Origin of the sequence: Burkholderia sp. MSMB1835, from assembly GCF_001526365.1 — a bacterium.
Classification (GTDB): Bacteria; Pseudomonadota; Gammaproteobacteria; order Burkholderiales; family Burkholderiaceae; genus Burkholderia.
This window is the reverse complement of the sequence record NZ_LOYP01000042.1, coordinates 514,814-571,533: the sequence shown is the minus strand read 5'-3', so window position 1 is coordinate 571,533 and position 56,720 is coordinate 514,814. Positions and strand designations below refer to the sequence as shown.

51 protein-coding genes and 1 pseudogene (1 of these 52 cut by a window edge) are annotated in these 56,720 nt (G+C 67.4%); 17 read left to right on the top strand and 35 right to left on the bottom strand.

The features are described 5' to 3' along the window. The first annotated feature begins 295 nt into the window (after positions 1-295). Positions 296-1,606: an MFS transporter gene (locus WS96_RS18820; RefSeq protein ID WP_059834485.1), complete on the top strand. Its 1,311-nt coding sequence runs from the start codon at positions 296-298 to the stop codon at positions 1,604-1,606. A 105-nt stretch (positions 1,607-1,711) separates the two neighbouring features. Here the strand turns inward: WS96_RS18820 and WS96_RS18815 are convergent, their stop codons facing one another. From WS96_RS18815 to garD, 4 genes are all read right to left on the bottom strand, one after another. Next, entirely contained in the window at positions 1,712-2,149 is a 438-nt protein-coding gene (locus WS96_RS18815; RefSeq protein ID WP_034206089.1) for a DoxX family protein, read from the bottom strand. 192 nt (positions 2,150-2,341) lie between these two features. Further along, entirely contained in the window at positions 2,342-2,797 is a 456-nt protein-coding gene (locus WS96_RS18810) for an RbsD/FucU family protein (RefSeq protein WP_059834483.1), read from the bottom strand. Between the two features lie 79 nt (positions 2,798-2,876). Continuing rightward, positions 2,877-3,269 carry a nuclear transport factor 2 family protein gene (locus tag WS96_RS18805; RefSeq protein ID WP_059499365.1) on the bottom strand — a complete coding sequence of 131 codons (393 nt, stop codon included), beginning with the start codon at positions 3,267-3,269 and terminating at the stop codon, positions 2,877-2,879. Between the two features lie 216 nt (positions 3,270-3,485). Next, the gene (gene garD, locus WS96_RS18800) at positions 3,486-5,039 is read right to left on the bottom strand and encodes a galactarate dehydratase (protein WP_034206086.1); all 1,554 of its coding nucleotides are present in this window, start codon (positions 5,037-5,039) and stop codon (positions 3,486-3,488) included. Positions 5,040-5,267: 228 nt separating this feature from the next. On the opposite strand from garD, the gene kdgD reads away from it, so the two are divergent. Then, positions 5,268-6,182, top strand: a complete 915-nt coding sequence (gene kdgD, locus WS96_RS18795) for a 5-dehydro-4-deoxyglucarate dehydratase (protein WP_059834479.1) — start codon at positions 5,268-5,270, stop codon at positions 6,180-6,182. A 117-nt stretch (positions 6,183-6,299) separates the two neighbouring features. Here the strand turns inward: kdgD and WS96_RS18790 are convergent, their stop codons facing one another. Next, on the bottom strand, positions 6,300-6,854 hold the full coding sequence (locus WS96_RS18790; RefSeq protein ID WP_059834477.1) for a hypothetical protein: 555 nt from the start codon (positions 6,852-6,854) through the stop codon (positions 6,300-6,302). 374 nt (positions 6,855-7,228) lie between these two features. Continuing rightward, positions 7,229-8,806, bottom strand: a complete 1,578-nt coding sequence (locus WS96_RS18785; RefSeq protein ID WP_059834475.1) for an aldehyde dehydrogenase (NADP(+)) — start codon at positions 8,804-8,806, stop codon at positions 7,229-7,231. 238 nt (positions 8,807-9,044) lie between these two features. Here WS96_RS18785 and WS96_RS18780 point away from each other — a divergent pair, with 238 nt between their 5' ends. After that, positions 9,045-10,436 carry an MFS transporter gene (locus WS96_RS18780; RefSeq protein ID WP_059834473.1) on the top strand — a complete coding sequence of 464 codons (1,392 nt, stop codon included), beginning with the start codon at positions 9,045-9,047 and terminating at the stop codon, positions 10,434-10,436. Positions 10,437-10,501: 65 nt separating this feature from the next. Here WS96_RS18780 and WS96_RS18775 read toward each other — a convergent pair whose 3' ends face one another. Both WS96_RS18775 and WS96_RS18770 read right to left on the bottom strand, forming a co-directional pair. Next, positions 10,502-11,227 carry a site-2 protease family protein gene (locus WS96_RS18775; protein WP_059834471.1) on the bottom strand — a complete coding sequence of 242 codons (726 nt, stop codon included), beginning with the start codon at positions 11,225-11,227 and terminating at the stop codon, positions 10,502-10,504. Next, positions 11,224-12,177, bottom strand: a complete 954-nt coding sequence (locus tag WS96_RS18770) for a DUF2167 domain-containing protein (protein WP_059780028.1) — start codon at positions 12,175-12,177, stop codon at positions 11,224-11,226. Before WS96_RS18770 ends, WS96_RS18775 begins: the two co-directional genes overlap by 4 nt. 199 nt (positions 12,178-12,376) lie before the next feature. On the opposite strand from WS96_RS18770, the gene WS96_RS18765 reads away from it, so the two are divergent. Continuing rightward, entirely contained in the window at positions 12,377-13,225 is an 849-nt protein-coding gene (locus WS96_RS18765; protein WP_059834469.1) for a helix-turn-helix domain-containing protein, read from the top strand. Between the two features lie 31 nt (positions 13,226-13,256). Here the strand turns inward: WS96_RS18765 and WS96_RS18760 are convergent, their stop codons facing one another. Beyond that, the gene (locus tag WS96_RS18760) at positions 13,257-13,883 is read right to left on the bottom strand and encodes a LysE family translocator (RefSeq protein ID WP_059834467.1); all 627 of its coding nucleotides are present in this window, start codon (positions 13,881-13,883) and stop codon (positions 13,257-13,259) included. A gap of 166 nt (positions 13,884-14,049) precedes the next feature. On the opposite strand from WS96_RS18760, the gene WS96_RS18755 reads away from it, so the two are divergent. After that, positions 14,050-14,514: an Lrp/AsnC family transcriptional regulator gene (locus WS96_RS18755; protein ID WP_059834465.1), complete on the top strand. Its 465-nt coding sequence runs from the start codon at positions 14,050-14,052 to the stop codon at positions 14,512-14,514. Here the strand turns inward: WS96_RS18755 and WS96_RS18750 are convergent. The 11 genes and pseudogenes from WS96_RS18750 to WS96_RS18700 all read right to left on the bottom strand — a co-directional run. Continuing rightward, positions 14,511-14,675 (bottom strand): annotated as a pseudogene (locus tag WS96_RS18750) (dihydroorotase); the annotation flags it as partial. The gene WS96_RS18755 and the pseudogene WS96_RS18750 sit on opposite strands and share 4 nt — an antisense overlap. A 45-nt stretch (positions 14,676-14,720) precedes the next feature. Beyond that, a complete protein-coding gene (locus tag WS96_RS18745) occupies positions 14,721-15,281 on the bottom strand; it encodes a gamma carbonic anhydrase family protein (protein WP_059834461.1) in 561 nt (186 codons plus the stop codon). Next, a complete protein-coding gene (locus WS96_RS18740) occupies positions 15,278-15,859 on the bottom strand; it encodes a 6-pyruvoyl trahydropterin synthase family protein (RefSeq protein ID WP_059834459.1) in 582 nt (193 codons plus the stop codon). Before WS96_RS18740 ends, WS96_RS18745 begins: the two co-directional genes overlap by 4 nt. Further along, positions 15,853-16,773: a GTP cyclohydrolase FolE2 gene (gene folE2, locus WS96_RS18735; protein WP_059834456.1), complete on the bottom strand. Its 921-nt coding sequence runs from the start codon at positions 16,771-16,773 to the stop codon at positions 15,853-15,855. Before folE2 ends, WS96_RS18740 begins: the two co-directional genes overlap by 7 nt. 60 nt (positions 16,774-16,833) lie before the next feature. Then, positions 16,834-18,042, bottom strand: coding sequence for a zinc metallochaperone GTPase ZigA (zigA, locus tag WS96_RS18730; protein ID WP_179949014.1), 1,209 nt, complete (start codon positions 18,040-18,042; stop codon positions 16,834-16,836). Between the two features lie 155 nt (positions 18,043-18,197). Further along, entirely contained in the window at positions 18,198-19,409 is a 1,212-nt protein-coding gene (locus WS96_RS18725) for an acyl-CoA dehydrogenase family protein (RefSeq protein ID WP_059834454.1), read from the bottom strand. Further along, complete coding sequence (locus WS96_RS18720; protein ID WP_034206070.1) at positions 19,406-20,248, bottom strand: hypothetical protein; 843 nt, start codon at positions 20,246-20,248, stop codon at positions 19,406-19,408. The genes WS96_RS18725 and WS96_RS18720 overlap by 4 nt, the downstream gene beginning before the upstream one ends. 53 nt (positions 20,249-20,301) lie before the next feature. Beyond that, positions 20,302-20,958, bottom strand: a complete 657-nt coding sequence (locus WS96_RS18715) for a methionine ABC transporter permease (RefSeq protein ID WP_027781522.1) — start codon at positions 20,956-20,958, stop codon at positions 20,302-20,304. Then, positions 20,951-22,129, bottom strand: coding sequence for a methionine ABC transporter ATP-binding protein (locus WS96_RS18710; RefSeq protein WP_059834452.1), 1,179 nt, complete (start codon positions 22,127-22,129; stop codon positions 20,951-20,953). The genes WS96_RS18715 and WS96_RS18710 overlap by 8 nt, the downstream gene beginning before the upstream one ends. Before the next feature lie 18 nt (positions 22,130-22,147). Continuing rightward, a complete protein-coding gene (locus WS96_RS18705; RefSeq protein WP_059834450.1) occupies positions 22,148-23,560 on the bottom strand; it encodes an LLM class flavin-dependent oxidoreductase in 1,413 nt (470 codons plus the stop codon). An 11-nt stretch (positions 23,561-23,571) separates the two neighbouring features. Then, the gene (locus WS96_RS18700) at positions 23,572-24,414 is read right to left on the bottom strand and encodes a MetQ/NlpA family ABC transporter substrate-binding protein (protein WP_059834448.1); all 843 of its coding nucleotides are present in this window, start codon (positions 24,412-24,414) and stop codon (positions 23,572-23,574) included. Positions 24,415-24,907: 493 nt separating this feature from the next. Between WS96_RS18700 and WS96_RS18695 the strand changes: the two genes are divergently transcribed. The 4 genes from WS96_RS18695 (at position 24,908) to WS96_RS18680 (ending at position 29,985) form a co-directional block, all read left to right on the top strand. Beyond that, positions 24,908-26,272: a 2-hydroxycarboxylate transporter family protein gene (locus WS96_RS18695; protein ID WP_059834446.1), complete on the top strand. Its 1,365-nt coding sequence runs from the start codon at positions 24,908-24,910 to the stop codon at positions 26,270-26,272. 119 nt (positions 26,273-26,391) lie between these two features. Next, the gene (locus WS96_RS18690; RefSeq protein WP_059834444.1) at positions 26,392-28,278 is read left to right on the top strand and encodes a sensor histidine kinase; all 1,887 of its coding nucleotides are present in this window, start codon (positions 26,392-26,394) and stop codon (positions 28,276-28,278) included. Continuing rightward, positions 28,268-29,629 carry a sigma-54-dependent transcriptional regulator gene (locus WS96_RS18685; RefSeq protein ID WP_059834441.1) on the top strand — a complete coding sequence of 454 codons (1,362 nt, stop codon included), beginning with the start codon at positions 28,268-28,270 and terminating at the stop codon, positions 29,627-29,629. Before WS96_RS18690 ends, WS96_RS18685 begins: the two co-directional genes overlap by 11 nt. 26 nt (positions 29,630-29,655) lie before the next feature. Then, positions 29,656-29,985: a DUF3579 domain-containing protein gene (locus WS96_RS18680; protein WP_059834552.1), complete on the top strand. Its 330-nt coding sequence runs from the start codon at positions 29,656-29,658 to the stop codon at positions 29,983-29,985. A 368-nt stretch (positions 29,986-30,353) separates the two neighbouring features. Here WS96_RS18680 and WS96_RS18675 read toward each other — a convergent pair whose 3' ends face one another. Continuing rightward, the gene (locus WS96_RS18675) at positions 30,354-30,989 is read right to left on the bottom strand and encodes a type VI secretion system amidase effector protein Tae4 (RefSeq protein WP_059834439.1); all 636 of its coding nucleotides are present in this window, start codon (positions 30,987-30,989) and stop codon (positions 30,354-30,356) included. Next, positions 30,982-31,563: a PAAR domain-containing protein gene (locus WS96_RS18670; RefSeq protein WP_059834437.1), complete on the bottom strand. Its 582-nt coding sequence runs from the start codon at positions 31,561-31,563 to the stop codon at positions 30,982-30,984. Before WS96_RS18670 ends, WS96_RS18675 begins: the two co-directional genes overlap by 8 nt. Positions 31,564-31,980: 417 nt before the next feature. Between WS96_RS18670 and WS96_RS18665 the strand changes: the two genes are divergently transcribed. Then, positions 31,981-32,832: an alpha/beta fold hydrolase gene (locus tag WS96_RS18665; RefSeq protein ID WP_059834435.1), complete on the top strand. Its 852-nt coding sequence runs from the start codon at positions 31,981-31,983 to the stop codon at positions 32,830-32,832. Between the two features lie 262 nt (positions 32,833-33,094). Continuing rightward, on the top strand, positions 33,095-34,030 hold the full coding sequence (locus WS96_RS18660) for a helix-turn-helix transcriptional regulator (RefSeq protein ID WP_179949955.1): 936 nt from the start codon (positions 33,095-33,097) through the stop codon (positions 34,028-34,030). Here WS96_RS18660 and WS96_RS18655 read toward each other — a convergent pair. The 9 genes from WS96_RS18655 to WS96_RS18615 form a co-directional block, all read right to left on the bottom strand. Beyond that, positions 33,993-35,513, bottom strand: a complete 1,521-nt coding sequence (locus WS96_RS18655) for a hypothetical protein (RefSeq protein WP_059834432.1) — start codon at positions 35,511-35,513, stop codon at positions 33,993-33,995. The genes WS96_RS18660 and WS96_RS18655 overlap by 38 nt on opposite strands. 16 nt (positions 35,514-35,529) lie before the next feature. After that, positions 35,530-36,819, bottom strand: a complete 1,290-nt coding sequence (locus WS96_RS18650) for a DUF6765 family protein (protein ID WP_257128018.1) — start codon at positions 36,817-36,819, stop codon at positions 35,530-35,532. A 44-nt stretch (positions 36,820-36,863) separates the two neighbouring features. Continuing rightward, a complete protein-coding gene (locus WS96_RS18645; protein ID WP_059834428.1) occupies positions 36,864-38,498 on the bottom strand; it encodes an LVIVD repeat-containing protein in 1,635 nt (544 codons plus the stop codon). Positions 38,499-38,544: 46 nt separating this feature from the next. Further along, positions 38,545-38,766, bottom strand: a complete 222-nt coding sequence (locus WS96_RS34540; RefSeq protein ID WP_257128017.1) for a hypothetical protein — start codon at positions 38,764-38,766, stop codon at positions 38,545-38,547. A 702-nt stretch (positions 38,767-39,468) separates the two neighbouring features. Then, positions 39,469-39,882 carry a hypothetical protein gene (locus WS96_RS18635; protein WP_059834424.1) on the bottom strand — a complete coding sequence of 138 codons (414 nt, stop codon included), beginning with the start codon at positions 39,880-39,882 and terminating at the stop codon, positions 39,469-39,471. Positions 39,883-40,145: 263 nt separating this feature from the next. Further along, positions 40,146-41,681 (bottom strand): multidrug efflux transporter outer membrane subunit OpcM, encoded by a 1,536-nt coding sequence (gene opcM, locus WS96_RS18630; RefSeq protein WP_059834550.1) that lies wholly within the window; start codon positions 41,679-41,681, stop codon positions 40,146-40,148. Positions 41,682-41,691: 10 nt separating this feature from the next. Then, positions 41,692-44,877: a multidrug efflux RND transporter permease subunit CeoB gene (gene ceoB, locus WS96_RS18625; RefSeq protein WP_034206053.1), complete on the bottom strand. Its 3,186-nt coding sequence runs from the start codon at positions 44,875-44,877 to the stop codon at positions 41,692-41,694. A 46-nt stretch (positions 44,878-44,923) separates the two neighbouring features. After that, positions 44,924-46,141, bottom strand: coding sequence for a multidrug efflux RND transporter periplasmic adaptor subunit CeoA (ceoA, locus tag WS96_RS18620; protein ID WP_034206052.1), 1,218 nt, complete (start codon positions 46,139-46,141; stop codon positions 44,924-44,926). Positions 46,142-46,172: 31 nt separating this feature from the next. Continuing rightward, complete coding sequence (locus tag WS96_RS18615; RefSeq protein WP_034206051.1) at positions 46,173-47,033, bottom strand: alpha/beta hydrolase; 861 nt, start codon at positions 47,031-47,033, stop codon at positions 46,173-46,175. A gap of 173 nt (positions 47,034-47,206) precedes the next feature. On the opposite strand from WS96_RS18615, the gene ceoR reads away from it, so the two are divergent. After that, entirely contained in the window at positions 47,207-48,211 is a 1,005-nt protein-coding gene (gene ceoR / locus WS96_RS18610) for a putative multidrug efflux transcriptional regulator CeoR (protein ID WP_034206050.1), read from the top strand. Between the two features lie 406 nt (positions 48,212-48,617). After that, on the top strand, positions 48,618-48,911 hold the full coding sequence (locus WS96_RS18605; RefSeq protein WP_059834422.1) for a DUF4148 domain-containing protein: 294 nt from the start codon (positions 48,618-48,620) through the stop codon (positions 48,909-48,911). Between the two features lie 213 nt (positions 48,912-49,124). Here the strand turns inward: WS96_RS18605 and WS96_RS18600 are convergent, their stop codons facing one another. The 3 genes from WS96_RS18600 to selD all read right to left on the bottom strand — a co-directional run bounded on the left by WS96_RS18600 (position 49,125) and on the right by selD (position 52,163). Continuing rightward, positions 49,125-50,204: a purine-nucleoside phosphorylase gene (locus WS96_RS18600; protein ID WP_059499394.1), complete on the bottom strand. Its 1,080-nt coding sequence runs from the start codon at positions 50,202-50,204 to the stop codon at positions 49,125-49,127. Between the two features lie 230 nt (positions 50,205-50,434). Further along, positions 50,435-51,028, bottom strand: a complete 594-nt coding sequence (locus tag WS96_RS18595; protein WP_059834419.1) for a LysE family translocator — start codon at positions 51,026-51,028, stop codon at positions 50,435-50,437. Between the two features lie 70 nt (positions 51,029-51,098). Beyond that, positions 51,099-52,163, bottom strand: coding sequence for a selenide, water dikinase SelD (gene selD / locus WS96_RS18590; RefSeq protein WP_082720298.1), 1,065 nt, complete (start codon positions 52,161-52,163; stop codon positions 51,099-51,101). A gap of 128 nt (positions 52,164-52,291) precedes the next feature. Here selD and WS96_RS18585 point away from each other — a divergent pair, with 128 nt between their 5' ends. Next, positions 52,292-53,128, top strand: coding sequence for a DMT family transporter (locus WS96_RS18585; RefSeq protein ID WP_059834415.1), 837 nt, complete (start codon positions 52,292-52,294; stop codon positions 53,126-53,128). A 36-nt stretch (positions 53,129-53,164) separates the two neighbouring features. On the opposite strand, the gene WS96_RS18580 is transcribed toward WS96_RS18585, so the two are convergent. Then, positions 53,165-54,268: a porin gene (locus WS96_RS18580; protein ID WP_059834413.1), complete on the bottom strand. Its 1,104-nt coding sequence runs from the start codon at positions 54,266-54,268 to the stop codon at positions 53,165-53,167. A 348-nt stretch (positions 54,269-54,616) separates the two neighbouring features. On the opposite strand from WS96_RS18580, the gene WS96_RS18575 reads away from it, so the two are divergent. The 3 genes in view from WS96_RS18575 to WS96_RS18565 are tightly spaced (at most 29 nt apart) and all read left to right on the top strand, a layout consistent with a single transcriptional unit that may run on beyond the window. Then, positions 54,617-55,516, top strand: coding sequence for an N-formylglutamate amidohydrolase (locus tag WS96_RS18575; RefSeq protein ID WP_059834411.1), 900 nt, complete (start codon positions 54,617-54,619; stop codon positions 55,514-55,516). Beyond that, entirely contained in the window at positions 55,513-56,286 is a 774-nt protein-coding gene (locus tag WS96_RS18570; RefSeq protein WP_059834409.1) for an IclR family transcriptional regulator, read from the top strand. The genes WS96_RS18575 and WS96_RS18570 overlap by 4 nt, the downstream gene beginning before the upstream one ends. Before the next feature lie 29 nt (positions 56,287-56,315). Next, on the top strand, positions 56,316-56,720 hold the start of the coding sequence (locus WS96_RS18565) for a YfcC family protein (RefSeq protein WP_059834407.1). Its footprint extends 1,089 nt past the window's final position; only the first 405 of its 1,494 coding nucleotides appear in the window; it begins with the start codon at positions 56,316-56,318; its stop codon lies off the right edge, out of view.

Here is a 56,720-nt window from a genome sequence, read left to right as displayed (position 1 = left end):
CGGCGCGTCGGCGGCCCACCGGCCGCCCGCGCCGCGCGCGCTCCGGCTGCATGGTCCGAAGCCGTTCTCGGCGCACGCCCGCGTGCAGGCATTTCGCGCTCCTGTAGAATCCCCCCACCCGCTTTGACGCCTCGTCTCCGCCGTGCCCCATCCCGGTGCGGCGGCGCGTGTCGCGTGCCTCACCCGGCGCGCGGCATGCTTCGACGACGCAAGCCGCGCCTTGTCAGTCCATGCCGATAGCGGGCCCTGGAGACGCAGCACCGACAACAACATTCGAAAACCGATCGTCCTGACCATGCAAGCTTCCGAATTGAGCGGCGTGCCTCGCGCCGCCGAACGCGCGCTCACGCGCAGCGACTACAAGACCCTTGGCCTTGCCGCACTCGGCGGCGCCCTCGAGTTCTACGACTTCATCATCTTCGTGTTCTTCGCGCCGGCGATAGGACAACTCTTCTTCCCGCACGACATTCCCGACTGGCTGCGCCAGTTGCAGACGTTCGGCATCTTCGCGGCCGGCTATCTCGCGCGCCCGCTCGGCGGCGTGATCATGGCGCACTTCGGCGACCTGTTCGGCCGCAAGCGGATGTTCACGCTGAGCGTGCTGATGATGTCGGTGCCGACGCTGCTGATGGGCATGCTGCCGACCTACGACACGATCGGCATCCTCGCGCCGGTGTTGCTGCTGCTGTTCCGCGTGCTGCAGGGCGCGGCGGTCGGCGGCGAAGTGCCGGGCGCGTGGGTGTTCGTGTCCGAGCACGTGCCGTCGCGCCATATCGGCTACGCATGCGGCACGCTGACCGCAGGCCTGACGGCCGGCATCCTGCTCGGCTCGCTCGTCGCGGCCGGCATCAACAGCCGCTACTCGACGGCCGAAGTCGCCGCGTTCGCGTGGCGCATCCCGTTCCTGCTCGGCGGCGTGTTCGGGCTGTTCTCCGTGTACCTGCGCCGCTGGCTGCATGAAACGCCGGTGTTCGCCGAGATGAAGGCGAAGAAGGCGCTCGCGGCCGAGATTCCGCTGAAGGCGGTATTGCGCGATCACGGCCGCGCGGTGATCGTGTCGATGCTGCTCACGTGGATGCTGTCGGCCGCGATCGTCGTCGTGATCCTGATGACGCCCGCGCTGCTGCAGAAGCAGTTCCACCTGACGCCGGCGACGACGCTGTTCGCGAACAGCGTCGCGACGCTGTGCCTGACGGCCGGCTGCATCACCGCGGGTTCGCTCGCGGGCTGGATCGGCGCGAAGCGCGTGCTCGGCATCGGCGGCATCGGGCTGGCCGCGTGCTACTACCTGCTGTTCGCGCAGGTCGCGGCCGATGCGTCGACGCTGCCGCTCTACTACGGGATCGCGGGCTTCATGGTCGGCACGATCGGCGCGGTGCCGTTCGTGATGGTGAAAAGCTTCCCGGCCGTCGTGCGCTTCTCGGGCATCTCGTTCTCGTACAACGTCGCGTATGCGATCTTCGGCGGCCTCACGCCGGTGATCGTGTCGCTGATGATGAAGTCGAATCCGCTCGCACCGGTCGTGTACGTCGCGGCGATCTGCGTGCTCGGCGCGATCGCCGTGCAGTTCTCGAAGGATGCGAAGGACGTGCAGGGCACGCACTGAACGCCGGCGCTCGCGCCCGCTGGATGAACGAAGGGCCGAATCCCGCGGCGTGCGGGATTCGGCCCTTTCGTCTTGCGTCGGCGTGGCGGCGCGAGTGCGGTCAGCTCAACGCAGCACGCCGTACGACGAGCTCGGCCGGCGCAACGCGTCGATGCTCGCGCCGCCGGCGCCGGTGACGAACAGCAGCAGGAACCCGCCGGAAATCGCGACGTTCTTCCAGAAGTGAATCACCATGTCGTGCTGGACGGCCGCGTTGGTCGCGTCCCAGAAATTGTGCCCGACCATCGCGGTCGCGATCGTGTAGACCGCCATCAGCAACGCGAGCGGTCGGACCTTATAGCCGACGATCAACAGCAGGCCGCCCAGCCCCTCGATCGCGACGACGATCGGCGCGACGACCTGTTGATAGGGCACGTTCATCGTGTGCAGGTACGCGACGAAATCGCCGTAGCCGAGCAGCTTCATGATGCCGCCCCACAAGAACAACGCCGCCAGCGCCAGGCGTGCGAAAAAAATGACGCCGGAATCGACGGTACGCGTCATGCCTCTCTCCTCGTATGCAATTCGGCCGCCCGCGTCGGGCGCGCCCGTGCGGTTCGGCGCCGCGGCCCCGGAAGGGCGCGCGGCAAATGGGCCAGCATAGAGGGTCTTTTCGCGGTGTCCAAGAAAAAGGTTGTAGCAAATCTTTACACCGCGGCGGCGGCGCCGGCAGCCCGGCGCGCCGAAAAAACGCGTTTAGCCCGCGTCGCTCAACAGCACGCCCTTCTTGAAGATGAAGCAGCCGTAGCCGCGCTGTTCGCCGGTGACGATCACCGCATACGCCTGCTGCGCGCGCTCGTAGAACGCGAAACGCTCGACGCCGGTGAGCGGCACTGAACACCCCTCCGCGCGGTCGATCTCGGCCTGCACTTCGCGCTGCACGGGCGGCACCGCGGCGGCATCGCCGACGACTTCCATCCGCCACGCGGGCGTGTCGACGAACGTGTCGAGCGGCAGCACGGACAGCACCGCGCGCACGACGCGCGCCGAATCGGCGCCGTCGATCCGCAGCGCACGGCCGACCACCGTGTGCTCCGCGACGGATTCCGCGGGGAAATTCGCATCGCAGATCGCGATTTCGTCGCCGTGGCCCATCGCGCGCAGCGTGTGCAGGATGTCGGCGTGCAGCAGCGGATCGAGATTCTTCAACATGTGGGCTAGTCTCCGGGTTCAGGAACGAATCGCATAACGTTACCCGATCCCGGCGACCGCGGTGCGTACATCGTTCAGGTCACGACGCCGCGGCCGGCATTTCGTCGATGAAACCCGTGACCGATGCGAGGCGGCCCGACGCGTCGACGGTGCCGAAGTCCGAGCCCTTCACGATCGCCGCGCCGTCGGGCGACACGAGCGCCCACGAGAATCGCAGGTGCTGGCCGAATGCGTCGACGTCGGTCGTGCGCCGGAAGCGGTATGCGGGGAAACGTTGCTGCACGGCGGCGATCATCGTGTCGATGCCCGCGTGGCCGTCGCCGGCCATCAGCGGATCGCGATAGGCCGCGTCGCTCGCGTACGTCGCATCGATCAGCGCGCGGCGGCGCACGACGTCGGGTTCGTTCCAGGCATCGAAGTAGCGGTCGATCAGATCGGCGTGAACGGACGAGGCGGATTGAGCGGTGTTCATGGCGAGGCTCCTTGTGTCGGTGACTGACGTTGTCGCGGACGTTTCGTGTCCGCGTGCCGCTATCGTCGCCCGGCCGGCGGGGACGGTCGATTACGCGGGAGGTAAGGAAATCGCGCCGGCCGCGCGCCGCATGCCCGCGCCCGATCGCCCTGCGCACCGCAACGAAAACGGGCGCCCGAAGGCGCCCGCATCGTCTTGCCGCCACCCACGCGCCCGTCAGGTCACCGGCGCCGGATTGAACAGCGTCAGCGCATTCGCGAGCTTCCATTGCTCGGCCCACGTGCGACGCTTGCCGCTGGCGACGTCGAGCATCAGCCGGAAGAGTGCCCAGCCCGTGTCCTCGATCGTCGCCGCACCGGTCGCGATCTGCCCCGCGTCGAGATCCATCAGGTCGTGCCAGCGGCGTGCGAGATCGCTGCGCGTCGCGACCTTGATCACCGGCACCTGCGCGAGGCCGTACGGCGTGCCGCGGCCGGTCGTGAAAATGTGCAGGTTCATCCCCGCCGCGAGCTGCAGCGTGCCGCAGATGAAATCGCTCGCGGGCGTCGCCGCGTACAGCAGCCCCTTTTGCCGCGCGCGATCGCCGGGACGCACGACGCCGGCGATCGGCGCGCTGCCCGACTTCACGATCGACCCCATCGCCTTCTCGACGATGTTCGACAGGCCGCCCTTCTTGTTGCCCGGCGTCGTGTTCGCGCTGCGGTCGACGCGGCCGCGCTGCAGGTAACGGTCGTACCAGTCCATCTCGCGGATGATCTCGCGCGCGACGTCCTCGTTCGCCGCGCGCGACGTGAGCTGCGCGACGCCGTCGCGCACTTCGGTCACCTCCGAGAACATGATCGTCGCGCCCGCGCGCACGAGCAGGTCGGCCGCGAAGCCGACCGCCGGATTCGCGGTGAGCCCCGAGAACGCGTCGCTGCCGCCGCACTGCACGCCGACGACGAGATCGGACGCCGGGCAGGTTTCGCGACGGCGGCGGTTCAGCCGCTCGAGATGCGATTCGGCCATCTTCATGATCGAATCGATCATCGAATTGAAGCCGACGTGCGCGGCGTCCTGCAGGCACACCACGCCGCCGTTGTCCGTCGCGCCGTCGGCCGCCACCGGAATCGCGCCCGGCGGCAGCAGGCGCTCGGGCTGCAGCTTCTCGCAGCCGAGGCTCACGGTCATCACTTCGCCGCCGAAGTTCGGATTCAGGCTGATGTTGCGCAGCGTGCGGATCGGGATGTCGGCGTCGGGCGCGTCGATCGCGACGCCGCAGCCATACGTGTGTTCGAGCCCGACCACGTCGTCGACGTTCGGGTAGCGCGGCAGCAGTTCGTCCTTGATCCGCTTCACCGCATGCTCGACGACGCCCGACACGCACTGCACGGTCGTCGTGATCGCGAGGATGTTGCGCGTGCCGACCGAGCCGTCGGCATTGCGAAAGCCCTCGAACGTATAGCCTTCGAGCGGCTCGAGCGGCGGCGCGGCACGCGTGGCGAGCGGCAGGTCGTCGAGGCCCGGCGGCTCCGGCATGCGCATCGTGCGCTCGTTGACCCAACTGCCGCGCCGCAGGTCGGTCAGCGCGTAGCCGATCACCACGTTGTAGCGCACGACCGGATCGCCGGCCGCGAGGTCGACGAGCGCGACCTTGTGCCCCTGCGGCACGCCTTCGCACAGCGTCAGCCCGTCGGCGAACGTCGCGCCTGCGGGCAAACCGCCGTCGTTGACGACGATCGCGACGTTGTCGTCCGGATGCACGCGGATGTAGAGAGGGGAAGCAGTCATCGGAATTCCTGGAAGCTATCTGCGATATCGTTAGTCATCATACGACATTCAACCTCAATCGACGATGCTGCGTAAACCCTTATCCGGAAAGACCCTACCCTTGACCGGCCAGCAAACCGCTTGCGCCGCTCATGCTTGCGTTGTACGATGACATACAACGACATCGCCAATATGGCTCGGATGCCGTACCGACGAACCCCGCACTCGCGCTAGACGGACGACCCAACCATGACTTCACCGCAAGAACTCAAACAGATCATCTCCCACGGCCTGCTGTCGTTTCCGCTGACGGATTTCGACGCCGACGGCAGCTTCCGCCCGTCCACCTATGCCGAGCGCCTGGAATGGCTGGCGCCGTATGGCGCGAGCGCACTGTTCGCGGCCGGCGGCACCGGCGAATTCTTCTCGCTCACGCAGCGCGAGTATTCGGACGTGATCCGCGTCGCGACGGAAACCTGCAAGGGCAAGGTGCCGATCCTCGCCGGCGCGGGCGGCGCGACGCGCGTCGCGATCGAATATGCGCAGGAAGCCGAGCGCCTCGGCGCGAGCGGCGTGCTGCTGATGCCGCACTACCTGACCGAAGCGAGCCAGGAAGGGATCGCCGAGCACGTCGAGCAGGTCTGCCGCGCGCTGAAGATCGGCGTCGTGGTGTACAACCGCGCGAATTCGAAGCTGAATGCGGACATGCTGGAGCGCCTCGCCGACCGTTGCCCGAACCTGATCGGCTTCAAGGACGGCGTCGGCGAAATCGAAAGCATGGTCACGATCCGCCGCCGCCTCGGCGACCGTTTCGCGTACCTCGGCGGCCTGCCCACGGCCGAAGTCTATGCGGCCGCGTACAAGGCGCTCGGCGTGCCGGTGTACTCGTCGGCGGTGTTCAACTTCATCCCGAAGACGGCGATGCAATTCTACGAAGCGATCGCGAAGGACGACCACGCGACGGTCGGCCGCCTGATCGACGAATTCTTCCTGCCGTACCTGAAGATCCGCAATCGCCGCGCAGGCTACGCGGTCAGCATCGTGAAGGCGGGCGCGAAGCTCGTCGGCCACGACGCGGGCCCGGTGCGCGCGCCGCTCGTCGACCTGACCGACGCCGAAGCGGCCGAGCTCGACGTGCTGATCAAGAAGATGGGCCCGCAGTAAGCGGGATTCGCCGGCGGCGCGGGGCCTTCATCGGCACGGCGCGCCGGCTCCCGCACGCGTCCGTATCCGTATCGCGCGATGGCCGCGCGGCTCGACGAGCCGGCGCGGCCCACTTCATTACATCTGCGCGATCGCGCCGATGATCCGCTGCCGCACGCTCGCGAGCGTACGCTGCGTCTCGTCGATCCCTTTGCGCGCCGCAAGCGGCCGGCCGCGCGCCGGCGACTCGGCGCTCACGATCTGTTCCAGCACGTCGCGGTCGACGACCGCATCGAAGAACCGCCCGACGGTAAACATCGCGTACTGCTTCGCGGTCGCGAGATGCGTGTTGGCCTGCGTGAGCGCGTCGGCGCGCTGCGCACCGTTCGGCCCGTCGATACTGCGGCGATGCTTCAGCGCGAACACCACCGCCTGCATGTCGTACTTGAAGCGCTCGACGGCTCTGCCGAAGATCAACGAATGCGGATCGGCGCCCGCGACGGGCCGCCCCTGGTTGATCGTCACGTCGAATTCGCTGCCGCCCAGCTCGCGCTGCAGCGCGAACAGCGCGTCGGCCAGCACGCGCCCTTCGCTGTATTCGCCGATCTGGGTGCGAACCGATTTCGCGACGTCGCCGATCGCTTTCCACAACCCGGCCGCGAACAGGTGGTCGCCACGCTTGCTGATATTCATCGGATGGTTCCTTGTTGGTCTTGTGATCTCTCAGGCTCGCCTGCGAACCGGACGGCTCGCAGCTTCGCTACTGTAGGAGAAACGCGGGCAACAGGAAAGCCGACCTCTCGCCACCCCGTCCGCGCATCACCCGGAGCGCCATTTGATGTCGCGATTGATACCGGCGGCAGCAAGCTATGGACGCGCGACCGGCGCCTGCTGGCTGCAGCGGAGCGCCTGGAACTCGTCGCCCGCCCCGCTCGCTGACCGAGCGAAACCGGCACGAAAGCCCGCGTTGAATAAAAAAGGCGGCGGGGCCCGTGGGCCCCGCCGCCGCGTTTCGACGTGCCGGAACGCGTCCCTCCCGGGACGCCGCGTTCAGCGGTTACGCCACGTCACTCCGCCTTCCCGTCGCGCAGCCGCGGAATCGCCAGCGGATTGCTTTCCTGCAGCCCTTCGGGCAGCAGGTCGTCCGGGAAGTCCTGATAGCACACCGGCCGCAGGAAACGCTCGATCGCGGTCGCCCCGACCGACGTGACGGACGGGTTCGACGTGGCGGGGAACGGGCCGCCGTGCACCATCGCATCGCACACTTCGACGCCGGTCGGGTAGCCGTTGACGAGCAGGCGCCCGGCCTTGCGTTCGAGGATCGGCAGCAGCCGGCGCGCGAGCGGCTTGTCGTCGGCGTCGATCTGCAGCGTGGCCGTCAACTGACCTTCGAGCGCGTCGAGCACGCGCGCGACTTCGTCGAGATCGCGGCAGCGCACGATCAGCGACGCCGGCCCGAACACCTCGTGGCTGAACGCCGGCTCGGCCAGGAACGCCTGCGCGCCGACTTCGTACAGCGCGCCGCCCGCCTGGCAGTCGGTCTGCGCAGCCTCGCCCGCGCCGATTTCGCGCACGCCGGGCAATTCGGCGAGCTTGCCGCGACCGTTGCGGTACGCATCGGCGATGCCGCGCGTGAGCATCACGCCGGCCGGCTTCTTCGCGAGCGCCTGCGCGGCAACCGTCTCGAAACGGTCGAGATCGGGGCCGTCGATCGCGAGCACGAGGCCCGGATTGGTACAGAACTGGCCGACGCCGAGCGTCAGCGAATCGACGAAGCCCGTCGCGATCGCATCGCCGCGCGCGGCCAGCGCGGCCGGGAACAGCACGACGGGGTTGATGCTGCTCATTTCCGCATAGACGGGAATCGGTTGCGGGCGCGCGTTCGCGAGCTGTACGAGCGCCATCCCGCCCTGCCGGGAACCGGTGAAACCGACGGCCTGGATCGCCGGATGGCTGACGAGCGCCGCGCCGGTCACGCGGCCGGGGCCGACCAGCAGCGAGAATACGCCGGCCGGCATGCCGGTTTTCGCGACCGCGGCGCGGATCGCACGGCCGACCAGCTCGGACGTGCCGAGGTGCGCTTCGTGCGCCTTCACGATCACCGGGCAGCCGGCCGCGAGCGCCGACGCGGTATCGCCGCCGGCCACCGAGAACGCGAGCGGGAAATTGCTCGCGCCGAACACGGCGACGGGCCCGAGCGCGATTTTCTGCAGCCGCAGGTCCGCACGCGGCAGCGGCGTGCGGGCCGGCTGCGCGGGATCGATCGACGCGGCGAGGAAGCGCCCGTCGCGCACGACGCGCGCGAACAGCCGAAGCTGGCCGACGGTGCGGCCGCGCTCGCCCTGCAGCCTCGCGACCGGCAGGCCCGTTTCGGCATGCGCGCGCTCGATCAGCGCGTCGCCGAGCGCGACGATTTCATCGGCGATCGCGTCGAGAAACGCCGCACGGGCCGCGAGCGGCTGCGTGCGGTACGCGTCGAACGCGTCGCGTGCGAGTTCGCACGCGCGGTCGACGTCGGCCTGCGTCGCGACGCCGAACGCCGGGACGTCGATCGGCACGCCCTTCGTCGGGTCGAACGCGTGCAAGGTTCCGGCCGAGCCGGCCACCGCTTCGGCGCCGATCAGCATCTCTCCTGTCAGTTGCATGGGGTGTGCTCCGTGGTTCGGGAATGGATTGCTCATTGTAGCTCAACAGATACGATGTCTGCCGACGGTATCGCGCCGCCCGCGAAGGCGCCGACGATACACCCGCCCGCCTCGCGGGGCCAGCGAATCCCGGTCTTCCCATATTGTGACGAGGATCCTCGAGGGAAAACCCGAGGTGTCCGGATTCGCACATTCTCAATAAACTTTCGCTCATGTCATACGACGACGTACATTTAAAGTGAGCAATCAGACCTCCCCTCGCGATCTTCCGCTCGACCTCGCGCGCACCGCGCGTCGAACCGCCGTGCGCTACTGGATCCTGGCGATGCTGTTCGTCGTCACGACGCTCAACTATGCGGACCGCGCGACGCTGTCGATCACCGGCACGCCGATCCGCAAGGCGTTCGGCATCGATCCGGTGACGATGGGCTACATCTTCTCGGCATTCAGCTGGGCGTACGTGCTCGCGCAACTGCCGAGCGGCTGGCTGCTCGACCGCTTCGGCGCGCGGCGCGTGTATGCGGCGAGCATCTTCCTGTGGTCGGCGTTCACGCTGCTGCAGAGCACGATCGGCCTCGGCGGCAGCGCCGCGTTCGCGGTCGCCGCGCTGTTCGCGATGCGCTTCGCGGTCGGCATCGCGGAAGCGCCCGCGTTTCCGGCGAACGCGAAGGTCGTCGCGAGCTGGTTCCCGACCGCCGAGCGCGGCACGGCATCGGCGATCTTCAACGCCGCGCAGTATTTCGCGGCCGTCGTGTTCTCGCCGCTGATGGCGTGGCTCACGCATGCGTACGGCTGGCACCACGTGTACCTGTGGCTCGGTCTCGCCGGCATCGCACTGGCATTCCTGTGGCTGCGCGTGATGAAGGATCCGGTCGATCATCCGGGCGTGAACCGCGCGGAACTCGAGCATATCGAACAGGGCGGCGGGCTGGTGCGCTCGACGGGCCGGCCGGCCGGCGCGCGCGGCAGCGGCGGCGCTTCCGAAGGCAGCCGCGTGGCGGGTTGGTACTACGTGCGCCAGCTGCTGTCGAACCGGATGCTGCTCGGCGTCTATCTCGGCCAGTACTGCGTGAACGTGCTGACGTACTTCTTCCTCACGTGGTTCCCGATCTACCTCGTGCAGGCACGCGGGATGTCGCTGCTGAAGGCCGGCTTCATGACGTCGCTGCCGGCGATCTGCGGGTTCCTCGGCGGCGTGCTCGGCGGGATGCTGTCGGACGCGCTGATCCGCCGCGGCGTGTCGCTGACGCTCGCACGCAAGATTCCGATCGTCGGCGGGATGGCGCTGTCGATGGCGATCATCGGCTGCAACTACGTCGACAGCGAAGCGCTGGTCATCACGCTGATGGCCCTGTCGTTCTTCGGCAAGGGGATCGGCTCGCTCGGCTGGGCCGTCGTCGCGGACACCGCGCCGAAAGAGGCGATCGGCCTGTCGGGCAGCCTGTTCAACATGTTCGGCAATACGGCGGGCATCGTCGCGCCGATCGCGATCGGCTACCTCGTCGGCGCGAGCGGCTCGTTCAACGGCGCGCTCGTGTTCGTCGGGCTGAACGCGCTCGTCACCGTGTTCAGCTATCTCGTGATCGTGAAGGACATCAAGCGCGTCGAACTGCGTCATCGCGACGCGTGAGGTTCGACCTTCGAGAAACGGCGGCCGCGTAGCAGCGGCCGCCGTTTTTTTGCATCGAATCGACGTCAGGTCGACGCATGCACGACGCGCAGCATGTCGTGCACGCCGGACGTCATCAGCGCGAGGAACGCGAGCAGGCCGACGTAGCAGAGTGCGTAGGTCGTCTTCGTCTCGATCGACGTCGCGTAGTACATACGGTTCTCCGGCGCATCGGGATCGTAGCGCCACGCGCGCTTCAGTTGCGGCAGCGCGAGGATCGCCATCACGATCAGCAGCGGGCTCGGCCGATACACGAACAGCGCGATCAGCACCGGCACGCCCGCGAACCAGATGCGCGGCGACAGCACCGCGGTGATCCGACCGCCGTCGAACGGCGACAGCGGAATCATGTTGAAGAGATTCAGGAAGAAACCCGTGTACGACAGCGCGAGCAGCAGGTTGCTGTCGTAGTGGCGCGCGGCCGCATAGCAGGCCAGCGCGCCGAGCGTGCCGACGAACGGCCCGGCGAGGCCGACGTATGCCTCCGTTTCCGCGTCGTGCGGCATTTCCTTCAACTGGATCCACGCGCCGACGAACGGGATGAAGGTCGGCAGCCCGACGTCGAGCCCGCGCCGCTGCGCGGCGACGTAATGACCGGCTTCGTGCACCAGCAGCAATGCGACGAAACCGGCCGCGAAGCGCCAGCCGTAGAACAGCGCATAGACCGCGATCGACGCGAGCATCGTGCCGGCCGATACGAGCACCTTGCCGAGCTTCAGGCCGCCGAAGATCAGCAGCAACAGCTTCGTCATTCCTTGCGCTCCGTGGCGGCTGCGTCGGATGCGTCGGCGACGGCCGGCACCGCGACCGCCTTCGGCTTGCGCCCGAAGAAGCGCTTGAGCGCCGCGCCGCCGGCCAGCAGCGCGACCGCGCCGATCTTGAAGAACTTCGCCGCGAACGCGCCGATCAGCGCGAGCAGCCCGAGCTTTTTCGCGCCGACGCCGACGATCAGCGCCGCGAGCCCGTACTCGGCGACGTGGTCCGTCGACTGGTTGAAATCGGCATAGCGCTTGCCGTCGTTGAAGCTGATGTTCGCCAGCAGCGCGTCGGCCGATGCCTTGTACTTCGGCAGGTCGGCGAGCGTCGACGCCATCGTCAGCGACAGGTAGCCGTCGCGGCCGAGCACGAGCGTCCGATAGTTCACGCCGTCGTTCCCGGCATTCGGCGCCGCGCCCTTGTCGCGGATGATCGCCGACCACACGAGCCGGTGCGTGGCCGCGTCGTATGCGGGCGCCTTCGCCCAGCCGACCACCTCGGTTTCGGGCAGGCCGCGCTCCTTGCGCGCCGGGTTGTTCGCCTCGGTGCCGGCCTGCAGGCTTTTCAGCAGTTCGTCGGGCTTCCAGTCCTTCGCGTCGTCGTCGCGGATGTAGCCGCTCGGCTCGAACGACACGACCGAGATCCAGTCGGCATCGGGATCGTCGGGCAGCACGAGGCCGACCAGCTTCGATTCGTCGATCGCGTTGCCCATCGAACGCAGATAGCGGCCGGCCTCGGCGGCCGGCACGAACGATTCGCCGGCCTTCAGCTTCAGCACGGCTTCGTGTTTCACGTCGATGTCGGTCGGTCCCTTCACGACCGCTTCGTTGGCGGCCGCGGCGGCGGCCCTCATTTCCACCTGCGCAGCTTCGGTCTGCGCGTGGCCGCTGGTCGCGGCGAGTGCGAGCGTCGCCACGCAGGCGAGCCGGACGGCGAGTTTTTTCATTGTTGGATTCCCCTGGAATGCCGTGTTGTCGATGTGCGCGGCGGCCGGCCCATGCGTTGTCGTCGCGGGTCCGGCGCCGCCTCTCAGGTGGCACGGGGGCTATGGTAACGCAGCGGCCGTGCGCGCCGGGGTGGGCGTGGCGCGGCGCTTACCTCGCAGGTAATGCCAAAGCGGCGCGGGATTGCCTATCATCTGCGCCATGAACCCGACCGCCGCCCTCCATTCGCGCTCCCCGTCCGCCGGCCGCGCGTCCGGCATCGGTCCGCTACTGCGCACGTGGCGGCAACGCCGTCGCCTGAGCCAGATGGCGCTCGCGCTCGACGCGGACGTGTCCGCGCGCCACCTGAGCTTCGTCGAATCGGGCCGCGCGCAGCCGAGCCGCGAGATGGTGCTGCATCTCGCCGAACGCCTCGACGTGCCGCTGCGCGAGCGCAATGCGCTGCTCGTCGCGGCCGGCTTCGCGCCGCTGTTTCGCGAACGGCCGTTTTCGGACCCGGAACTGGATGCGGCGCGTCATGCGGTCGAGGCCGTGCTGCGTGGGCACGAGCCGTACCCGGCGCTTGCGGTGGACCGCCACTGGACGCTGCTCGCGGCGAACCGGATGCTCGGCGCGCTGGTCGCGCAGGCCAATCCGGCGCTGCTGCAGCCGCCCGTCAACGTGCTGCGGTTGAGCCTGCATCCGGACGGTCTCGCGTCGCAGATCGTCAACTGGCACGAATGGCGCGCGCACATCCTGCATCGGCTGCAGCGGCAGATCGATGCGAGCGGCGACCGCACGCTGCATACGCTGCGCGACGAACTCGCCGCGTATCCGGCGCCGGCCGGCCAGCCCGACGACGCGCCCGCGCGCACCGATTTCGCGGAGATCGCCGTGCCGCTGCGGCTACGCACGGCAAGCGGCGAGCTGACGTTCTTCAGTACGACGACGGTGTTCGGCACGCCGGTCGACGTGACGCTGTCGGAACTGGCGATCGAGGCGTTCTTTCCGGCGAATCCGGACACGGTGGAGGCGATGCGGGTGCTGGCGGACGCGTTGCCGGCGGCGTAACGCCGGCCGGCGGGCCGGCATCGCGCCCCGATCAGCGGCGCTCGAGCGCCAGCTTCACGCCCAGCGCCAGCAAGACGACGCCGCTGACGCGATGCATGCGCGTCAGGATGCGCGGGTTGCGGCGGATCGACGCCGACAGCAGGCCGGCGAACAACGCGACCGGCCCCTTGACGAGAAACGTCAGCCCGGCGAACGTCGCGCCGAGCACGAACAGCGACAGCATCGGATGCGGGGCGCCCGCCGGAACGAATTGCGGCAGGAACGCCAGATAGAAAAGCGCGACCTTCGGATTCGACACGTTGGACAGCGCGCCTTGCGCGAACGTCCGGAGCCGCGATGCCGGCGCATTGCCGTTGCCCGCGAGCGTCAATTCGCCCGACGAACGCAGCAGCGCGATGCCGAGGTACAACAGGTACAGCGCGCCGATCACCTTCAGCGCGGTGAACAGCCATTCGGATGCCTGAAGCAGCGCACCCAGCCCGAGCGTCGCGAGCATCGTATGGACGAGCAGCCCGACGCTGACGCCCGCGGCGGTCACGAGGCCCGCGCGCGTGCCGCCGGACAGCGTGCGCGACATCACGAGCACCATGTCCTGGCCCGGCGTCAGAATGATTAGAAGAGAGGTGGCCATGAACGGCAACCAGGCGACGTGCGGCATCGGGAAGCTCCTGAAAGTGGCGCCGCGGCGGGCGGGGATCGCGCGCCCGGGGCCGGACAGTCGTCGGATTATCGGCAACTTCCGTTGGTGATTGGATGCAAAGTCAGCTATTTCTGGCCATGAATTTGGAGTTATTCTCCAATACTCATATTGCGGGTAGCCAAAAATGCCAATCAAACTGGACGCGATCGATCGACGCATTTTGCGTGCACTGCAGCAGAATTCGAACCAGACGAACGCCGACATCGCGCAGCAGGCCGGCCTGTCGCCCACGCCGTGCCTGCGCCGCGTTCACCTGCTCGAGGAACAGGGCGTGATCGACGCCTATGTCGCGTTGCTGAACCCGGCGGCCGTCGAGCTGCGTTTCACGGCATTCGTGCGCGTGACGCTGGAGCGCCAGGACAAGACGACGGTCGAACGCTTCGCGCGCGAGATGGAACGGGCGCCCGAAGTGCTCGAATGCCATCTGATGGCCGGCAGCTACGACTATCTGCTGCGCGTGATCGCGAAGGATCTCGACGACTATCAGCGCTTTCAGATGGAAACGCTCACGCAGATCGAAGGCGTACGCAACATCGAAACCGAGATCCCGCTGAGGCGCATCAAGCAGACGGTGCGGCTGCCGATCTAGGTGTCGAGGAACGTCACGGCCTTCCCGGCCGGCCGCCCGTGCAACTCGCCGTCACGCACGACGACCTGCCCGCGCACGACCGTATGCACGGGCCAGCCCGTGACCGCGCATCCGTCGTACGGCGTCCAGCCGCTCACGCTCGCGATCCATTCGTCGCGGACGGCCTGCCACAGCGCGTCCCGACGATGCCGCGCGCGCACCGGCAATCAGAACTCGTTCTGGATGTGCTTGTAACCGCGCACCAGCGCATTGTTCGTCCGCGCGACGTCCTCGGAGAAATCGCTCGCGTCGGGCGTCACCGGCGGCAACGCGGCGAGGTCGGTTTCCGGCCCGATGCGTTCGGTCGAGCGCACGTAGAAGCCCGGCGGCAGGCGGCAACCGTCGACGACCGCGTTGTAGCGCACCACGCAGCCGTCGTCGATCGTGCAATTGAACAGCACGCTGTTGAATCCGACGAACACGCCGTCGCCGACCGTGCACGGCCCGTGGACGATCGCGCGATGCGCGATCGACGTGTGCCGGCCGATCGTCACGCTCGCGCCCGATTTCGAATGGATCACGACGCCGTCCTGGATGTTCGAATGCGCGCCGATCACGATCGGCGCGATCTGGCCGTCCGCATCCGTCTCGTCGGCGCGGATCACCGCGTACGGGCCGATGAACACGTTCTCCTCGACGATCACGCGCCCGCACAGAATGGCGGTCGGGTCGACGAACGCGTCCGGATGAATCTGCGGCAGGTCGCCGCGCGGGTTTTTTCGGATCATGAGGATTCCTGCCGGGAAAGGACCTGGCCGCGCTTGAGCCGCTCGAACAGGCCCGGATCGCGCCACTGCGCGACGATCGCGGGCGCGAACGCGATCGCGTCGAGGTCGATGCGGCCCATGCGTGGGTTGAATGCATCGTCGCGGAAGCACTGTGCGTAGCCGGTCTCGGTTTCGTGAACGATCACCGAATACAGTCGCACGTCGGCTTCGCCGTTCGACATCGGCGTGCCCGACAGCGCGGCATCGACGAGCCGGAACAGCACGCGCGAGAACTGCTCGGCGCTCGGCGACACCGGCAGCCGCACCCAGCGCTCCGAATGCCGGCACATGCTTTCGACGTAGCGCGGATCGTCGTCCGACCACAGCGTCACCGCATGGTCGAACGCGTCGATCAGGTCGCGCACGTCGCCCTTGAGCAGCCCGAAGTCGTAGACCATCTGCCCGTGATCCAGCGCATGCGCTTCGAGCAGCAACTCGACACGGTACGAGTGGCCATGGATCGAATGCGAGCAGCGCCGCGTGCTGCAGCCGCGTACGACGTGTGCGTTCTCGAACCGGAACAGCTTGCGGATCAGCATGCGTCGCCCCCTTCGCGTACCGGTGCGGCCCACGCCACGGCATCGTGCGGATGCAGGCTTTCGAGATGGCGCACGCGCACGCGCGGGCTCGCATGGCGATCCGCCAGCGCGGCCTGCACGCGGCGCGCGGCATCCTCGACGAACATCAGGTTCTCGCCGTTCAGCACCGCGAACGCCTGCTCGTCCGCACGCTTGACGGCCGTCTGCACCGGCGTGCCCAGCGCACGCTCGACGCGATCGACGAGGTCGATCAGCCCCAGTGTCGCGCCATCGGCCGGCAGCGCCACGCCGACGACGGCTTCGCTGCGCTGGCTGTGCGGCGTGGCGGCCGTCGCATGCCGTTTCAGCCACGCGGCGACCGCCGCCGGCTCCACGCGATCGTCGCCGCCGAACGCCGTCAGAAACGCCTGTTCGACCCAGTGCCGCGACAACGCGGCCGAGCACGGGCACGTCGACGAATAGACGATCGTCGCCTGCGCACGCAGCGCGAACGCCTCCCCGGCCAGCGTCGCGTCGATCTGCACCGGATAAGCCTTCCAGCCGGCCAGCCCGTCGGTCACGAGCGCGGCGCGACGGGTCAGCAGGTCGAAGCGCAGCCGCACGCGCGCGCTGCGCGTATCGCAGTCGCGGTGGCTGTCGATCATCGCGCGCAGCATGTGCTGCAAGCCCGCCGGCGACAGCGCTTCGCCGTCGGCCAGCCCGTCGAGCAGCCCGTACAGCCGCGACATGTGGATGCCTTTCACCTGCGGCGCAGGCAGATCGACCTGGACGTCGGCACGCGCATGCACGTCGCGCCGGCAGCCGGGCTCCGCCACGACGACGGGCAGATCGATGCCCTGCATGCCGACCCATTCGAGCGGGCCAGGGCCCGGCGCGGCATCGGTCAGGGAAATATCGGGAAGCGCTGCATTCATGTCTGGAATCCGGTGGAGCGCCTTCTCCATCCGGATCGATGCAGGCAGCGCGGGTTCAGGTCAGGGCCAGTCGCGAAACGGGTTGTCCCACGTGGTCCAGTGTTCGGGGCCGGTCGCCATCTCGGCGTCGGTCAGCAGACACGCGTCGAAGCGCGCGCGCAGCGCCGGCTCGTCCATGTCCATGCCGATCAGCACGAGTTCCTGCCGTGCGTCGCCGACGTGCTCGTCCCAGCGCGCGCGGATCTGCGCGACGGCTTCCGGATCCTGCGGCCAGCGCTCGGGCGGCACCGCCGCCCACCAGTGGCCGGCGGGCCCGTGCCGCGCAACCGCGCCCGCCTGCGACCACGAACCGGCGACGGTCGGATGCGTGGCCAACCAGAAGAACCCCTTCGAGCGGACGACGCCCGGCCATTCGCTTTCGACGAGATCGAGGAAGCGCTGCGGATGGAACGGCCGCCGCGCGCGATAGACGAAGCTGCGAATGCCGTATTCGTCGGTCTCCGGCGTGTGCGTGCCGCGCAGCTCCTGCAGCCAGCCCGGCGCGCGCGACGCCGCGTCGAAGTCGAACAGGCCGGTGTCGAGCACCCGTTCGAGCGGCACCTTGCCGAATTCGGCGATCTCGATCCGCGCTCGCGGGTTCAGCCCGCGCAGCAGTGCGACCAGCCGCTCGCGTGCGCTGTCGTCGATCAGGTCGATCTTGTTGATCACGAGCACGTCGCAGAACTCGATCTGGTCGATCAGCAGATCGACGACCGTGCGTGCGTCCTCGTCGCCCATCGACTCGCCGCGCGATTGCAGGCTGTCGCGCGACGCGTAATCGCGCAGGAAATTGAACGCGTCGACCACCGTCACCATCGTGTCGAGCCGCGCGACTTCGCCGAGACTGCGGCCGTCCTCGCCTTCGAACGTGAACGTCTCGGCCACCGGCAGCGGCTCCGAGATGCCGGTCGATTCGATCACGAGCTGATCGAAGCGCCCTTCGCGCGCGAGCCGGTCGACCTCGATCAGCAGATCCTCGCGCAGCGTGCAGCAGATGCAGCCGTTGCTCATCTCGACCAGCTTCTCGTCGGTGCGCGACAGCCCCGCGCCGCCGTCGCGCACGAGCGCGGCGTCGATGTTGACCTCGGACATGTCGTTGACGATCACCGCGACGCGACGGCCCTCGCGATTGTTGAGGATGTGGTTGAGCAGCGTCGTCTTGCCGGCGCCGAGAAAGCCGGACAGGACGGTCACGGGAAGCCGCGTGGACGGGTGAAGGGCGGGACTCATCGGGCAATTCCGGAACGGGACGTTGGGGATGAAATGATATATTGTATCGCTACGATATAACATATCATTCCAGACGTCCAGCAGGCCGGCTCGTCGATGCGGCAACAGCGAAAGCAGCAGCACACGGCGCCGTGCCGGTGCCGCCGCGCTGCGTATCACGTATAGAGCGACGCGGGCGGCAATTCCGCGGTGAGCGCGAACCGGCCCACGTCGCGCAGCCGGTAGTCGAGCGGATCGTGCAGCGTATGCGTGCGCGCATTCCGCCAGAAGCGGTCGAGGCCGAGCGATGCGGCCGTCGCGCGCGCGCCGCACGCATCGAACAGCGCCTCGCCGTTGTCGAGCGCCGCGCGCTGCGCGACGATCTTCGCTTCCGATACCGCGAGCGCGACTTCGGCGCGTTCGTCGGCCGTCAGCGCATCCTGCCGCGCCCACGCGTGCTGCAACGCGCCGGCCGCGCGATCGGCCAGCGCGGCCGCGGCAATCGCGCGCACGCGCATGTCGCCGAAGCGCTGGAGCGTGTACGGATCGTCTTCGGCCCGCTCGACGTTCGAGTGAATCCACGGGCGGCCATGCTGCCGCACGTAGTCGCCCGCCTCGTCCAGCGCGCCTTCCGCCAGGCCGACGAACAGGTTCGTCAGCACGAGCTGCGACACGAGCGTGCGCAGCGTCGCGCGCGGCGTCGGCGGGGTCTCGGAACGATGCAGCACCTCGTCCGCCGCGAGCGCCACGCCGGCGAAGCGCACGCTGCCGCTGTCGGTCTGGCGCTGGCCGATCGGGTCCCAATCCTCGTTGACCGCGATCCCCACCCGATCGGTCGGCACCACGCCGAACACGGTCCGGCCCGTGGCAGGATCGTGCGCGGACACCGTCATCCGCTGCGAGCCGCGCGTGCCGGAGCAGAAGCCCTTCACGCCGTCGAGCCGGTAGCCGCCGTCGGGCGTCGCCGTGGCCACGAGCCGCGTGTCGAGCGGATTGACCGCGTTGCCCCACCACCAGCGCTCGTCGACCGTGCCGCGCAGGTAGCGCTCGCGCTGCGCGGCGTTGCCCCACACGTCGACGCTCACCACTTGCAGGCACTGGAACCCGACGAGATGCGCGAGCGCGCTGTCGACCCGCGCGACCTGCCGGATGACGTCGTAGATTTCGGGCCACGCCGCTTCCTGACCGCCGAATGCGCGCGGCACCGCGAGCGTCAGCAGGCCCGCATCGGCGAGCCACTGCTTCTCCGGTGCCGCATGACCGCCCGCGCGGTCGCGCTCGGCGGCGCTCGCGCGCAGTGCGTCGATCGCGCGCGCCAGCGCAGCGCGGTCGACGGCCGGCGTATCGGTATCCGGCGCGAGGGTCGCCGGGCGGCGTGGATCGTTCATGCGACGGCTTCCTGTTCAGCGGTTTCGCCCGACAGCGGGACGAGCGCGCCGAGCCGGCGGCCGGTCAGCCGCGACAGGATCTCGCGCCGCCAGTCGTCGTAGATCGCACGATATTCCGCGATATCCGCGCCGAACACCAGCGCGGTGTGCGCGTACTCGTCGTGCAGGTAGCCGTCGAGCCGCGCCTGGGTTTCCTCGTCGGCCGCGATCACGCGATCGATCAGCGCGTCGCGCTCGGCGGCCGGCAGCGCCTGTAACGTGTCGAACCACCACTGGACGATCTGCACGCGATGCCACTCCTCGTCCGGGCGAATCCGGTTCTCACCGTGCTCGCGCATCGCGCTGTCGCCGATGCGGCCGGTCTTGCGCTGAATCCACAGCTTCGCGAGGATGTGCAGCTCGTAATGCCATTCGAACGCGAGAAACCCCGCGACGTCGCGCACCGCGATGTCGCCGATGCGCGCCCAGTGCGCGGCGACGAGCCGGTCGACTTCCGGCAGCGGATCGCGCCCGGTGAGTGCGGTCACGCGCTCGCGGCCGATCGCCGCATGCGCGCCGTCGTCGCCGAGCTGGCGCGACAGGATCAGCTGGAAATGCGGATCGTCGCGGAACAGCGTGTCGATCGCCTTCGCGACGACCTGCACGATGAACAGGTCGTGCGACGCCATCTTCGTGTAGTAGTCGGCGACGGCGGCCAGCTCGTCGTCGTTGCGCGGCTCGCGCGGCGGTGTCGCCAATTTGTCGGGGAAGTCCGGACGATGGCGTCGCGCCACGTCGAGAAACAGCGCTTCCTCGAATTGTCCGTTCCATTCGCGCGGCGCGCCGAGGGGCAAGGTCATCGTTTTTCTCTCTCAGGATCATGAAGGAAGCGAGCGGACGCTCGTGGCGTCGCTCAGGTACGCCGGGTCACGCGTCGGACCAGGCGGTCGCCCGTGATTTGCACGGCCGAGACGAGCGCGATCAGGATCACGATCACGGTCGCCATGACGGTGGTGTCGAAACGTTGATAGCCGTAGCGGATCGCGAGATCGCCGAGGCCGCCCGCGCCGACGGCGCCCGCCATCGCGGTCGAGCCGATCAGCGCGACGACGGTGATCGTGAAGCCGCCGAGCATGCCGGGCAGCGCTTCGGGCAGCAGCACGTGCCACACGATGTGGCGGCGCTTCGCGCCCATCGCGAGCGCGGCCTCGATCAGCCCGCGATCGACTTCGCGCAGGCTCACTTCGGCGATCCGCGCGAAGAACGGGATCGCGGCGATCGACAGCGGCACGACGGCCGCCCAGACACCGATCGTCGTGCCGATCAGCACGCGCGTGAACGGCAGCAGCGCGACCAGCAGGATGATGAACGGCGTCGAGCGGAACACGTTGACGAGCGCGCCGAGCACCGCGTTCACGCCGCGCCGCGCGTAGATGCCGCCGGGCGCGGTGGTCACGAGAATCACCGCGAGCGGGATGCCGATCAGCGCGGCGATCGCGGCCGACGCGGCGACCATCGACAGCGTGTCGCGGATCGCATCGAGCAGTTCGGGCCACCAGAGCTCAAACATAGCCGAGCACCTCCGCGCGATTCGCATGGCGGCGCGCGCGTTCGAGCAGCGCGGCGACCGCACCGCCGCGCGCCGCCGACGGGCCGGCGTCGTCCGCACGCGGCGTCGCGGCGATCACGAGCCGCCCCTGCGCATGTCCGCGGATGCTTTCGATGCCGCCGTGCAGGAACCGCACGGAGCCGCCGAGCGCCGCCGCGAGCGCGCCGACGTCCGGCTCGCCGCCGCTCTCGCCCGTATAGCGGACGTCGAGCACGATCTGCGCGCCGTCGGGCAGCGCGGCCGGCTCCGGCAGCGGCCGCACGCGCGCGGCCAGCTCAGCCGGCAGGTCGTACCCGAGCGTGCTCAGCAACGCACGCGTCGCGCCGTGGCGCGGATCGCCGAACACGCGCCACACCGGCCCCGTTTCGACGACCTCGCCCTGTTCGATCACCGCCACGGTGTCGCACACCGCGCGGATCACTTCCATCTCGTGCGTGATCAGCACGATCGTCAGCCCGAGGCGGCGATTGATGTCCGCGAGCAGCGCGAGGATCGATTGCGTGGTTTCCGGATCGAGCGCCGACGTCGCCTCGTCGCACAGCAGCACCTCGGGATCGTGCACGAGCGCCCGCGCAATGCCGACGCGCTGCTTCTGTCCGCCCGACAGGCTCGCCGGATACGCATCGCGCTTCGCGGCGAGCCCGACGAGATCGAGCAGCGCCTCGACCTTGCGCACGCGTTCGGCCTTCGGCACGCCGGCGATCTTCAGCGGCAGCGCGACGTTCTCGAACACCGTCTTCGCGGACAGCAGGTTGAAATGCTGGAACACCATGCCGGTGCGGCGCCGCAACGCGACGAGGCCGTCCTCGTCGAGCGCGCCGACGTCGACGCCCTGCACGCGCACGCGGCCCGAGCTCGGCCGTTCGAGGCCGTTCACGAGCCGCAGCAGCGTCGACTTGCCGGCCCCGCTGCGGCCGATGATCCCGAACACCTCGCCGCGCCGCACGTCGAGCGTCACGTCGCGCAGCGCGGCGGCGTGGCCGCGCGGCGTCGCGAACACCTTGCCGACCTGCTCCAGCGACACGGCCGCGCCATCGGCCGGCGCGGCCGTTTCCTCATGCGCCGTCGCAGCGGCGCCGGCGCGCACGGCCGATGCCTCGATGAAACCCAGCGTATCGAACATTTGCGTCATCGCTTCGCTCCGTCACGTTCAGGCATGCGCGGGATGCGCGGGTTCGGATACGGCCGTCAGGCGGTGCTGCGCGCCGGTGTGCCACGCGGGCAGCCGCGGGCCTGCGCCGAACAGCTTCTCGCGCAGCGTCGGCGCGGGATCGTAGTCTTCCTTGTAGACGCCGCGGTTCTGCAGCTCGGGCACGACCCAATCGACGAAATCCTCGAACGATTCCGGCATCACGGTGCGCGTCAGGTTGAAGCCGTCGATGCCCGTCTCGTCGATCCACGACTGCAGTTCGTCCACGACCTGCGACGGCGAACCGACGATCGGCGCATAGCGGCCGCCGAGCGACATTTGCTCGAGCATCCGGCGCACCGTCCACGTGCCGGTCGTGCTCTTGCGCGAGATCGCGTCGACCGCCGACTGGATCGAATCGGTCTTCACGTACGAGATCGGCTCATCCAGGCCGTACTTCGCGAAATCGATGCCGGTCGAGCTCGCGAAGTGCGCGAGGCCCGCTTCCGGGCTCGCGTAGCGCCGGTATTCATCGAACTTCTCGCGGGCCAGCAATTCGGTCTCGGCCGTGACGACGCTCACCCCGGCAAAGATCTTGATCGACGCCGGGTCGCGCCCCTGCCGCGCGGCGGCCGCGCGGATGTCGAGCGCCGCCGCGCGCGCCGCGGCCTTGCTCTGTCCGTTCACGAACACGCATTCCGCATGGCGGCCCGCGAACTCGACGCCGCGCGCGGACGAGCCGGCCTGGTACAGCACCGGCGTGCGCTGCAGCGACGGTTCGCTCAGATGAATCGCATCGATCGAATAGAACGGGCCGTCGTGCTTCACGCGCCGCACCTTGCCCGGCTGCGCGAACACACGCGCCTGCGCGTCGCGGATCACCGCGTCGTCGTCCCAGCTCTGCTCCCACAGCTTGTAGACGACGTCCATGTAATCGTCGGCGCGCTCGTAGCGGTCGTCGTGGCCGATCTGCTGCGCGAGGCCCATCCCGCGCGCGGCGCTGTCGAGGTAGCCGGTGACGATGTTCCAGCCCACGCGCCCTTTCGTCAGATGATCGAGCGTCGACATGCGGCGCGCGAACAGGTACGGCGGCTCGTAGGTCAGGTTCGCGGTCACGCCGAAGCCGAGATGCCGCGTGACCTGCGCCATCGCCGGCACGAGCAGCAGCGGATCGTTGACGGGCACCTGCACCGATTCGCGCAGCGCGGCGTCGGGCCCGCCGCCGAACACGTCGTACACGCCGACGATGTCCGCGAGAAAGATCCCGTCGAACTTGCCGCGTTCGAGCGTCTTCGCGAGATCGGCCCAGTAGTCGAGATCGGTGTAGTGCGCGGAGCGGTCGCGCGGATGCGTCCACAGCCCGTGGTTGATGTGCCCGACGCAGTTCATGTTGAACGCGTTGAGCAGGATCTTCTTGCGGTTCGCCGTCGTCATGTCTGGCTCCGTCACCACGCGATCGCGTACAGCGAGCCGAACGCGTTGTCGAGTGCGCGGCGCACGGCCGGCGAGTGCTGGTAGATCGCGATGAACTTGCGGATGCGCGGATCGTTCGCGCTCTCGGGCCGCACGACCCACTGGATCGCGAAGTTCTTGTTCTCGGTGCCGTCGAACAGCAGCGCGCTGTTCGGGTCGGCCGTGCCCGCGAGCTTGATGAAGCTCGGGTAGCCCTGCGCGAGGTCGACGTCGTCGAGCGAGCGCGCGAGCTGCGACGCTTCGAGCGGAATGATCTTCAGGTGCTTCGGATTGGCGACGATGTCGTGCGTCGTCGCACGGTAGTCGGCGCCCGGCTTCAGCGTGATCAGCCCCGCGCGCTGCAGCAGCAACAGTCCGCGCCCGCCGTTGACCGGGTCGTTCGCGATCGCGACGCGCGCGCCGTCCTTCAGCTCGGCGAAGCTTTTCACCTTCTTCGAATAGAGGCCGATCTTCATGATCGTGCCGGGCGCGATCGCGATGAAATCGTAGCCGCCCTGCTTCTTCGCGTTCTCGAGAAACGGGATGTGCTGGAAGTAGTTGACGTCGATGTCCTTGTTCGCGAGCGCCGCGTTCGGCGTATTCCAGTCGGTGAATTCGACGATCTTCACGTCGAGGCCCTGCGCCTTCGCCTCCTTCGCGGCGATCTTCAGCGCCTCGATCTGCGGGCTGGTCGAGATGCCGACCTTCAGCGGCGCGGTGTCGGCGCGCGCGCCGTTGGGCAGCACGAGGCCGAGCCACGCCGCGAGCAGCGCGGCCGTCAGCAGGCGGGCCAGGCGGCCGGCCGAAAAGCGGGCGGAAAAAACGGGATGCAGCATGGAAACCACTCTCCTGTCCAAGGACGGTATCGACGGATGAGCGACGCCGCGGCGAACGCACGGGCGCTCTCCGGACAGTCGTCGTTGCATCGGAAAAGGATCAGCCGATGATAGAGAGCGGCGCGGGGGCGGTCTACGAAGCGATTGTGCGAAGAAAATCGCGCGCGGCGATATGGCGGCCGTCGGGCGCGCTGCGCCGCCCGGCAGACCGAATGCCGCCCATGCCGCGCCGATCGCCCGCGCGCGCCGCAGCGGAGCAACGGCCGGCTGCCGGGGCCGCTGCCAGGCCGAAATCTCGGCCTGCCCGCCGCGCCGATTCCGAAATCTCGGCCAGCCGGCGTGGAAACCCTTTCCTCAGACGAAACAAATCCCTTATGAATCAATGCATTAAAAATATTCCGGCAAGCCGCGATGCTGGCACGGGGGTTGCATAACAGACGGCACACGATGCCGCGAAGCGAATGCAGGCATTCCAAACATCAGGAGACACGTCTTGCAGACCTCTATCCAAACCCCGTCCCAGCCGGAGCCGATTGCCGCCGCCGGTCCCGCCACGCGCGCACGTTTCTGGCCGGAAGGCTGGTGGAAGCTGATGGAAATCCGCATCGGCATCATCCCGCTGCCGGTCTACGTGATCCTGTTCGGGCTGATCGTCGGCTTCGCGGTGACGGGCAAGGTGCCCGGCGAAATCTCGATGGCGATCGCCGTCCTCGCGTTCTTCGGCTTCACCTGCGCGGAACTCGGCAAGCGCCTGCCGCTGCTGCGCAACATCGGCGCGGCCGCGATCTTCGCGACCTTCGTGCCGTCGGCGCTCACCTATTACCACGTGCTGCCGAAGCCGGTGCTGAACCTGACGGTCGAATTCACGAAGTCGACCAACTTCCTGTACCTGTTCATCGCGTCGATCATCGTCGGCAGCATCTTGAGCATGGACCGGCGCGTGCTGATCCAGGGCTTCGTGAAGATCTTCGTCCCGCTCGCGGTCGGCTCCATCGCGGCCGCGATCGTCGGCACGGCGGTCGGCACCGCGCTCGGCCTCGGCGCGCGCCACACGCTGCTGTACATCGTCGTGCCGATCATGGCGGGCGGCGTCGGCGAAGGCGCGATTCCGCTGTCGATCGGCTATTCGGAGCTGATGCACCTGCCGCAAGGCGAGATGTTCGCGATGGTGCTGCCGTCGGTGATGCTCGGCAGCCTGACCGCGATCATCCTGTCGGGCGCGCTCGACATGGTCGGCAAGCGCCTGCCGCACCTGACCGGCAACGGTCGCCTGCAAGTCGGCGAAAGCGGCGACATGACGCCGGAAAGCGAGGAGATTCGCGGCCACGTCGACGTCACGCACATCGCCGGCGCCGGCATCACGGCGATCACGCTGTACCTGGTCGGCCTGATGGCGCACAAGCTGTTCGGCCTGCCCGCACCGGTCGCGATGCTGTTCCTCGCGGTGCTGGTGAAGCTCGCGCGTGCGGTGTCGCCGCCGCTGCAGGAAGGCGCGTTCGTCGTCTACAAGTTCTTCTCGACCGCCGTCACGTATCCGCTGCTGTTCGCGATCGGCGTCGCGATGACGCCGTGGGACAAGCTGACCGCCGCCTTCACGATCGTCAACGTGGTCACGATCGTGTCGACCGTCGCGACGCTGATGGGCACCGGTTTCGTGGTCGGCCGCCTGTTGAAGATGTACCCTATCGACACCGCAATCGTGAACGCCTGCCACAGCGGGCAAGGCGGCACCGGCGACGTCGCGATCCTGACCGCCGCGAACCGGATGCAGCTGATGCCGTTCGCGCAGATCGCCACCCGCATCGGCGGCGCGATCGTCGTCACGGTGACGCTGATCCTGGTCGCGCACTTCGGATAATGCGCGGCCGCGCGCATCGTCGCGCCGGCTGCCTCGCACGCGCCGCCGCCGGCCCTGCCGGCGCGCGGCGCGCGTCGTTCAGCGCGGCCAGGGCCGGTTCACGCCGATAGCGGGCTTCGATGAGGGCGAACGTGCAGAAGAGCTTCAAGGGAATCCCGTGGTGGGGCTGGGCATCGGCCGCGGTGCTGTATGTCGGCGTGGCCGGCGCGGCCGTCGATTTCGCGTGGGAACGTGCGATCGACGCGCTCGAGGAGGCCGGCGCGCACCGGCTCGATCTGTACGCGTCGAGCCTGAAAAGCGAGCTCGGCCGCTTCGAGATCCTGCCCGGCCTGGTCGCGCGGCAGGACGGCGTGCGGGCGATGCTGAAGGCCGCGCCGAACGATGCGCCCGAACTCGTGCATGCGGTGAACACCTACCTCGAAGCCGTGAATCGCGACGCGGGCAGCGGCGCGGTCGACGTGATCGATCTGCAAGGCGACGTGATCGCCGCCAGCAACTGGAACGAGACGATCAGTTTCGTCGGCACCAACGTGTCGTACCGGCCGTACTTCAAGGACGCGCTCGCGCGCGGCAGCGGCCGCTTCTTCGGCATCGGCACCAACACCGGCGTGCCGGGCGTCTACTTCGCGAGCGCGGTGCGCAGCGACGGCGTGCCGATCGGCGTCGCCGCCGTGAAGATCAGCGTCGACCCGCTCGAATCGGCGTGGCGCGCGCCGGGCGTCGCCGCGCTGGTGGTCGACGGCAACGGCGTGGTCGTGATCTCGACCGAGCCCTCGTGGAAATTCACCGCGCTGCGTCCGATCACCGCGCAGCAGCAGCGCGACATCCAGGCGTCGCGCCAGTACGCGGGCCGCACCGTCGACGCGCTGCCCTATCGCCGCATCGGCGACCGCAGCTCGGCCGCCTGGTTCGGCACCTTCCCCGATCCGCACCACGCCGGCCGCACCGCGCGCTATCTCGTGATGTCGCGCCCCGCGCCGCAGGCCGGCGATTCGCTGATGGTGCTGCTCGACATCGCCGGCGCGCGGCGCCAGCAGCAGACCGCGTTCGCGTTCGTCACCGGCGCGTTCCTGATCGTCGCGCTGCTGGTCGGCTATGCAATCCAGCGCCGCCGGGCGATCATCGCGCGGCTGAGCGCGCAGGACGCGCTGCGCCGCGCGAACGACCGGCTCGAACTGACGGTCGCGCAGCGCACGGCCGCGCTGACGGCCGCGAACGAGCGGATGCAGCGCGAGATCGACGAGCGCGAACGCACCGAGCAGCGCCTGCGCGCGTCGCAGCAGGAAGTCGTGCACGCGGGCAAGCTCGCGGTGCTCGGGCAGATGGCCGCCGGCCTCACGCACGAGCTGAACCAGCCGCTCGTCGCGATCCGCACGCTGTGCGACAACGCGCGCACGTTCTTCGAGCGCGGCCAGCCGGCGCCGGCGCTCGCGAATCTCGAACGGATCGGCAAGCTGGTCGACGGCATGGCCGTGCTCACCGGCGAGCTGAAGACCTTCGCGCGCAAGCCCGACGTCGAGCGCGTCGCGGTGTCGCTGAACGAGGCCGTCGCGCATGCGCGGCTCATCTACGACGCGCGCATTCGCGACGAAGGCGTGCGGCTCGACGTGAACATCGCGCCCGGCACGACGGTCTCGGCCGAATCGAGCCAGTTGCAGCAGGTGATCGTGAACCTGCTCGGCAATGCGCTCGACGCGGTGCACGACGCGCCGGTGCGCCGCATCGTCATCGAGGCGGCCGAAGCGGACGATACCGGCCGCGTGCGTTTCACGGTGGCCGACAGCGGCGCCGGCATCGCGCCCGACGTGCTGCCGCACCTGTTCGAGCCGTTCGTCACGACCAAGCCGCGCGGCCAGGGCCTCGGGCTCGGCCTCGCGATCACGTCGCGCATCGTCGAGGCGTTCGGCGCGAGGATCGCCGCGACGAACCGCGACGAAGGCGGCGCGCAGTTCACCATCGAATTCGCGGCGGCGACGCCGCAACAAAGGACAGAGCATGGAAGATGAGATTCGGGTGCTGGTCGTCGAGGACGATGAAAACGTCCGGATCGGCGTCGAGCAGGCCGTCGCGCTCGCCGGGTTCCCGGTCGATGCGTTCGCGTCCGCCGCCGACGCGCTCGCGCACGTCGCGCCCGGCGCGCCGGTGGTGATCGTGTCGGACGTGCGGATGCCCGGTATCGACGGGCTGCAGTTGCTCGACCGCGTGATGGCCGTCGATGCGCAGATCCCGGTCGTGCTGATCAGCGGCCACGCGGACATCTCCACGGCCGTCGGCGCGATGCAGGTCGGCGCGTACGACTTCATCGAGAAGCCGTTCTCGTCGGACGTGATCGCCGGCCGCGTCGCGCGCGCGGTCGAGAAACGCCGGCTCACGCTCGAGGTACAGGGGCTGCGCGCCGCGCTGAACAACTGGCAGGGCATCGAGGCGTTCGTGCTCGGCAAGTCGCCCGCGATGGCCGATGTGCGCAAGAAGATCCTGCGCCTCGCGGATACGTCGGTGTCGGTGCTGATCACCGGCGAGACGGGCACCGGCAAGGAGTTGATCGCGCGCAGCCTGCACGACTTCGGCGGCCGGCGCGATGCGCATTTCGTCGCGCTGAACTGCGGCGGCCTGCCCGAGCAGGTGTTCGAGAGCGAGCTGTTCGGTCATGAGGCCGGCGCGTTCACCGGCGCGATCAAGAAACGCATCGGCAAGATCGAATGGGCGGATGGCGGCACGCTGTTCCTCGACGAGATCGAGACGATGCCGATTGCGCTGCAGATCAAGATGCTGCGCGTGCTGCAGGAGCGCGTGATCGAGCGGCTCGGCGCGAACGAACTGATTCCGGTCGACTGCCGTGTCATCGCCGCGTCGAAGGCCGATCTGGCCGAACTCGCGGCCGACGGGCGCTTTCGCGCGGATCTGCTGTATCGCCTGAACGTCGCGCAGATCGAATTGCCGCCGCTGCGCGAGCGGCGCGAGGACGTGCCGCTGCTGTTCGAGCATTTCGTGCTCGCGGCCGCGCGGCGCTTCGGGCAGCCGGCGCCGGTCGTCACCGCCGCGCAGGTGTCCGAACTGATGACGCACGCGTGGCCCGGCAACGTCCGCGAGCTGCAGAACGTGGCCGACCGCTTCGTGCTCGGGCTGACCGGCGACAGCCTGCTGTCGTCCGGCGGCGCGCCGACGGCCGGCGGCACGCTCGCCGAGCAGCTCGCGTATTTCGAGCGGATGCTGATCGAGGACATGCTGCGGCGTCACGGCGGCAATGTCGCGGACGCGAGCGAGGCGCTCGGCATGCCGAAGAAAACGCTCTATCACAAGCTGCGCAACCTGCGGATTCCCGCGCGCGGCGACGCCGCGGCCGACGGCGGCGAATGACGCGAATCGAGGACACGCACGACAGCATGGATCGCATCGACATCAACGAACGCGGCCGTCTCCACGGTCATCTGATTCGCGGCGTCACGCACGCGCGGAAAACCTTTCGCCCGAGCGACTGGCCCGAGCGGCTCGCAGGCGTCATCACGCTGTTCGTCGGCGAACGGCGGCCCGGCTATCCGTGCGCGCTGTCGCGGCTCGCGATGCCGGTCGTCGACGGCGGCGTCAAATGCCTGTTCGTGTCCGACGAGTTGCGCGACGTGTGCGCCGATGCGTTCGACTTCGCGATGCCGTTTGCGGCGGACAATGATTTGCCGGTCGAGGTTCGGAGCGCGCCGGTGTTGACGGTGCGCTGATGCGCGCGAAATCTCGAATAACGATCGCGAGTCATTTCATCTGTTACCCGTGCGCCCCATCGATCAGACCACGTAGGTAGCGAGATGAAACAGAATCTCCATCAAGGTCACGATGACGAACGCGATACACCATTTACGTAATGCCCAACGTCTATATGCAACAGCATTGAGCACTGCACAAGCGATCGATGGCCATAGAAGAATGAAGAGCATCGTCGCGACCGAGCCAACGTGAGATGCGCAGGACTCTCCGCAACCGACTGCCGGGAGTGACGGCTTGGCCCAATCCGTGCGGTTGAATACATAGAATGATGCCCCCGTCACCAGAAGTCCCCACACGAAGCCTAGAACAGCGACAGCTATACGCTTCATTTCACTTCCCAAAATAAAATCTCTTTGGATTCCGCCAGGTCGGATATCCAGTTCTCGTTCCTGCCGGGACGAAACCAGGACCGTAGGTCCGGCATCGTCCGTCGACCCAGGCGAAACCGCCAGAACGATGCAAAGGACGGCGTAAGCGTGTCTTTGTTCCATAGGTCGATATGACCGCCGCTCAGTGAATCGGCTGAGTCGCCATCCTGACGCCAATATCCGAAGAAGTAGATGATACCGGTTCGGTTTTTTATCTTGTCCTGCCAATTCGGACCGGTGATGTTTTCGGGTTTGCCAAGCCCCAGGAACGGGCGAAGCTTCAACCACTCAGCGAGCTCGTAAGCGCGTGTCGCCGTCGCTTTCCCGCCGAGTATCAGGCGACCCAGCGTCTTCTTGCCGGGCATCGGCTTCAGCACGTTTTGAGAAAACGACTTCATGTCGCTTCCGATGGCGTGAAACGCGACGCTCATGCAAATGGCGCATTGATTCTCATATTCGCCGGTGGGGTCGTCGTAGGGGTCATTCTTCGGGTACGCGTTCCAAAGCGCTTGAAAGGACAATGCTCGTAGTTGCACGGATTTCTTCGAATTTGGGGTGTCGTTCGTGCGAACCTTCGCGGGGGGATTAGGCATGGCTTACCCCGTCGCGCTTTTTTGCGATGGCTTCGTCACCCCAAAAGACGGTGTAATTTCCTGATCCGTCGCCGGTATTGACGCGCGGTAGCTCGCCGCTTGCATCGAGTACGCCGGAATGAATGCGGCCGTCTGCCGTCTCGATGAAATAGGGATAGCCCTCCTGGACGGTGGCAGCACAGCCAAGGGTCACCGCCTCTATCTGTTCATCAAATGTGCCTTTCTTGAGCGACATGACTCCGCCCGTTGCTGTGCGGCTCGAAACAACTTCACCGAGCCCCTGAAGTCGATCGTCGCACCATACTTCACCCGCAAGTTCGGCGACGATGCTCGGTGGAGTCGAACAGCCGCAAAGAACAATATCGCGGTCGAGTGCAACCTCGCCCCGAAACTTGAGTCGATAGGGGCCGCCAGCTTTTGCGATGATGCCGGTGCTTTGGCACGCAGTGCAGAATGCACGACCGCCGATCAAGGCTGCCTGATGCTCGTGGACCAGGAATCGTGGTCCGTTAAATAAGCTGATTGTTCCGCCACTTGAAAGACTATCGCCAACAACCGCAATTCTTCTATTCATTGACCGGCCTCCTCGGAAAGCCGTAATCGTAGTGCCGCGACGCCACTGTATATCTCGATATTGTTCGGATATCTCAATTAAGCGAACGCAAATCAATTTTCCTGCGAGAAGCCATCTTCTCCTTCATCAACGTTCGGTGCTTGTGCAGATCTAGCGCGCCACGAGCCTCGCCCGACCAAGCGTCACTGCCACACTGACACCGTTACCGATAGGCATCCAACCGGATGCCTTCGCATATAGAGTCTGAACATCGGACCCCAATACCGCAAGCAGATCGTTCTGCCCTCTCACTCCGACAAGGCTCCCCGCCCGAGTCATCAATAAAATTGATCGTCACGATGAAAATTATGCGTTTTCCTTGCAGCTCGCCGTGATGCATAGTTGCGTCGTGTTGACGCACCTTTGAGTCTTTCAGTCATGAACATGCGAATCGAGCCGTCCGTGCTCGCGAACCCCGACCTGCAATTTGCGACGCTGTCGTCAGGCATCAGCCTGCCGTATGTCGAGCGGGGCAGCGGCGCGCCGATGGTGTTCGTGCACGGCTCGCTGTGCGACTACCGTTACTGGGATCCGCAGCTCGCGTCGCTGTCGGCACACTACCGCTGCATCGCGCCGAGCCTGAGCCACTACTGGCCGGCCGTCGAAGCGGGCATCCAGGACGAGTTCAGCTGGCAGAACCACGTCGACGAGCTCGCCGAATTCATCGACGCGCTCGATCTCGGCCCCGTGCACCTGGTCGGTCATTCGCGCGGCGGCAGCGTCGCGTTCAACGTCGCGCGCCAGCATCCGCACCTCGTCGAGTCGCTGACGCTCGCCGATCCGGGCGGCCCGCTGCAACAGCCGGGCGTGCGCGAAGCCGCATTGCCCGCCGCCGCGATCGCGCTGCGCACGAAAGCCGTGAACCTGATCGAGCAAGGCGACGTCGAAGCCGGCCTCGAGATGTTCGTCGATTCCGTGAGCCTGCCCGGTGCATGGAAGAAGAGCACGTCGCGCTTTCGCACGATGGCGATCGACAACGCGAGCACGCTGCCGAAGCAACTGCGCGATCCGCTGCCCGCGTATTCGGCCGAAACCGCAGGCGATATCGCCTGCCGCACGCTGCTGATCGACGGCCAGCGCAGCCCGAAGATGTTCCGCCACAACGTCGACACGCTGTCGCAGTGGATCGGCAATGCACAACGGCAGACCGTCGCCGGCGCATCGCACGGAATGAACGCGGCAAGCCCCGCCGTGTTCAACCGTTACGTGCACGAGTTCGTCGCCGCGTAACGTCGCGGGCGGCAGGCGCACCGCCCGTTTTTCCCAATGTCGCCGCACTGCCTGCGACCGAACCGAAACGACGTGCGCCGCCCGCATCGAATCGTTTCGCACCCCTCGGCGTCATGCCACCGATGCCGCCCCGGCGCACTTACGCGGCCAGGTAAGAATCGAGTAAGCATCGCGGCCTACAGTGGGTTCGCTTGCGCGATGCCGTCGCGGCATCGAATCGCATTTCGGGACCCGCTCGCCAGATCAGACGAAAGGAGAACGCGTGATCAGCCGGCCAGCCATGAGGGACGTCTGCGCGATTGGGCCGAACGGAAGCCGCGTCAGTTGGCATCCGCCGCACAAGTGGAGAAGGCAGCCCGTCGCGCCGTCGTTCGCCGCGGTCTCGATCGAGCACTACATCGCCAGCGCCACGGAAATCGTCGATCTGGAGACGACCGGCCCGATCCTGGGCATGTACCTGCAGGCGCCGACGACGCTCGAGCTGCGCACGAACACCGGCCGGTGGGCGCCCGCCCGCGTCCGCGGGCCGCTGGCCTATGTTCCGCCCGGCTTCTCGTTTTCCGGCCGATGGTTCGATGAAATCGAGTGGATCAGCGTCCACTTCGAACCCTCGTGGCTGTCGCGAACGGGGCTGCAAAGCGACGGCTGGTTTGCGTCGGGCGCGCTCCGGATGGACGTGATCGACGACCTCCTCGCGCAGATCGTCCGCAGCCTCCATGAAGACGCCGTCGCGGGGATGCCGCAAGGTCCGACCTATGCGGAAGCGCTCGGGTCCGCCGCGCTGCATCGCATGTTGCACCTGGAGTCGCGGCCGCAGGCGAAGCAATATGCGCATGCGGGCATGATGCGCAAGGCCGGCGAGTACATCAGGGATCATTTCCGCGGCCCGCTGACGCTGATGATGGTGGCCGAGGCCGTCGGCTACCCGGGCGATCTCTATTCGTTCATCCGGAGTTTCAGAAAAGCCCACGGACTGACGCCGCACCAGTACATCATCGAGAACCGCCTTCAAGCCGCCCGCCGCCTGATCGAGCGCGGCGCATGCGACGTGACGGAAGCCGCGCTCGACTGCGGCTTCTCGTCGGCCAGCCACTTTTCGGCGACATTCCGCAAGCGGTGGGGCGTGTCGCCATCCGCGCTCAAGCCGCGTGCCGCGACCGCTACGCCAGCGGAAGCGAGAGAATCCACAGGCCGCTGATCGTCAATGCGATCGTCAGCACCAGCAGCGGCAACTGGCCGAGGGTCGCCCTTCCGGCCGGATTGCCGCGCCGGACGGCAATCGCATGCGTGAGCATCACGCTCACGATGTGCCCGGCGAGAATCAGGAGCACCTGCGCATGCCAGACGTATCCGACGTCGATGAGCGCCTGGGCCGCCGACACCTGATCGGCCACGGCCGCCACCGGCCACAGATTCCACCCGAGTCCGAGCGGATCGGACGCCAGCCGGACGATCTGCCGCCCCTGATCCCAGAACAGCGTGAAGTAATGGCAGACGTTGTAGAAGAACGCGATCGGCAGCAGTAGCAGACAGAACTGCCGCGAGAACGACGCCCCGCCCGACGACGACCGCGAACTAATCGCGCCCAGCGTGCAGCAGCCGCGGAATACCAGGTAGTACGCGATGCCGACGATCGCGAACGCCAGCCATTGCCATGTCAGCAGGATTTCCGCTGAAAAAGCGTAGTCACGGCCCAGCGACGGAAACAGATCGACGACGTGCGGATAGATGCTGCGCCAGAAGAACGCGTGCCATGTAGCCGTATCGCGCAAGCCGTCGTAGGCCGTCGACGACAGCATGAATGACAGCAAGGCGACGACGCTGATATCCGCCGGCCCGCCGCGCGACATGTCCGCAATCGGGTTTCTCGATTCCACGATCACGTGACGGCGCGCTGTCCAACGCCATTTCAGCGGCGACAACTTCGCGCATAGCCGGCACAGCACGCCGAACGTATCGCCGTGGGCGAGCCAGCGCTCGCGCCCGAAGCAGAACGCGCCGATCAGCGCATAGGCGACATACGCGACGAGGAACAGACCGACGTCTCGGGGGCGCCCCGCACCGAACAGTTCCAGCGCGATGAGCGCGATGTAGCCGCCCAACGCGGGCCACGAGGCAAGATGTGGCGGATAACGATAGCGCCCGCGTTCCAGGATCGGGAAACAGCGTGCGGCGATTCGCAACAGCAGCGCAAGCGGATTGGTGAACGCATAAACGTCGCCCAGTATTGCGCTGACATACAAAGCGCCCAGATAGAACCAGATCCAGAATCCCGACATCGCCAGGTTCAGGAACGGATTCGCGGTTCCCGCGAGGCCGGCAACGATCAGGAATGCGACGAATGCCGCACTCGCGAGTTGCCCTGCGTTCACGAGAAAAATCGGAATTCGCAGCGCCTTCGTCCACGGTCCGGATCGCCTTCCCGGCTCGGGCACGCGCGTGCCCGACGCAAACGCCAGGATCATGAAGGACGCCAACAGCGTGCCCGTTGCGGCATAGGCATACAGCCACAACGGCACCGGAAGGTAGTACGGGATATTCCACGCGTGAGCGCTCGCGCCGGTTGGCATGCACAGCCCAATCCATGCGAGCCCGGAGAGCAGCCATCCATTCTTGCGCAATGCCGAGCCTTCGACGTGGTCGCTCGCACGCGCCGATCGATGCACGATATCGTCACGCATTTCGACCTCTTCCCGATCAGTAGTCAACGGACGAGATCCAACCCGTCACCTTCCAGCCGGCCCCATTGCGCTTCTCCGACACGATCCCCACGGTGTCGTACGGCGCGTCGAGCAATTTGACGAGTGCAACGGCGCGCGGGTTGCCGGCGCTCGAGCGCGGTAGCGCGAACACGAGGAAAGGCAGGACGGGGGACGGTTTCTCGCCTTCGACGATCAACGGCAGTACGGCGTCGTTCAGTGACCTGAACACCTCGAACGAGGCGCGATCGTGCGCAGGTGCGCGCGAATGCGTCGTCGAATGCGGCAGCCCTTCGACAGCCAGATAAGCGCCGTGATCCCTCAGTCTCCATTCGACGAGCGCGTCGACCAGTGCATCGTCGGGCTTCTGCCCGCGCTCGGCCGAAATCGCGGGCAGCCAGCGCTTGTCGACCGGCGACGTCGTGACCCAGTCGATGAAAAAGCGCGTGTAGAAATCGACGACGTCCTTGTCAACGCCGGCCTGCGTCACCGACGGCAGCGGCACGGGCAGGTCGCGCCGCCCGTGCCATCGGACGGCCTTCCACGCCGGCCCGTCGGGCAGGCTGATACCGTCGAGAAACGACGTATCCGCGATACCGTTCGCGACGAACCAGTCCGACTTCGCGCGCTTCGTTCGCGCGGCGACGAAGCCGGGAAGCCGTTGCCGGACCTGATCCCAGGGCGCCGCCTTCCGCGCCGCTCCATCTATATTCGGATACCTGATCATCTGGAGATACGTCGCCTGCGCCATCGCCTCCGCATCGGCGGGCCGACGCCAGGTCAGATCCACCGCGTGGCTCGACGGTGTGCGTTGATCGAGCGGCGGCGCCATCGCCAGGCCGGCATCGCATGCAATGCCGTCGCGGCTCCAGTCCGGAACGGACGGCACCCCGCGATGCGCCCACGAATCCTGCCAGCCATGGAGCGCGCGACCGAATTCGCCGAGCATGAACGCGGCCTTGCCGCCGCCGGCCTTGCCGAGCACCGCGTCGACAGGCGCCAGCGCGGCCGTCCCGCCGGGCGCGACCACTCTTGCCCGCGCATCGGCCGGCACGCTGCGCGCGCCCGGATAGTGCCGAGCCTGCGCATCGACGGCATCGGGGACAAAGCGCGACAAGCACGCGTACTGCAGCGGCGACGTCATGTATTCGATCGATCCTGCGTCGATGCGTTGATCCGCGAGCGCAACGGCCTCGGCGTCGCGCGGCGCGAAGCCGGCCTGCCGGGCGAGCCACAGCGTGAGGCCGAAGTGCACGTCGGCCTCGAAACCGGCACACGTCAGCGGCATCGCGCATGCAATCGCGCAAACCAGCAAGCCACGGCGACAGCGCATCAATTGCCGATCTCCGTTGCCTTCGTGCTTTCAGGGAACGGCCAACTGCCGTTCTCGAACGACAGCACGAGCATGCCGTTGTCCTGGCATGCGGTGGTCAGGAGATGGCGGTCGAAATCGAAATCCAGACGCGACGCGCACCAGTCCGGCCCGCCCGCGCGGTGCTGGCCGAACATCAGATGCGCCGAGCCCGCGCCGGGCGACTTCACGGAAGCCGGGTTGTAATACGCGATCTCCTTCGGCTTCGACGGATCGCGAATGTCGAAAACGCGAATGCCGGAGTTGAAGTAACTGCACGCGAGCGCGGTCGCATTCTGCCGATTGTCGACGCTGCAGTAGTGCGCGCCGTACGTGAATGTGGTCAGGCCGGCGATATCGGGCATGACCTTGCTGCAGTTCGCGATCGCGTGCGTTTCGAGCCGGAGCTCCGACACCAGTCGCGGCACGGCTTCGTTGGACATGTCGTAGATGTGCCCCATCGGGAACGGCGCCACGCCGGCATTGCACGCGGCCTTGACGGCCGTTGCGCCCGGATCCTGGATCCCGCCGCCCCCGCCCTCGTCGACTTCGATCAGATACGGCTTGCCCGCCACGGCGAACGAGATCGTATGTTGCGCGATGCTGCCGTTCCGCACCGGCACGGTCGCGATCCGGTGCATCTGCGCATTGGGACGCCGGCTCTGCACTTCGCTGGTATCGACGACGAAAAAGCCGTTGTCGCCGGTCGCGTTTGCGTCGTTCAGCGGCGGCGCGCTCATGCCGACGGCCGCGCCGCCGTTCCCCGACGCGACGAAGTACGCCCGCGTTCCGTCCTGGCTCACCGACAGGCCGTGCGAGAAGCTGCCCATGCCCAGATCCGACAGGCTGATCGCGGCAATCATCTTCGGCCGGGTCGGCACGGTCAGGTCGACCGCGTAGTAGCTTTTCGTGAAGGCGCCGCCGACGTAATAGGTCAGCCCGTCGGGCGAAAATCCGCCTTCGTGACCGAGCGACCGGGTGGCCGGGACGATGCCGCCGTCCTCGCCCGTGCCGACAGGCACGCTCGCCAGCAACTGCGGCCGTGTGCAATCCGAAGCAATGTCGTACAGGTCGATCTCCGGGCCGCCGCCGCCGCCCAGGCCGTTGTCGGCGGCGAGGATCCCGCGCGCGACGTTCACGCGCAGCGACTCCCACGGATCGATCATCGACGTGGACGTCAGCGAGCTCACCCGCACCGGCTGCGCCGGGTTGGTGATGTCGATCACCGGCACGCCCGGGTTCACGCGCGGCGGCGCATCGGGATTGTTGAACAGCGCGCTCGCGCCCATCGTCGCGTGATAAAAGCAGGTCTGGCCTTTCCTGTCGGTATACGTGGCGGCCGACCACGACGCGCCTTCGCCCTGAACCTGGCTGACGCGTTTCAGGTTGCAGTTGAAGCCGCCGAATCCGGCCTGTCGAAGCGCGGCCGGCACCTGCCCCTGCAGCGCGGTCTCGGGCGTATCGCCCGGGCTGCAGCTCGGCACGCGCGGCACGACATAGTCGGCCACGGACACGCCGGGCGTGGCCGCCGGCGTGTCGTCGGCCTCTCCGCCGCAGCCGGCCAGCACGAACATGCAGAGCGACAGCGCGAACGCTGCGCGAATCGGTGATTGCATCGTTGTCTCCTTCCGTCTCGTTTGTCGTGGTGAAAATGCGCTGCGGTCACGGCCCCGGATAGATTTCGATCACGGCGACCTCGATCGTGTCGCCTGTCCGGCTGTGGAAATGCAGCGAGAAACGCCCGGTGATGCCGACCGGGAGAATGTCCAGCGACTGCGCGCTGCCGGACGCGCATGCCGCCAACGCCCCCGGTATTTCGTGCGCCATCAGGACGCCGGTTTCCCGCGCATGCACGTCGATGTGCACCGGCACGCCTTCGCGCATCGCGATCACGGGCCGCGCCCACGGCGCCCTGTCGCGGTCAACGTCGACGGAGAAATGCCGTTGCTCAGGCGGCGCCGGCGATGCCCGCGACGCATGCCTCGCAACGCCATACGCCAGCAGCAGCGTCGCCGCGAGGGCGATCCATGCCGGCACCCGGCCGCGTGACGGCCGGCGGCCTGCCTCGATGCTCGTGCTTCGTTCCATCGGTACTCACGCCACGCGAGGTGGCTCCGTCAAACCGCCCGCCCATCGGGTGGATTCGATATCGATGGATGGTAGTGAGCGGTGCCGCGACGAGATATCGGCTTATTGCGGACTGTCGAAAAATTGCGTACCGAGTAACCCGAGTCGCTGCGACGAATGAAGCGCGGCGCCGATGTTGCTTCGGCCGGTGCAGGGACAGGAGCGGCACCCCGGCACGGCGGCCGGCCGGGAAATCTCGGCGCGGAAGGCAGCCGGCGGCCTGTCAGCGGCACTCGGGGCGCCGCCGCGCGGCAGACGAACGTGACATTGCTGCCCTGCCGCAGGCTGATCGTCATGCACTAGCGGTGCGCGTGGCGGGACGCCGCCGCACCGTCGAAAGGTATCGGGCGAAACTGACCGTTAGTTGCTAAATGCGGTGCAAAAAAGGTTCTTCGTGGACTTCCGTAGACGTCGCCTTCCGGCCCGGAACGGTCACTTATCGATACGTTGCTCGAAAAGTCAGCGGATAAGCTGTCCGGAGACGCGCGCCCACACCGCCCGAAGGCGTCGCGCGCGATCCTCGAAGAGATAGGAGGCCGCAAGCGCCAGGAGACCTGACATTGCCCCCGTCACGATGTGCTCGACATAGGGGATACGGTAACGACTCGTGTGCGAGTACGCGTCGCCCAACGTCGTCAGGACGCCAACCACCAGCGCATTGCCGTATCGATGTGCATAGAGTTTCCCCACCGGCGTGAAAGTCAGAAGCACAGCCAGGAGTCCGGTCAGCAGCCCCGTATGAAATGCGATGGTCCAGTGAGGAAGGCTCGTGATATTTCCCCAGCTCCCCGGCATGCAGGTCATGCACGCACTGGTCGGCTGCCAGAAACGCTGGACAAACAGTCTGACGCGGTGCTTCCACTCGGTTGACATGATGCGTTCCCATCGATGCCGTCGCCGCGGTCGGCGCCGCCGCACGTGTCGTTGAAGCGGCTTCCGAACGCGCTTTAACGAGCTTGCCGTCGTCGTCACAGAGGGGGCGGCCGTGCGCCGTGACGGCCGGGCATGATCCCGGCATCGGGAAATACTACTCCACGATTAGACTCGTAAAAAAACCCCGACACGCAGACCTGAGCCTGCATGCCGGGGGGTTTCGCGTCCCGGCCGGCGAGCGACGCACCGCCCGCCGTTCACACTCACCGCGCAGCCACATCCTCCTTGCCGGTCGCCGCGCCGCCGACCGCCGTCGGCGCCGCGCCCCACCCGCCGCCGAGCGCGCGGATGAGGTTGACGGTCGACACGGCCTGCGCACCGGTAAGCTGATTCGCCTGCAACTGCGACTGCAACACCGAGCGCTCGCTGTCGATCACGTCGAGATACGCGACCTCGCCTTCCTGATACTGCGTACGCGACAGCTTCGCCGCCCGGCGCGACGCGTTGACGGCCGCATCCTGCGCGCGGATCTGGTCGTCGAGCAGGCGCAGATCGGCGAGATTGTCCTCGACCTCGCGGAACGCGACGAGCACCTGCTGCCGGTAGTTCGCGACCTGCTCGTCGTACTGCGCGCGCGCCTGCTGCACGCCGGCCGCCCGCCGCCCGCCGTCGAATAGCGGCAACGTCAGCGCGGTGCCGGCGAACGGCCCGAGCAGGAACGTGCGGCTCGACCACAGGAACAGGTTGCCGAGCGTCGACGCCTCATAGCCGAACGATCCGGTGATATCGAGCTTCGGGAAGTACGCCGACTTCGCGAGCCCGATCCGCGCGTTCGCGGCCGCCATCGCGCGTTCGGCCGCCGCCACGTCCGGACGGCGTTCCAGCAGCGCGGACGGCAGGCCCGGCGGAATCTTCACCGCGACCGGCACGATCGGCGTTTCCTTGAACGCGAAATCCGCGGGCGCCTTGCCGAGCAGGATCGCGAGCGCATGCTCCGACGCCGCGCGCCGGCGCGCGACGCCGACCGCATCGGCCTGCGCGCTGGCCAGTTCGTTCTTCGCGCGCGACACGTCGAGCTCGCTGATGTCGCCTTCGTTGAAGCGGCGCTGCACGAGCTTCAATGCCTGTTCGCGCAACTCGACGGTGCGGCGGTACAGATCCTGGTCCGAGTCGAGCTGACGCAGCTCGAAGTAGTTCTGCGCGACGTCGGCCTGCAGCGCGAGCTGCACCGAGCGGAACAGCGCTTCGCTCTGCGCCTGGTCGGCACGCGACGCCTCGACGTTGCGGCCGACGCGGCCGAACAGGTCGGCTTCGTACGACACCGTGCCCTGCGCGCGCCACAGCGTCGCGTTGGTCGGGCCCGTGCCCTGCGGCTGGAACTGCGACGCCGACGACAGCCCCTCGCGCGTCGGCCCGAATCCGGCGCCGATCTGCGGGAACCATTGCGAGCGCGCCGAACGGGTCGCCGCACGCGCTTCCTCGACCCGCGCGGCCGCGGCCTTGAGATTCTGGTTCGCGGCGAGCGCCTGCGTCTCGAGCGAATCGAGCACCGGGTCGCCGAACACCCTCCACCATTCGCCGCGATGTTCGCCGTCCGACGGCTCGGCCGTCTTCCACGTGCCGGCCTGCTCGCCGGCGGCGAGGGTCGGCGCTTCCTTGAACGCGGCGGGCGCCGCCGCGTCCGGACGCTTGTAGTCTGGGCCGACCGCGCACGCGGCGAGCAGCGTCGCGAGCAGGGTGCTCGCGGCCGCCACCTTCGCGAAGCGCATCAGGCCGTTCGTATCGTGCATGTTGTTCATTTTCTGGTCCTCAAGCATCGGGCGCCGGCACACCGTACCCCGTCGAATCCTTGCCGGCGACGTGGATCTTGCCGCCCGCGAGCGTACGCAGCACGACATAGAACACCGGCGTCAGCATCAGCCCGAACAGCGTCACGCCGAGCATCCCGAAGAACACCGCGACACCCATCGCATGGCGCATTTCCGAACCGGCGCCCGTCGACGTGACGAGCGGCACCACGCCCATGATGAAGGCGATCGACGTCATCAGGATCGGGCGCAGCCGCAGCCGGCTCGCCTCGATCGCGGCCTCGAGCGGCGTCCTGCCGTCGTGCTCGAGCTCGCGCGCGAATTCGACGATCAGGATCGCGTTCTTCGCCGACAGCCCCACCAGCACCATCAGGCCGATCTGCGTGAAGATGTTGTTGTCGCCCTGCGTGAGCCACACGCCCGTCAGCGCCGACAGAATGCTCATCGGCACGATCAGGATCACCGCGAGCGGCAGCGTCAGGCTTTCATACAGCGCGGCGAGCACGAGGAACACGAGCAGCACGCTGATCGGGAACACGTACATCGCCGAATCGCCCGCGAGGATCTGCTGGTACGTGAGGTCGGTCCACTCGAAGCGCACGCCGCGCGGCAGCGTTTCGTGCGCGATGCGCTCGACCGCGGCCTGCGCCTGCCCCGACGAGAAGCCGGGCGCCGGGCCGCCGTTGATGTCGGCCGCCGTGTAGCCGTTGTAGCGCACGACCATTTCCGGGCCGAACGTCGGCGTCACCGTGACGAGCGACGACAGCGGCACCATCTCGCCCTTATCGTTGCGTGTCTTCAGTTGCAGGATGTCGTCCGCGCGCTGACGGAACGGCGCATCGGCCTGCACGCGCACCTGGTACACGCGCCCGAAGCGGTTGAAGTCGTTCACGTACAGCGAACCCAGATACACCTGCATCGTGTTGAACACGTCGGTCACCGGCACGCCGAGCTGCTTCGCCTTCACGCGATCGAGATCGACGTTGAGCTGCGGCACGTTGATCTGGTAGCTCGTGAACAACGGACCGAGTTCCGGCGCCTGCTGCGCGCGCTTGATGAAGTCGTTGGTCGCATCCGACAGCTTCGCGTAGCCGACCGCGCCGCGATCCTCGATCTGCATCTTGAACCCGCCGAGCGTACCGAGGCCGAGCACCGGCGGCGGCGGGAACACCGCGACGAACGAATCCTTGATCGCGCCGTATTTCTGGTTCAGCGCACCGGCGATCGCGCCGGCCGACAGCGCCTTGCCGTGCCGCTCCGAGAACGGCTTCAGCGTGACGAACACGATGCCCGCGCTCGAGCTGTTGGTGAAGCCGTTCACCGACAGCCCCGGGAACGCGACCGCGCTCTCGACGCCCGGCTGCTTCAGCGCGATCGAGCCCATGTCGCGGATCACCTTCTCGGTGCGGTCGAGCGACGCGCCGTTCGGCAGTTGCGCGAACGCGATCAGGTATTCCTTGTCCTGCGCGGGCACGAAGCCGCCCGGCACGACCTTCGACACGAGCACGGTCGCACCGACCAGTACGAGGTACACGCCGAGCATCAGCGTCTTGCGCGACAGCACGCCGCGCACGCCGCGGCCGTAGTTCTCCGCGCCGCGATGGAACACCTTGTTGAAACGGCGGAAGAAGCCGCCGAGCACGCGGTTCATCACGCGCGTGAGCCAGTCTTCCTTGTCGCCATGGCCCTTGAGCAGAATCGCGGACAGCGCCGGCGACAGCGTCAGCGAGTTGAACGCCGAGATCACCGTCGAGATCGCGATGGTCATCGCGAACTGCTTGTAGAACTGGCCGGTCAGGCCCGACATGAACGCGAGCGGCACGAACACGGCGACGAGCGTCAGCGCGATCGCGATGATCGGCCCGCTCACTTCCTGCATCGCCTTGTAGGTCGCCTGCCGCGCGGTCATCCCGTTTTCGATGTTGCGCTCGACGTTCTCGACGACGACGATCGCATCGTCGACCACGATCCCGATCGCGAGCACCATCCCGAACAGCGACAGCGCGTTGATCGAATACCCGAACGCCAGCAGCAGCGAGAACGTGCCGACGATCGACACCGGCACTGCGATCAGCGGAATGATCGACGCGCGCCACGTCTGCAGGAACACGATCACGACGATCACGACCAGCGCGATCGCTTCGAGCAGCGTGTGCACGACGGCCTTGATCGACGAACGCACGAACTGCGTCGGGTCGTAGACGATCTTGTAGTCGACGCCCGCCGGCATGTCCTGCTTCAGCTCGGCCATCGTCTTGCGCACTTCGTCGGAGATCTGCAGCGAGTTCGCGCCCGGCGACTGGTTGATCGCCATCGCGACGGCCGGCTTGTTGTCGAGCAGCGAGCGCAGCCCGTACTCGGACGCATCGAGCTCGATGCGCGCGATGTCGCGCAAGTGCGTGACGCCGCCGTCCGGCGTCGTCTTCACGACGATGTCGCCGAATTCCTCTTCCGTCTGCAGACGGCCGCGCGCGTTCACCGACAGCTGCAGCGGCGTGCCGGGCAGCGACGGCGATGCGCCGATCACGCCGGCCGCGACCTGCACGTTCTGCTCGCGGATCGCCTGCACGACGTCCTCGGCCGACAGCCCGCGCTGCGCGACCTTCTGCGGATCGAGCCACACGCGCATCGCGTAGTCGCCCGAACCCCACAGCTGCACCTGGCCGACGCCCTGGATCCGCGACAGGCGATCCTTCACGTTGATCAGCGCGTAGTTGCGCAGGTAGGTCATGTCGTAGCGGTTGTCCGGCGAGATCAGGTGGACCACCATCGTCAGCGTCGGCGAGCTCTTCACCGTGGTGATGCCGAGCCGCTGCACGTCTTCCGGCAGGCGCGGCAGCGCCTGGTTCACGCGGTTCTGCACGAGCTGCGTGGCCTTGTCCGGATCGGTGCCGAGCTTGAACGTGACGGTGATCGTCATGTTGCCGTCGCTGTTCGCCTGCGACTGCATGTAGAGCATGTCCTCGACGCCGTTGATCTGTTCTTCCAGCGGCGACGCGACCGTCTCGGCGATCACTTTCGGGTTCGCGCCAGGGTACTGCGCCTTCACGATCACGGAAGGCGGCACGACTTCCGGATATTCCGAAATCGGCAGCAGGAACATCGCGATCACCCCGCCCAGCAGGATGACCACCGATAGGACTCCTGCAAAGATCGGCCGGTCGATAAAGAATTTGGAAATGTTCATGTGTGGCTCTGTCTGGTTGAACGCGGATGCGAAGCGGGCGCGCCGCTTACGAATCCGCCTTCGCCGGTGCGGCCGGCTTCGCGGTGCTCGCGAGCGGCGCGGCCGGATCGTCGCCGCCCGTCATCGGCACCATGTGCGGCTTCACCTGCTCGCCCGGGCGCACGCGCTGCGTGCCGTTCACGATCACGCGATCGCCGGCGGCGAGACCGCTGACGATCACGCGCCGGTTGCCGTGCTGCATCCCCGGCTGCACTTCGCGATACGACACGCGGCCCTGCTGGTCGACGACGAACACGAACTTCTTGTCCTGGTCGGTGTTGATCGCCGCGTCGTCGACGAGCAGCGCCTCGTGCGGCGCGCTGCCGCCCACCTTCACGCGCGCATAGAGGCCGGGGACGAGCGTGCCGTCCGCGTTGTCGAAGCGTGCGCGCACGCGGATCGTGCCGGACGACGTGTCGAGCCGGTTGTCGACCGAATCGATCTCGCCGCTGCGCGAGTAGCCGGTTTCGTTGGCGAGGCCGAGCTCGACCGGCACCTTGCGGCCGCTGCGCGCGCCGTTGATGTATTGCAGGTAGGTCTGTTCGTCCGCGTCGAACGATGCGTAGATCGGCGATACCGACACCAGCGTCGTCAGCGGCGCGGCCGATGCGCCGGCCGACACGACGTTGCCGAGCGTGATTTCCGCGCGCGACACGCGGCCCGATACCGGCGCGGTGATGCGCGTATAGCCGAGGTTGATGCGTGCCGTTTCCAGCGCGGCTTCGGCGGCCTTCAGGTTCGCGCTCGCTTCGCGTGCCGCGTTCTGCTTTTCGTCGTAGTCGCGCTTCGCGATCGCGTTGTCGCCGATCAGCCGCTGCGCGCGCTGCCAGTCCGTCTGCGCGTAGCCGTTGCGTGCCTGCGCGGCCGCGAGCTGCGCGGCCGCGCGGTCGACTTCCGCCTGATACGGGCGCGGGTCGATCACGAACAGTACGTCGCCCTTCTTCACGAGCGCGCCGTCCTTGAAGTTCACCGCGACGATCGTGCCCGACACCTGCGGGCGCACGTCGACTTTCTCGACCGCTTCGAGACGGCCGGAGTAGCTTTGCCAGTCGGTCACGGTCTGCGGCACAACGGTCGCGACGTCGACTTCGGGCAGCGGTGCCGCCGCTTTTTCGGGTGCGTTCGCGTTGACGCGCATCGCGCCGAACGTGCCGAGGCCGACGACGGCGAGCGTGACGATCGCCGCGGTCGCGATTCGGGAACGGGTGGTGCGTAGGATGGCCATGTGGATCTCCGGTAAGCGTGGATTGGTCTGGTTATTCGGAACGGTTCGGCTGGCGCGCCTGGAAGCGGCACTGGAAGAAGCGCACGGCTTCCTCGAACGCGGCTTCGTGCGTGGCGAGCGCGGCGTGCGTGATGTCCGGATAGCGGATCACCTGCGTGAGCACGCCCGACGAAATCAGGCAGCCCGCATATTTCTCCGCTTCGACGTGCAGCACGTCGTTCTGCGCGGTGACGACGAGCGTCGGCGGCAGCCCCGCGAGGCGCACCGATTCGATCGGCGCCGCGTACGGGTGCATGCGTTGCGCCGCCTGCGGCAGGTACGCGCGATAGCAGGCCGCGCATTCGCGCGCGGTGATGTCGGACGCGAGGCGCTCGGCGTCGCCGATGCGCGTCATGCTCGGGTCGAGCATCGGCCCGAACAGCGCCTGCGCGACGATCGACACTTCGCCGCGGTCGCGTGCGATGAAGGCCAGGCAGTTCGCGAGCTGGCCGCCCGCGTCGTGCCCCGCGACCCCGATCTTCTTCGGGTTGCCGCCGAACGCGCGGGCGCGCGTCGCGGCCCAGACGGCCGCGCGATACGCATCCTCCGGCGCGGCCGGAAAAGGAAAGGCCGGCGCGAGCGAATAATCGACCGACACTACGAGAGCTGGTAAGCGTTCTGCTAAAAAACGCGCGGCGAAGTCCGCATCTTCGAGCGAACCGCGGACGAAGCCGCCGCCGTGGAAATAAAGCACTACTGGCAACCCGGTCTTGTCCGGGCGGCGGTAGAGGCGCAGCACGATGTCCTGTGCGTAGCCGGGAATTTCCACTTCGGCCACCGTCAGCGCCGCGCCCGCCATGGCTTGCGCGGGCAATGCGGCTTTCAGGAATTTGCTGAATTCAGAAGCGTCCATGACGATGCAGCATCCATTTCGAGATGGAACGAATTCTGGGTCCGGCAGACATTGGGATAAATGCCTATAATCCGGCAACACAATTCAACGCCCCCGAACAATCCGAGGCTGCGTTTACCCACGAGGTAGCGCAGCCTTGTCGTTCGCGGGCTCATTAGATTGCGGAGGTTGTGATGGACCGGCTTCAGGCCATGCAGGTGTTTACTCGCGTCGTCGATACAAGCAGCTTCACCAAGGCAGCAGAAACGCTCGGCTTGCCGCGGGCGTCCGTCACGACGATCATCCAGAATCTCGAAGCATTCCTCGGCGTGCGGCTGATGCACCGGACCACGCGCCGGCTCTCGCTCACGCCCGACGGCGCCGCCTACTACGAACGCTGCGTGCGGATCCTCGCGGATGTCGAGGAAACCGAAGCAAGCTTCCAGGCCAACAACCGGAAGCCGCACGGAAAGTTGCGTATCGACATGCCGGGCTCGATCGGGCGGCTGCTCGTGATTCCGTCGCTGTGCGAGTTTCATACGCGCTATCCGGACATCGACCTGCAACTCGGCCTGTCCGATCGGCCGGTCGACCTGCTGCAGGAAGGCGTCGACTGCGTGATCCGCGTCGGTGCGCTGCAGGATTCGTCGCTCGTCGCACGCCGCGTCGGCCTGTTCGAGTGCGTGACGGTCGGCTCGCCCGACTATCTCGAGCGCCACGGCGAACCGCAGACGATCGACGACCTGAGCCAGCACAAGGCCGTCAACTACTTCTCGAGCCGCACCGGCCGCACGATCGACTGGACGTTCCTGATCGAAGGCAAGGAAGTCGAGATGAAGATGGAGGGCATCGTGTCGGTGAACGACGCGGATGCGTACGTGACGTGCGGCGTCGAGGGCTTCGGCCTGATTCAGCCGCCGCTGTTCATGGTGCTGCCGCACCTGCGCGAAGGCCGGCTCAAGGAAGTCCTGCCCGGCGTCAAGCCGCTGCCGATGCCGATCTCGGTCGTGTATCCGCACAGCCGCCATCTGTCGCCGAAGGTGCGCGTGTTCGTCGACTGGATTGCCGAAGTGTTCGACCGGTGCCCGCTGCTGAGCGGCAAGGGCAGCCTCGACGCGACGTGCAGCAAGCGCACGTTCGAGGAAGCCGAGCGCGCGCCGGCGCTCGATACGCCGGTCATCAACGAGTGGGTCGCGTAATCGTCCGACCTCCACGCGCGGGCCGCGGCGCCCGCGCGCCATCCTGCCCGAGCGCGGCCCGGGCACGCCTTTCAAGCGCGGCGCCGCGATCCTTCCCGAATCCGCAGTAAGCCTTTGCGCGGCGCGCGGCAATCGGCCGCGTGCGTCGTTGCGCGTCGCCGCCGCACCTCCCTGCGAAGCCCGTGCCGCGGGACTCCCGGCCATTTCCGCATAACCCTGCCGGCGGTGCGGATGGCGATTGTTCCACTGACACGACAATTCAATTCGCGTCTGCTGCATTTATCGCGACGGAACGGCAACCTAGAGTAAACCCTGTCGCGCACCTCGTTGCGCATCGAACAGATCCCGCCCGCGGGACCGGAGTCAGCGCTCAGGCGCGCGCTCCGACATCTCCAGGAGTTACGCCATGAACCGCCGCCATCTTCTCTCGGCCCTTGCGCTCACGCTTGCCGTGTCCGCACCGGCCTTCGCCGATTCGGACACCTCGCACGCCGGCGACTCCGGCAACACGTCGTGGTCCGCGCAGCACAACGGCCCGCGTACGCGCGCCGAAGTGAGCGCGGAAGTCGAGCAGGCACGCAAGGACGGCACGCTCGCGTACCTGCGCAAGGCGACGTCGTATCCGCAAGGGCTCGAACTCGCGCAAGGCCCGTATCGCCCGACACCGGAAGGCAACCAGCTCGCCGGCGCGGGCCGGTAAACGCGTGACGCCGCGCAGCGGGTTGCCCGGTGCGCGGCGTCTCGAACGACGTTGTCGACGACTCGTCGAGTCAGTCAGTTAGTTGCAGGAGTACATGATGAACGACCCACTTCCTTCGCCGCTCGATCACTGGGACGACACCACGCCGGTGTGGACGCCGTTCCGTTCGGCCCCGCAATCGCATTGACCGCCGGCTGAATCGTCGTCCGGCCGTCAACGGCGCGGCACCCCGTCGCGCCATTCGCCCCAGTGCGTGACGATGTCCTGCACGAGCGGATTGCCCGCGCGGTACAGGTTTTCGGTCGCCGGGGCGAAACCGCCCTGGTCCGCGTAGTTCAGCAGGTTGTCGGCGCTCGTCTGCCCCGCGTACGGCCGATCGAAATCGGACCCGGTGCGCAGCACGGCCACGCGCGACAGGTCGACCCGCTTCACGCTCGCCGCGCGCTTGAGCGCTTCGTACGTCGCGTTGTCTTCCTGCGCGGTCATGCAGTAGGTGCCCTTGCCGTCCGTGAGGATCTTGGTCCACTGGCGTGCGCGCTCGCCGATCAGCGTGCCCGAGAACCACGTGTTGCCCGATGACGTGTCGCACTGGATCACAGTCGGCGGCCGGTTCGCCGGCGCATACGTGAACTTCGCACGCGCGGCCTGCGCCTGCGCGCTGTCTGCCAGCACGACGTTGCGCGACAGCGCGTAGGCGGCGTCGGTCAGTTGCGGGTTGAGCTGGAACACTTCGGTGCGATAGTCGAGCGGCGGCTTGTCGTTCGGGCTCTTCGTATTGATGCCGAGATAGCCGGTGTTCCAGCCGGCCGGGATCTCACGCGCATCGAGCTCCCACTGCAGGCTGAAATCGACGAGGTATTTCGACCACGCGGCCGATCCGACCGTGCCTTGCGCGGGGTCGACGCCCGCGATGCCCGAGACCAGGAAATACGTGCGGCGCAAATCGAAGCGTTGCGAGAACGTGAGCGCCATGATCGTGGCCGACGCGTTCGCATAGCCCATGCCGGTCGTGACCACGCACACGTCCTGCTTGTTGCAGTGGACGGCCGGATAGTCGGGCGACAGGCCGGGCACGGCGATGTCGCGCCACGGGCCGAGCCGGTCGAGCCACGCCTGGCCCTCCGGCCCGAACATCGTGATGATCATGACCTTGACCGGGCGGCCATGCGAGCCGGTCTCGGCGAATGCCGCGTTGCCGGCATCGTTGCCCTGGTTGTCCTGCGCGATCGACGGCGCGGTCGCACAGGCGGCAAGCGAGAATGCGGCGGCGGAAAGAATGGAGCGAGTCAGCATCGGCGTTCCTTGTTTCGGTGACGTTGGGTGAGAACGGCTGTCGGAGACTGCGCGACGAGTATAGAACGGGCGTACGCGATGCGGAACCCGACTACGAAACGGCCGGCAATGTTTCGTGCGAAAGGATGCGTGTTGCGTGACGGAAAATCGCGCGTTCGTCGCGGCGTCGAAAAACATCAGGAATGCTATCGGGTCGTCGCCGCGTGCGACGCCGGCCGCATTTCGCCGCGCTACACGCGTATCAACCCCGCGACGCCATAACCGAGCACGACGAGTGCGGCGACCACATGGCTCGCGGCGAGCCACGCCGGCGATTTCACGAAGCGCCCGATCGCGCTGCCGCCGAACGCGAACACGAGCTGCCCGGCGAGGCTGCCCGCAAACACGCACGCGGCGCCGAACAACCCGTGCCGATGCGCACCGGCGGCAGCCGTCGCATAGCCGTAGAACAACAGGATGGTCAGCGGGTTCGCGAGCGTGACGAAGAACATCGACATGAACGGGCGATCGCCCGGCGGCGGCGCTCCGTCGCCGTCGAGCGAGCGGCGCCGGTCGCGCAGCGCCTCCCACAGCATCCGCGCGCCCATCGCGAGCAACACGAGCGCACCGACCATACGGAACAGCGCCAGATGCGACGCAAGCGTGCCCGTGAGCATCGCACCGATGGTGAACGCGACGACCGCATAGCAGCCATCGGCGGCGGCTACCCCGATCGCCGCGCGCACGCCGGTCGCCGTGCCGGCGCGCATGCCGTAGTTCGCGATCATCAGCGCGACGGGCCCGACCGACAGCGCGATCGTCAGCCCGAACAGGAAGTCGCTCATCGGTCGTCGACGCTTTCAACGGAAGGCATCGATTCTATCGACCGACGGCATGCCAGCGGAAAAAGCCGCGTCACGCGACGTCGACGCGTGCGGGCCCGTCCGCCATCTCGCCGATCACCGCCGCGCGGTCGAAACCGTCGGCACGGAAGCACGCGAGCACGTCGTCGACCGCTTCCGGCGCGCATGCGACCAGCAGCCCACCCGACGTCTGCGGATCGGTCAGCAGCGCCTGCGCGACCGGCGGCAACCCGTCGGCGAGCCGCACATCGGCGCCGTACGCGGCCCAGTTGCGGCCCGACGCGCCGGTGAACACGCCGTCGGCAACGAACGTCTCGACGCCCGCGAGCCACGGCAGCGACGCATAGTGCACGCGCGCGGTGAGCTGCGCGCCGCGCGCCAGTTCGAGCGTATGGCCGAGCAGCCCGAAGCCCGTGACGTCGGTCAGCGCATGCACGCCCGGCAGCGCGGCAAGCTCCGCACCCGGCCGGTTCAGCTTGGTGGTCGTCGCGACCATTTGCGCGTAACCGTCGGCATCGAGCTGGTTCTTCTTCAACGCGGCCGACAACACGCCGACGCCGAGCGGCTTGCCGAGCACGAGCACGTCGCCCGCGCGCGCGGCCGCGTTGCGCTTCACGCGCGACGGATGCACGACGCCGATCGCCGCGAGCCCGTAGATCGGCTCGACCGAATCGATCGAATGGCCGCCCGCGACCGGAATGCCGGCATCCGCGCACACCGATTCGCCGCCGCGCAGCACGGCGGCGATCGTCTCGTGCGGCAGCACGTTGATCGGCATGCCGACCAGCGCAAGGGCGAGGATCGGCTTGCCGCCCATCGCGTAGACGTCGGACAGCGCATTGGTCGCCGCGATGCGGCCGAAGTCGAACGGATCGTCGACGATCGGCATGAAGAAATCGGTGGTCGCGACGATCGCCTGTTCGTCGTTGAGCCGGTAGACGGCCGCGTCGTCGGAGGTTTCGGTGCCGACCAGCAGGTCAGGGAACAGCGCGGGCGGCGTCGCGCGCTTGAGCAGCTCGGACAGCACGCCCGGCGCGATCTTGCAGCCGCAGCCGCCCCCGTGCGACAGGCTCGTGAGGCGCGGAACGGCAGGCTGGGCTTGAGTGGCTTCGGTCATCGTCGGCATCCGGTGAATACGGTGAATAACAACGCTCCATTATCGACAATTCCGCGCGAGCGCGCCCGATACCCACATAATGGACGGCCCTTGCCGGCTCCCGCCCTCGCTCGCTTCCTCATTGATCGATGGATCACGTCTTCGTCGCCCTCGTGCTGTGCTCGGCTCTGCTGCACGCGATCTGGAACGCGTTCCTCCACGTCAGCGAAGACCGGCTGGCGCAACTCGGCACGATGTCGCTGCCGTATCTCGCGTTCGGCGCCGCCGGCGCCGTGCTGCTGCCCGCGCCGGCGCCCGCCGCATGGCCGTACGTCGCCGCGTCCGCGGTGCTCGAGGTCGCGTACTGCTTCACGCTCGCGCGCGCCTACCGCAACGGCGAATTCGGGCAGATCTATCCGATCGCGCGCGGGATGTCGCCGCTGCTGGTGTCGGTGCTCGCGTTCGCCGTGCTGCACGAACGACCGACGCCGCTCGGCTTCGCGGGCATCGCGCTCGTGTCGCTCGGGATCATGTCGCTCGCGCTGCGGCGCGGCTTCAGGTTCGCCGGGGAAGGCGTGCCGTACGCGCTGCTCACGGGCGTGTTCATCGCCGCGTATTCGCTCTGCGACGGCATCGGCTCGCGCGTGTCCGGCAGCGCGCTCGGCTACATCGCATGGGTGTACCTGCTGTGGAGCGTGCCGCAGCTCGTGCTGGTCTGCGCGTGGCGCGGCGGCCCGCGCGCGGTGCTGGGCTCGCGCACCGCGCTCGTGCAGGGCGCGATCGCCGGCACGATCTCGCTCGCCGCGTACGGGATCGTGATCCTCGCGTACCGGCACCTGCCGGTCGCGACCGTGTCGGCGCTGCGCGAAACGAGCTCGATCTTCGCGGTCGCGATCGGCTGGTTCGCGATGCGCGAGCGGCCCGGCGCGCAGCGGCTCGCCGCGTGTGCGCTGGTCGTGGCGGGCGCGGCACTGATTCGCCTTTGAGCAGAACCGGCGCGCCCGCGGCGTCGCGCGCCAGCGTCAGAACTTGTGACGAATGCCCGTCACCGCCACGATCTGCGTGCGCGTGCTCGACGGATTCGCGATCCCTTCGATCGCGGCCACCGCGTTCGACGACGCGCGCTGGTAGAACGCATTCACGTAGACGTCGGTGCGCTTCGACAGGAAGTACTGCGCACCGACGCTCGTCTGCAGATAGTGCGAGCTCGGCTTCGGCCCCTGCGACGCGAGCACCTGCGTGTAGGTTTCGCCCAGCGCGAACTGCAGCGCGGGCGTCATCAAATAGCGCACGCTGCCCTCGTAGTTGTTGAAACGCATCGCTCCACCCGTCTGCAGGTTGAACAGCGAACTCGTGTACAGCAGCCCGAACGTCGCGGCGCCCCACGCATACGCGCCGCCCGCGCCCCAGATTTGCTGGCGCGTCACGCCCTTGATGAACGTGTAGTAGTTGTCGGATGCCGCCGCACCGCTCGTGTCGAGCGCCGGATGATCGACGCGCACATATGCCGCGCCGAGTTGCAGCGGCCCGTTTTCGTAGCTCGCGCCGAGGCTCCATACGCGGTTTTGCGCGAACGACGTCGAATTCGAGAAGCCGTACAGGCCCACCGCGCGCAGGCCGTACCAGGTGGGCGTCTGATATTGCACCGCGTTGTTGGTGCGGAACGTGTTGTTCAGGTCGTCGGTGTCGAACGGATGCAGCGCGTACTGCGTGAGCGCGGTGGTCGCGCCGATCTGCAGCGGTTCCAGGACTTCCTGCGCCGCGTTGTACTGGCGCCCCATCGTCAACGTGCCCCAGCGATCGTTTTCCAGCCCCACGTACGCGCGGCGCCCGAACAGCCGCCCGCCCTGGCTCGCGGCGCCGGTCTCGAGATTGAAGCCGTTCTCCAGCCGGAACACCGCGCGCGTGCCGCCGCCGAGATCCTCCTTGCCGAGCAGCCCCCAGCGCGTGCCCTGCTCGTTGCCGCCGGTCGCCTGCCACGCGGCATGCCCGTTCTGGTTGTTCGTGTACGTGATCCCCGCATCGACGACGCCATACAGCGTCACGCTCGACTGCGCATGCGCGAACGTAGCGCCTGCCGCCATTGCAACGCCCGCCAGCGCGATCGTCATCTCTTTCCGCTTCATCTCCGACCCCTTTATCGATTGAATATCGAGCATGATTCATCATGCTCGCGACTTGTTTTATTGAATAAAACATCGTCTTGTTAATTGTCGAATTTCGGAATTTGAAGCGTCAAGCCACGCCAAAAATCATCTACTGGCATCGGTATGGCGCCGTACGCCCTGCGTTTCGATCAACGAAACATCTCCAATAACCACGGGCATTACAGCCCGATTATGACGCGTAATCGCGACGCCGAAAAAAGCGCTTGACCGCAGTTTTCGGCCGTTGTGAAATATTGATACGCTGTTTTATTAAATAAAACATCCATGCAAAACGCTTGTGAAAAATAGGTAAAGAACCTGATCCCCATGCTGACGTTCAATTGCAACACCGCGGCGGCGGGCGAGTCCCCCGCGTATTGCGTCGCGCCGCCGACGGCGCCCGCGCTGCCGGTCGTCGTCGATTCGCCGCACAGCGGCATCGCGTATCCGCCCGACTTCTCCACCGTCGCGTCGGACGACGCGATCCGCACGACATGGGACGCGTACGTCGACGAGCTGTGGTCCGGCGCCCCTGCACGCGGCGCTACGCTGCTGCGGGCGACGTTTCCGCGTGCATACATCGATCCGAACCGCGCCGAAGCCGACATCGACGCGACGCTGCTCGCCGAATCCTGGCCCGAGCCGCTTGCGCCGCAGCCGTATACGCAGCGCGGGATGGGGCTGATCCGGCGCGACGCGCTGCCCGGCGTACCGCTGTATGACCGCAAGCTGTCGCTCGCGGAAGTGCGGCACCGGATCGATGCGTACTACCGGCCGTACCGCCGCGCGCTCGCGTGCATCGGCGAGCCGCTGCACGCCGCGCATCGCGCGCTGTGGCACATCGATTGCCACTCGATGAAATCGCGCGGCAACGCGATGAACGTCGACGCAGGCGCGTTGCGGCCGGACGTCGTGATCAGCGACCGGCGCGGCACGACCGCCGCCCCGGCCTTCACCGCGTGGACGGCGCAGTGGTTCGCCGGGGCCGGCTACCGCGTTCAGGTGAACGACCCATACCAGGGCGGCGACCTGCTGACCGCGCTCGCCGATCCGGCGCGGCAGCGCCACAGCATCCAGATCGAATTCAACCGCGCGCTGTACATGGACGAAGCGGCGTTCGCGAAACATGCGGGCTTCGCCGCGCTGAAGCGCTCGGTCGACGCGTACCTCGACGCGCTCGCCGGCTACGTTCGCGCGCGTCTTGCATCGCCGGGAGTCTCCGCATGACGACCTACATCGTCGACGCCGTCGACAGCGCGCTGAAGCTGCTGACCTACGTAGCCGAGCATCCGAACCTCGGCGTGACCGAGCTGGCATCGCAACTCGGCATCAACAAGTCGCGCACGTACCGGATGCTGTGCACGCTCGAGCTGCACCGCTTCGTCGTGCAGGACCCGCGCACGTCCACCTATGCGCTCGGCCCGCAGGCGTTCGTGATCGGCGTGGCCGCGTCGCAGCAGAACGCACTGGTGCGCGCCGCGCACCGGCACATGCTGGCGCTCAATCAGGCGATCAACGAAACCGTCGTGCTGCGCGTGCGCGAAGGGCTCGAATCGGTGTGCGTCGCGCGTTGCGAAACGACGCATGCGGTGCGCACCGTCGGCGCGGTCGGCAACCGCCGGCCGATCAATTTCGGCGCATCGGGCAAGGTGCTGCTCGCGTTCGCGCCCGACGCGGTACGCGACGAATATCTCGCGCAACAGCGCAGGAACGGGCACGCCGACGATCTGCCGCGGCTCGCCGGCGAACTCGATGCGGTCGCGCGCAAGGGCTACGCGGTGAGCAGCGGCGAGGTGACGCCCGGCGCGGTCGGGATCGCGGTACCGGTGCGCGACCTGACGGGCGCGACGGTCGCATCGGTCAGCGTGACGGGGCCGGAGGTGCGCGTGAGCCACGCCGACATTCCAGACTATCTCGAGCGTCTGCAGGCATGCAGCCACGCCATTTCCGCCGAGCTCGGCTACGTCCCGGCGCGCGCCGCGCTGCAACCGGCCTGACAGCCCGCTTCCTCACCGACGAGAATCCGATGTCCGCCTCCTCCCCGAACCCGGCCGGCGCGCACGGCGCCGCCACCGACGCACTCGCGGCCGACGATCCGGTCGCGCCCGCCGCTCATGCGCCACATCATCCGCACGGCAAGATGCTGCACCCCGTCGTGATGATGCTGTGGGTGCTGGCCGCCGCGATCGCGCTCACGTGGATCGTCGACTCCGGCCACTTCGCGCGCAACGGCCGGCTCGTGGTGCCGGGCACCTACCAGGTGGTGCCAAAGACGACCGCGCTCGCGACGCTCGTCGCGCCGGCCGTCAGCCACAGCACTTCCGCGCATGCGCTGCCGGCGAGTCTCGTGTCCGCGTTCGTCGCGGTGCCGGAAGGCCTGTTGAAAAATGCGCCGCTGATCGTGATGGTGATGTTCGTCGGCGGAATGTTC

Coding starts and splice junctions, on each gene's coding strand:
- WS96_RS18810 (WP_059834483.1), bottom strand. CDS start 2,797: ATGTTGAAGAATCTCGATCCGCTGCTGCACGCCGACATCCTGCACACG.
- WS96_RS18670 (WP_059834437.1), bottom strand. CDS start 31,563: ATGAATAGAAGAATTGCGGTTGTTGGCGATAGTCTTTCAAGTGGCGGA.
- WS96_RS18765 (WP_059834469.1), top strand. CDS start 12,377: ATGAACCCGACCGCCGCCCTCCATTCGCGCTCCCCGTCCGCCGGCCGC.
- WS96_RS18805 (WP_059499365.1), bottom strand. CDS start 3,269: ATGAACACCGCTCAATCCGCCTCGTCCGTTCACGCCGATCTGATCGAC.
- WS96_RS18685 (WP_059834441.1), top strand. CDS start 28,268: ATGGAAGATGAGATTCGGGTGCTGGTCGTCGAGGACGATGAAAACGTC.
- kdgD (WP_059834479.1), top strand. CDS start 5,268: ATGACTTCACCGCAAGAACTCAAACAGATCATCTCCCACGGCCTGCTG.
- WS96_RS18790 (WP_059834477.1), bottom strand. CDS start 6,854: ATGAATATCAGCAAGCGTGGCGACCACCTGTTCGCGGCCGGGTTGTGG.
- WS96_RS18725 (WP_059834454.1), bottom strand. CDS start 19,409: ATGAACGATCCACGCCGCCCGGCGACCCTCGCGCCGGATACCGATACG.
- WS96_RS18580 (WP_059834413.1), bottom strand. CDS start 54,268: ATGAAGCGGAAAGAGATGACGATCGCGCTGGCGGGCGTTGCAATGGCG.
- WS96_RS18600 (WP_059499394.1), bottom strand. CDS start 50,204: ATGCTGACTCGCTCCATTCTTTCCGCCGCCGCATTCTCGCTTGCCGCC.
- WS96_RS18755 (WP_059834465.1), top strand. CDS start 14,050: ATGCCAATCAAACTGGACGCGATCGATCGACGCATTTTGCGTGCACTG.
- WS96_RS18615 (WP_034206051.1), bottom strand. CDS start 47,033: ATGGACGCTTCTGAATTCAGCAAATTCCTGAAAGCCGCATTGCCCGCG.
- zigA (WP_179949014.1), bottom strand. CDS start 18,042: ATGAGTCCCGCCCTTCACCCGTCCACGCGGCTTCCCGTGACCGTCCTG.
- WS96_RS18715 (WP_027781522.1), bottom strand. CDS start 20,958: ATGTTTGAGCTCTGGTGGCCCGAACTGCTCGATGCGATCCGCGACACG.
- WS96_RS18705 (WP_059834450.1), bottom strand. CDS start 23,560: ATGACGACGGCGAACCGCAAGAAGATCCTGCTCAACGCGTTCAACATG.
- WS96_RS18820 (WP_059834485.1), top strand. CDS start 296: ATGCAAGCTTCCGAATTGAGCGGCGTGCCTCGCGCCGCCGAACGCGCG.
- WS96_RS18655 (WP_059834432.1), bottom strand. CDS start 35,513: ATGCGTGACGATATCGTGCATCGATCGGCGCGTGCGAGCGACCACGTC.
- WS96_RS18745 (WP_059834461.1), bottom strand. CDS start 15,281: ATGATCCGAAAAAACCCGCGCGGCGACCTGCCGCAGATTCATCCGGAC.
- ceoA (WP_034206052.1), bottom strand. CDS start 46,141: ATGGCCATCCTACGCACCACCCGTTCCCGAATCGCGACCGCGGCGATC.
- ceoR (WP_034206050.1), top strand. CDS start 47,207: ATGGACCGGCTTCAGGCCATGCAGGTGTTTACTCGCGTCGTCGATACA.
- WS96_RS18635 (WP_059834424.1), bottom strand. CDS start 39,882: ATGTCAACCGAGTGGAAGCACCGCGTCAGACTGTTTGTCCAGCGTTTC.
- ceoB (WP_034206053.1), bottom strand. CDS start 44,877: ATGAACATTTCCAAATTCTTTATCGACCGGCCGATCTTTGCAGGAGTC.
- selD (WP_082720298.1), bottom strand. CDS start 52,163: ATGACCGAAGCCACTCAAGCCCAGCCTGCCGTTCCGCGCCTCACGAGC.
- WS96_RS18775 (WP_059834471.1), bottom strand. CDS start 11,227: ATGACGAAGCTGTTGCTGCTGATCTTCGGCGGCCTGAAGCTCGGCAAG.
- WS96_RS18675 (WP_059834439.1), bottom strand. CDS start 30,989: ATGCCTAATCCCCCCGCGAAGGTTCGCACGAACGACACCCCAAATTCG.
- WS96_RS18645 (WP_059834428.1), bottom strand. CDS start 38,498: ATGCAATCACCGATTCGCGCAGCGTTCGCGCTGTCGCTCTGCATGTTC.
- WS96_RS18770 (WP_059780028.1), bottom strand. CDS start 12,177: ATGAAAAAACTCGCCGTCCGGCTCGCCTGCGTGGCGACGCTCGCACTC.
- WS96_RS18785 (WP_059834475.1), bottom strand. CDS start 8,806: ATGCAACTGACAGGAGAGATGCTGATCGGCGCCGAAGCGGTGGCCGGC.
- WS96_RS18700 (WP_059834448.1), bottom strand. CDS start 24,414: ATGCTGCATCCCGTTTTTTCCGCCCGCTTTTCGGCCGGCCGCCTGGCC.
- WS96_RS18575 (WP_059834411.1), top strand. CDS start 54,617: ATGCTGACGTTCAATTGCAACACCGCGGCGGCGGGCGAGTCCCCCGCG.
- WS96_RS18740 (WP_059834459.1), bottom strand. CDS start 15,859: ATGCTGATCCGCAAGCTGTTCCGGTTCGAGAACGCACACGTCGTACGC.
- WS96_RS18650 (WP_257128018.1), bottom strand. CDS start 36,819: ATGCCGCTGACGTGTGCCGGTTTCGAGGCCGACGTGCACTTCGGCCTC.
- WS96_RS18720 (WP_034206070.1), bottom strand. CDS start 20,248: ATGACCTTGCCCCTCGGCGCGCCGCGCGAATGGAACGGACAATTCGAG.
- WS96_RS18690 (WP_059834444.1), top strand. CDS start 26,392: ATGAGGGCGAACGTGCAGAAGAGCTTCAAGGGAATCCCGTGGTGGGGC.
- folE2 (WP_059834456.1), bottom strand. CDS start 16,773: ATGAATGCAGCGCTTCCCGATATTTCCCTGACCGATGCCGCGCCGGGC.
- WS96_RS18570 (WP_059834409.1), top strand. CDS start 55,513: ATGACGACCTACATCGTCGACGCCGTCGACAGCGCGCTGAAGCTGCTG.
- WS96_RS18665 (WP_059834435.1), top strand. CDS start 31,981: ATGAACATGCGAATCGAGCCGTCCGTGCTCGCGAACCCCGACCTGCAA.
- opcM (WP_059834550.1), bottom strand. CDS start 41,681: ATGAACAACATGCACGATACGAACGGCCTGATGCGCTTCGCGAAGGTG.
- WS96_RS34540 (WP_257128017.1), bottom strand. CDS start 38,766: ATGCGCGAAGGCGTGCCGGTGCACATCGACGTGCATGCGCGGGAAACC.
- WS96_RS18815 (WP_034206089.1), bottom strand. CDS start 2,149: ATGACGCGTACCGTCGATTCCGGCGTCATTTTTTTCGCACGCCTGGCG.
- WS96_RS18680 (WP_059834552.1), top strand. CDS start 29,656: ATGGATCGCATCGACATCAACGAACGCGGCCGTCTCCACGGTCATCTG.
- garD (WP_034206086.1), bottom strand. CDS start 5,039: ATGACTGCTTCCCCTCTCTACATCCGCGTGCATCCGGACGACAACGTC.
- WS96_RS18760 (WP_059834467.1), bottom strand. CDS start 13,883: ATGCCGCACGTCGCCTGGTTGCCGTTCATGGCCACCTCTCTTCTAATC.
- WS96_RS18585 (WP_059834415.1), top strand. CDS start 52,292: ATGGATCACGTCTTCGTCGCCCTCGTGCTGTGCTCGGCTCTGCTGCAC.
- WS96_RS18710 (WP_059834452.1), bottom strand. CDS start 22,129: ATGACGCAAATGTTCGATACGCTGGGTTTCATCGAGGCATCGGCCGTG.
- WS96_RS18605 (WP_059834422.1), top strand. CDS start 48,618: ATGAACCGCCGCCATCTTCTCTCGGCCCTTGCGCTCACGCTTGCCGTG.
- WS96_RS18595 (WP_059834419.1), bottom strand. CDS start 51,028: ATGAGCGACTTCCTGTTCGGGCTGACGATCGCGCTGTCGGTCGGGCCC.